This window comes from Actinoplanes rectilineatus, assembly GCF_000962825.1.
Classification (GTDB): domain Bacteria; phylum Actinomycetota; class Actinomycetes; order Mycobacteriales; family Micromonosporaceae; genus Actinoplanes; species Actinoplanes rectilineatus.
This window is the reverse complement of the sequence record NZ_JZKF01000063.1, coordinates 1-52,931: the sequence shown is the minus strand read 5'-3', so window position 1 is coordinate 52,931 and position 52,931 is coordinate 1. Positions and strand designations below refer to the sequence as shown.

At 68.7% G+C, this 52,931-nt stretch carries 44 protein-coding genes and 2 pseudogenes; 19 read left to right on the top strand and 27 right to left on the bottom strand.

The window, feature by feature from the left end:
• The first annotated feature begins 179 nt into the window (after positions 1-179).
• Positions 180-728 carry a nucleotidyltransferase domain-containing protein gene (locus WH85_RS33660; protein ID WP_245674206.1) on the top strand — a complete coding sequence of 183 codons (549 nt, stop codon included), beginning with the start codon at positions 180-182 and terminating at the stop codon, positions 726-728.
• A 299-nt stretch (positions 729-1,027) separates the two neighbouring features.
• Positions 1,028-1,258 (top strand): hypothetical protein, encoded by a 231-nt coding sequence (locus WH85_RS33655; protein ID WP_045746114.1) that lies wholly within the window; start codon positions 1,028-1,030, stop codon positions 1,256-1,258.
• On the opposite strand, the gene WH85_RS33650 is transcribed toward WH85_RS33655, so the two are convergent.
• Positions 1,248-1,790, bottom strand: coding sequence for an NUDIX hydrolase (locus WH85_RS33650; protein WP_211275527.1), 543 nt, complete (start codon positions 1,788-1,790; stop codon positions 1,248-1,250). The genes WH85_RS33655 and WH85_RS33650 overlap by 11 nt on opposite strands.
• Before the next feature lie 166 nt (positions 1,791-1,956).
• Positions 1,957-2,154, bottom strand: a pseudogene (locus WH85_RS54020) (hypothetical protein); the annotation flags it as partial.
• A 376-nt stretch (positions 2,155-2,530) separates the two neighbouring features.
• On the opposite strand from WH85_RS54020, the gene WH85_RS33645 reads away from it, so the two are divergent.
• From WH85_RS33645 to WH85_RS33630, 4 genes are all read left to right on the top strand, one after another.
• Positions 2,531-3,004, top strand: a complete 474-nt coding sequence (locus WH85_RS33645) for a hypothetical protein (RefSeq protein ID WP_157411380.1) — start codon at positions 2,531-2,533, stop codon at positions 3,002-3,004.
• Positions 2,977-3,639: a hypothetical protein gene (locus WH85_RS33640; RefSeq protein ID WP_157411379.1), complete on the top strand. Its 663-nt coding sequence runs from the start codon at positions 2,977-2,979 to the stop codon at positions 3,637-3,639. Before WH85_RS33645 ends, WH85_RS33640 begins: the two co-directional genes overlap by 28 nt.
• 234 nt (positions 3,640-3,873) lie before the next feature.
• Entirely contained in the window at positions 3,874-4,737 is an 864-nt protein-coding gene (locus WH85_RS33635) for a DUF6042 family protein (RefSeq protein WP_157411378.1), read from the top strand.
• A gap of 69 nt (positions 4,738-4,806) precedes the next feature.
• A complete protein-coding gene (locus WH85_RS33630; RefSeq protein WP_157411377.1) occupies positions 4,807-5,217 on the top strand; it encodes a hypothetical protein in 411 nt (136 codons plus the stop codon).
• Positions 5,218-5,243: 26 nt separating this feature from the next.
• On the opposite strand, the gene WH85_RS33625 is transcribed toward WH85_RS33630, so the two are convergent.
• The 10 genes from WH85_RS33625 to WH85_RS33580 all read right to left on the bottom strand — a co-directional run bounded on the left by WH85_RS33625 (position 5,244) and on the right by WH85_RS33580 (position 13,062).
• Positions 5,244-5,510 carry a helix-turn-helix transcriptional regulator gene (locus WH85_RS33625; protein WP_245674205.1) on the bottom strand — a complete coding sequence of 89 codons (267 nt, stop codon included), beginning with the start codon at positions 5,508-5,510 and terminating at the stop codon, positions 5,244-5,246.
• Positions 5,511-5,624: 114 nt separating this feature from the next.
• A complete protein-coding gene (locus WH85_RS33620) occupies positions 5,625-6,248 on the bottom strand; it encodes an AAA family ATPase (protein WP_045746108.1) in 624 nt (207 codons plus the stop codon).
• A gap of 279 nt (positions 6,249-6,527) precedes the next feature.
• Entirely contained in the window at positions 6,528-7,334 is an 807-nt protein-coding gene (locus WH85_RS33615; RefSeq protein WP_045746107.1) for a hypothetical protein, read from the bottom strand.
• 100 nt (positions 7,335-7,434) lie between these two features.
• A complete protein-coding gene (locus WH85_RS33610; protein ID WP_045746106.1) occupies positions 7,435-8,190 on the bottom strand; it encodes a 5-formyltetrahydrofolate cyclo-ligase in 756 nt (251 codons plus the stop codon).
• Positions 8,191-8,449: 259 nt separating this feature from the next.
• Positions 8,450-9,679, bottom strand: a complete 1,230-nt coding sequence (locus WH85_RS52465) for a DUF402 domain-containing protein (RefSeq protein WP_211275526.1) — start codon at positions 9,677-9,679, stop codon at positions 8,450-8,452.
• A gap of 198 nt (positions 9,680-9,877) precedes the next feature.
• Entirely contained in the window at positions 9,878-10,372 is a 495-nt protein-coding gene (locus WH85_RS33595; RefSeq protein ID WP_052720991.1) for a YdcF family protein, read from the bottom strand.
• Positions 10,373-10,698: 326 nt separating this feature from the next.
• Positions 10,699-11,091, bottom strand: coding sequence for a MazG-like family protein (locus WH85_RS33590; protein WP_245674204.1), 393 nt, complete (start codon positions 11,089-11,091; stop codon positions 10,699-10,701).
• On the bottom strand, positions 11,088-12,212 hold the full coding sequence (gene fxlM, locus WH85_RS33585; RefSeq protein WP_281179110.1) for a methyltransferase, FxLD system: 1,125 nt from the start codon (positions 12,210-12,212) through the stop codon (positions 11,088-11,090). The genes WH85_RS33590 and fxlM overlap by 4 nt, the downstream gene beginning before the upstream one ends.
• Complete coding sequence (locus WH85_RS54210) at positions 12,130-12,624, bottom strand: MarR family transcriptional regulator (protein WP_169792518.1); 495 nt, start codon at positions 12,622-12,624, stop codon at positions 12,130-12,132. The genes fxlM and WH85_RS54210 overlap by 83 nt, the downstream gene beginning before the upstream one ends.
• A gap of 81 nt (positions 12,625-12,705) precedes the next feature.
• Positions 12,706-13,062, bottom strand: coding sequence for a hypothetical protein (locus WH85_RS33580; protein WP_045746105.1), 357 nt, complete (start codon positions 13,060-13,062; stop codon positions 12,706-12,708).
• Between the two features lie 414 nt (positions 13,063-13,476).
• Here WH85_RS33580 and WH85_RS33575 point away from each other — a divergent pair, with 414 nt between their 5' ends.
• A complete protein-coding gene (locus WH85_RS33575) occupies positions 13,477-13,965 on the top strand; it encodes a hypothetical protein (RefSeq protein WP_425394680.1) in 489 nt (162 codons plus the stop codon).
• A 684-nt stretch (positions 13,966-14,649) separates the two neighbouring features.
• Entirely contained in the window at positions 14,650-14,919 is a 270-nt protein-coding gene (locus WH85_RS33570; RefSeq protein ID WP_045746104.1) for a hypothetical protein, read from the top strand.
• 341 nt (positions 14,920-15,260) lie between these two features.
• Here the strand turns inward: WH85_RS33570 and WH85_RS33565 are convergent, their stop codons facing one another.
• The gene (locus WH85_RS33565; RefSeq protein WP_045746103.1) at positions 15,261-15,842 is read right to left on the bottom strand and encodes a TetR/AcrR family transcriptional regulator; all 582 of its coding nucleotides are present in this window, start codon (positions 15,840-15,842) and stop codon (positions 15,261-15,263) included.
• A 78-nt stretch (positions 15,843-15,920) separates the two neighbouring features.
• Between WH85_RS33565 and WH85_RS33560 the strand changes: the two genes are divergently transcribed.
• A complete protein-coding gene (locus WH85_RS33560; RefSeq protein WP_045746102.1) occupies positions 15,921-17,408 on the top strand; it encodes an FAD-dependent monooxygenase in 1,488 nt (495 codons plus the stop codon).
• Here the strand turns inward: WH85_RS33560 and WH85_RS33555 are convergent.
• On the bottom strand, positions 17,405-18,670 hold the full coding sequence (locus tag WH85_RS33555) for a hypothetical protein (RefSeq protein ID WP_052720989.1): 1,266 nt from the start codon (positions 18,668-18,670) through the stop codon (positions 17,405-17,407). The genes WH85_RS33560 and WH85_RS33555 overlap by 4 nt on opposite strands.
• 594 nt (positions 18,671-19,264) lie before the next feature.
• Positions 19,265-19,612: a histone-like nucleoid-structuring protein Lsr2 gene (locus tag WH85_RS33550; protein WP_045746101.1), complete on the bottom strand. Its 348-nt coding sequence runs from the start codon at positions 19,610-19,612 to the stop codon at positions 19,265-19,267.
• Between the two features lie 746 nt (positions 19,613-20,358).
• On the opposite strand from WH85_RS33550, the gene WH85_RS53325 reads away from it, so the two are divergent.
• Positions 20,359-20,769 carry an ankyrin repeat domain-containing protein gene (locus WH85_RS53325; RefSeq protein ID WP_045746100.1) on the top strand — a complete coding sequence of 137 codons (411 nt, stop codon included), beginning with the start codon at positions 20,359-20,361 and terminating at the stop codon, positions 20,767-20,769.
• A 58-nt stretch (positions 20,770-20,827) separates the two neighbouring features.
• On the opposite strand, the gene WH85_RS47640 is transcribed toward WH85_RS53325, so the two are convergent.
• From WH85_RS47640 to WH85_RS33530, 3 genes are all read right to left on the bottom strand, one after another.
• Positions 20,828-22,783 (bottom strand): exonuclease domain-containing protein, encoded by a 1,956-nt coding sequence (locus WH85_RS47640; RefSeq protein ID WP_083449444.1) that lies wholly within the window; start codon positions 22,781-22,783, stop codon positions 20,828-20,830.
• Between the two features lie 100 nt (positions 22,784-22,883).
• Positions 22,884-24,797, bottom strand: coding sequence for an ABC transporter ATP-binding protein (locus tag WH85_RS33535; RefSeq protein ID WP_045746099.1), 1,914 nt, complete (start codon positions 24,795-24,797; stop codon positions 22,884-22,886).
• A gap of 70 nt (positions 24,798-24,867) precedes the next feature.
• Complete coding sequence (locus WH85_RS33530; protein WP_211275524.1) at positions 24,868-25,476, bottom strand: NAD(P)-dependent oxidoreductase; 609 nt, start codon at positions 25,474-25,476, stop codon at positions 24,868-24,870.
• A gap of 100 nt (positions 25,477-25,576) precedes the next feature.
• Between WH85_RS33530 and WH85_RS50920 the strand changes: the two genes are divergently transcribed.
• Together WH85_RS50920 and WH85_RS50915 are read left to right on the top strand one after the other, a co-directional pair.
• Complete coding sequence (locus WH85_RS50920; protein ID WP_045746098.1) at positions 25,577-25,933, top strand: winged helix-turn-helix transcriptional regulator; 357 nt, start codon at positions 25,577-25,579, stop codon at positions 25,931-25,933.
• Between the two features lie 43 nt (positions 25,934-25,976).
• Complete coding sequence (locus WH85_RS50915; protein ID WP_045746097.1) at positions 25,977-26,489, top strand: hypothetical protein; 513 nt, start codon at positions 25,977-25,979, stop codon at positions 26,487-26,489.
• A 99-nt stretch (positions 26,490-26,588) separates the two neighbouring features.
• Here WH85_RS50915 and WH85_RS33515 read toward each other — a convergent pair whose 3' ends face one another.
• The 4 genes from WH85_RS33515 to WH85_RS33500 form a co-directional block, all read right to left on the bottom strand.
• Positions 26,589-28,268: a DEAD/DEAH box helicase gene (locus tag WH85_RS33515; RefSeq protein ID WP_045746118.1), complete on the bottom strand. Its 1,680-nt coding sequence runs from the start codon at positions 28,266-28,268 to the stop codon at positions 26,589-26,591.
• A gap of 223 nt (positions 28,269-28,491) precedes the next feature.
• Positions 28,492-29,316, bottom strand: coding sequence for a TIGR03620 family F420-dependent LLM class oxidoreductase (locus WH85_RS33510; RefSeq protein ID WP_045746096.1), 825 nt, complete (start codon positions 29,314-29,316; stop codon positions 28,492-28,494).
• 78 nt (positions 29,317-29,394) lie between these two features.
• Positions 29,395-31,122, bottom strand: a complete 1,728-nt coding sequence (locus tag WH85_RS33505) for a glycoside hydrolase family 3 protein (RefSeq protein WP_045746095.1) — start codon at positions 31,120-31,122, stop codon at positions 29,395-29,397.
• A gap of 10 nt (positions 31,123-31,132) precedes the next feature.
• Positions 31,133-32,365: an MFS transporter gene (locus tag WH85_RS33500; protein WP_045746094.1), complete on the bottom strand. Its 1,233-nt coding sequence runs from the start codon at positions 32,363-32,365 to the stop codon at positions 31,133-31,135.
• Positions 32,366-32,476: 111 nt separating this feature from the next.
• Between WH85_RS33500 and WH85_RS33495 the strand changes: the two genes are divergently transcribed.
• Positions 32,477-33,133 carry a TetR/AcrR family transcriptional regulator gene (locus tag WH85_RS33495; RefSeq protein WP_045746093.1) on the top strand — a complete coding sequence of 219 codons (657 nt, stop codon included), beginning with the start codon at positions 32,477-32,479 and terminating at the stop codon, positions 33,131-33,133.
• A gap of 296 nt (positions 33,134-33,429) precedes the next feature.
• Here the strand turns inward: WH85_RS33495 and WH85_RS50910 are convergent, their stop codons facing one another.
• The 3 genes from WH85_RS50910 to WH85_RS33485 are packed head-to-tail and all read right to left on the bottom strand — an operon-like array spanning position 33,430 to position 46,930.
• Positions 33,430-33,816, bottom strand: coding sequence for a hypothetical protein (locus tag WH85_RS50910; protein WP_157411376.1), 387 nt, complete (start codon positions 33,814-33,816; stop codon positions 33,430-33,432).
• 2 nt (positions 33,817-33,818) lie between these two features.
• Positions 33,819-40,610: a polymorphic toxin-type HINT domain-containing protein gene (locus tag WH85_RS33490; protein WP_052720987.1), complete on the bottom strand. Its 6,792-nt coding sequence runs from the start codon at positions 40,608-40,610 to the stop codon at positions 33,819-33,821.
• 29 nt (positions 40,611-40,639) lie between these two features.
• Entirely contained in the window at positions 40,640-46,930 is a 6,291-nt protein-coding gene (locus WH85_RS33485; protein ID WP_157411375.1) for a carboxypeptidase regulatory-like domain-containing protein, read from the bottom strand.
• Between the two features lie 629 nt (positions 46,931-47,559).
• Between WH85_RS33485 and WH85_RS33480 the strand changes: the two genes are divergently transcribed.
• The 4 genes and pseudogenes from WH85_RS33480 to WH85_RS33470 all read left to right on the top strand — a co-directional run bounded on the left by WH85_RS33480 (position 47,560) and on the right by WH85_RS33470 (position 50,769).
• Complete coding sequence (locus tag WH85_RS33480) at positions 47,560-48,117, top strand: hypothetical protein (RefSeq protein ID WP_045746092.1); 558 nt, start codon at positions 47,560-47,562, stop codon at positions 48,115-48,117.
• Between the two features lie 297 nt (positions 48,118-48,414).
• Positions 48,415-48,651: pseudogene (locus WH85_RS54205) on the top strand (transposase); the annotation flags it as partial.
• Between the two features lie 390 nt (positions 48,652-49,041).
• Positions 49,042-49,548: a hypothetical protein gene (locus WH85_RS53320; RefSeq protein WP_245674203.1), complete on the top strand. Its 507-nt coding sequence runs from the start codon at positions 49,042-49,044 to the stop codon at positions 49,546-49,548.
• Between the two features lie 429 nt (positions 49,549-49,977).
• Entirely contained in the window at positions 49,978-50,769 is a 792-nt protein-coding gene (locus tag WH85_RS33470; protein ID WP_045746090.1) for an aminotransferase class IV, read from the top strand.
• A gap of 111 nt (positions 50,770-50,880) precedes the next feature.
• On the opposite strand, the gene WH85_RS33465 is transcribed toward WH85_RS33470, so the two are convergent.
• Positions 50,881-51,081 carry a hypothetical protein gene (locus WH85_RS33465; RefSeq protein ID WP_045746089.1) on the bottom strand — a complete coding sequence of 67 codons (201 nt, stop codon included), beginning with the start codon at positions 51,079-51,081 and terminating at the stop codon, positions 50,881-50,883.
• Positions 51,082-51,293: 212 nt separating this feature from the next.
• Between WH85_RS33465 and WH85_RS33460 the strand changes: the two genes are divergently transcribed.
• Positions 51,294-51,599 (top strand): hypothetical protein, encoded by a 306-nt coding sequence (locus tag WH85_RS33460; protein WP_063775569.1) that lies wholly within the window; start codon positions 51,294-51,296, stop codon positions 51,597-51,599.
• A gap of 19 nt (positions 51,600-51,618) precedes the next feature.
• Here the strand turns inward: WH85_RS33460 and WH85_RS33455 are convergent, their stop codons facing one another.
• The gene (locus tag WH85_RS33455; protein ID WP_157411374.1) at positions 51,619-52,449 is read right to left on the bottom strand and encodes a hypothetical protein; all 831 of its coding nucleotides are present in this window, start codon (positions 52,447-52,449) and stop codon (positions 51,619-51,621) included.
• 209 nt (positions 52,450-52,658) lie between these two features.
• Here WH85_RS33455 and WH85_RS33450 point away from each other — a divergent pair.
• Positions 52,659-52,931, top strand: a 273-nt coding sequence (locus tag WH85_RS33450) for a Clp protease N-terminal domain-containing protein (RefSeq protein WP_281179111.1), incomplete at its 3' end; no start/stop codon positions are given.

Sequence of the window (52,931 nt, the reverse complement as noted above, 5' to 3'; positions counted from 1 at the left end):
GCGGCATGGATCAACCCGCCCGCAGAGAACCAGGCTGACCAGCAGATTCACTCAAAGAATCCGTGATCAACCCGCCTCAAAAATCTTGACACGTTCCGCCGGCGAGCGTCCGAGGCAAAGTCGGGTGCACGTTCGGGCAGAGCCCGCTGTGGGCCCTGGTCCGTGCCTACCCTGGTGCCGTGAGCCAGTATTCGATGCCGGCCCGGGATGTGGTCGCCCTCTGGGAGCGGCTCAATGCCCACGATGTGGAGGCGTGCATCGGGGGCGGTTGGGCGGTGGACGCGCTGCTCGGGGAGCAGACCCGCGAGCATTCCGATCTTGACGTGTGGGCGCCGGCGGCGTACCTGGAGCGGTTGTTCGTCGCGTTCGCGGAGGCCGGGGTTGACCGGATCTTCCCGTGGCCCGGAGATCGGCCGTGGAACTTCGTGCTCCACGACGGCGTGCGGCTACGGGTAGATTTGCACCTGTACGAGGCTCTGGCAGACGGGTCGCTGCACTACGGGTCCGTGGTCGATGGCGGCCCATTCCCCGCGGAAGCTCTCTCGGGACGGGGGTCGGTGGCCGGGGTCGCCGTGCGATGTGAGTCGGCGAAGTGGGCGGTGCGCTGGCATACGGGCTACCAGGCACGCGCTGTCGACCATCACGATGTGTCTCTGCTCTGTCAGCGATTCGGGATCACACTGCCCGAGGGGTTCACACCCATCGAACAGGCGTCTACGCCACGGTGAGGGGCGCCGTCGGCGTCGTGGACGAGCAGGGTGTACTCGTCGGTCAGACATTCGGGATGGCAGAACGATGCCTGGCTTGGTGATAGCCGCGGAAGTAGCCGGGAAGGCTGATCAGGGCGGTTCCGTTCTGGCAGCGACGTGGGAGGGGTGGTCGCTGGCCCACGCGGCTTGGCGGATGTGTGAGGTGACGGCGGCGGCCCTGTCGACGGTGGACCGCGGCAGCATCGGTGGACGCCGGCTTCGATCAGGGGATCCGGCTGGCTGGGTGACGTGCTGCTCGGCGGGCCGAGACAACACGCGTGCGCGGGCAGCAGATCCTGACCATCACCTCCACGCTGACAACCGTCCTGCACCGGCTCGGCACTATCCTGCCCGGCTGGAAACGCGACGCCCTCACACCGGACGTGACCGCCTTCACCTCAGGCCCGGATGGTTACATCACCGTTCGGGCCTCCGGCACCGAAACCGGCCTCTACGTCGAAGCACCCGAAGAGAGCAGATGGCTGATCACCCGTGAGCTCAGTGCTTAAGGATCCCGGCCGCGACCAGACCTGCCGGCGCCATGTCCATGTCGGTCAACTGACCGCCCAGGACGTGCCGGACGAACTCCGGCACCGGCAAGGTCACGACCTCAACGAACTCATCCTGACCCGGCTGCGGATCGGCGACCCTGCGGCAGCCGCGCGCCAGCACGGCATGCCGTACATGAGTGCTGTAGGACGCCAGATACGTCGACGCTACGACCTCCGCTGTCTGCGCCGCGAAACCGGTCTCCTCGAGAAGCTCCCGCACCGCGCCGTCGAGGACCGGCTCATCACCATCGGCGTTACCGCCCGGCAGCTCCAGCAACACCTTCCCCGGGCCCGGCCGGAACTGCCGGACCAGCACCACCTGGTCATCATCGGTCAATGCCACCACTGCGGCGGTGTTGCCGCCCTGGATGATGTCCCAGTCCGCCTCAGCGCCGTTCGGGTACCGGTAGGTACGGGCCCGCACCTTGAGAAAACCCGCCGGGGCCGGACGAGCGCCGACCTGCTGCCAACTCAGTCCACCGTCAGTCATCCAACGCAAAATAGACCCACCAGGCTCGGGAGCCAGCCCAACACGGCGGACCAAGAGTCCGCTGGTGTGTGTACTCCTCAGCGCGACAGACGGGTTTGGGTCGTCTGGGTGGAACCCGCTCCCGCGAGCAACCCGGCGCGATCATCGCGATGGCCTGCCGGGCTCTCAGCAGCAGGTCCGGCGAGGCGATGGCCTCACGTGGCCAATACCAGGCGGGGGCGAGGACCACGCTGACGTCGGCCAAAGCACGGGCGAGCGCGGCGAAGCAGAGCTGGCGGGAGTCGACGAGCGTGCCGTCTCAATCGAAGATCAGCGCCTCGTAACCGGCCCCGTCGGGTGCCTCGGTCGGGTGGTCGACAGTCATTCCGCAGACCCTATCGGCCCGTTGAAGGGGTTACCTCGCTCGCCTCAACGGCCCGCTTCACCTGATCGTCGGCGCACGCTGACACGGCAGCGGTACTTACTGCATCAATCTGTTCGACCCATGGCGTGGTCCCTTCCCTTCTTGATCAGCGGAGGCGGGTTGATGTGCAGCGTGGCCGTCGTCATGGCTGCGAGATGGCTGGTAGCGTCAGCGCTACCGCGTTTACACGCACGCCCTCTCCGGCTTTGTCGCCCGCGCCTCGAAGCCGTTTGGAGCAAGGCCTTTTGTGCCACGTGTTTCCTTCTGCTGTCCGAAGGACCCTCACGTCAGCCGCGCGGGGCACAGACGAGGGCCCGACGTGGACTCGGAGGACACCATGTCCCGCAACCAGATCGCCGTTTTCCGCTCGGAAGCCACGGGTGAGACTTACCGCGTAGCCCGGCAACGCATCGCTGCCGCACAGCTGAGCGTCGTGTCGTTTCTGCGCGACGACGACTACGCCGATCCTGACACGTTGCCGTTCATCCGGCCCATCGCCACTGCGCTCGGGCGGGCTGGTCGCCGGGTCCTCATCATCACCGACGACGGCATCACTGCGCGGCTCGCGTTCGATCCCTCCGGTCGTCGGCGTTTGCCCGTATGTTCGATCATTCGGCTTGCCCTCAATGTCGACCTGCTCATGATTCCGGTCGACGTCGACTTCGACGAGTTTCAGACCCGCGAGGTCGTCTTGCGGCAGCGAGACAGTGGCGGCTACACCCACCTGCTGATCGACGCGGGCGGCGAGAACGCCCTCTCGCCGCTGTACCAGGTCGGGTGGCCGTGTCCGACCTCACGGTCGTGTGCCTGAGCTACAACCGTCTTCCTGCGCACCCGGACGACGAGAAGGTGCATGCCTGGGTCGCCGCCCAAGGGCCTCGGATCGCCCGCCCGTCAACCGGAGCCAGCCGGGAGCGGTGGGTTCGTGCTCAAGTTTCTCTTCTACGACGTCAGATGGCTCCTGTCGCGGCGCAAGGCCGGGTGTTGTTCGGTCCGGATGTATGGGACGCCGTCTACGAGCAGGCGTTGGGTTCCCTGGCCTTCGAGGCATGGATAGCCACGTACGCGCGGGACGAGTACGCCTACCCCCTGTGGGTGAACATGGGGCTTCCGATCCGCGACGACGCCGGCAGCATCGCCTACCTCGGCACGGTCGCGGAATCGGTGCGGGAAGTCCTTGCCGACCGGAGACATCTGCGGCTGCCTCATCGCGTTCATCGCATTGCCGGCCTCGGCTTCGACGTCGAGGGTGACACCCGCGGGTGGGCTCCGATCGCGCAGCGACTCACGACCCGCGGCCTCGCCACGATGATGCGCACGGCAGTCCCCTTTTTCTCCGACGAAGGTGCGCCGTTTCATAAGACCCTGGCGGGCCAGCAGACATATCGGGAGGTTGCGACCAATCTCGATCAGTTGACGGGTCACCGCAGAAGGTCCCGGCCCTAGCCGGTGCCGAAGACAATGTCGGCGCACCGCCCCTCGCCATCTGAGTCCGACCGGGGCGGTGCGGCGGCGAGCAAGGATCGCGGGTGATCGAGCTAGTGTCCAGATCGCGGTCCGGCGCACACCGGGGTCTTTGGCCGGGACCTCGGTGCGAGCCACGCCGGCGCCGGTTACACGAGGACCGTTCCGGGTGAGCCCTTCCGGTATGGACGGCGCCCGCGTAGGTAGCATCGCCCGGTGAGCGATGCGGAACTCTCCACGATTCGAGTCCCGGCTTTATTTCAGCTCGGATGGTTCCGATGGCTTCCCTCAGCGGCCCTGGACGTCGACGGTCTTCTGCACGCTTGTCCGCAGGAGCCTCGGGAGGAAGCCGCGCAGGCCCTCGCCCTGCTGCACGCGCGCAGGTCCGGCGTGGAGATCAACTCAGGTGACGATGCGCAGTCGATGGCCGATCTTCAGGCGTTCTCGGCCACGCTGCCGCCGGCCCCGGCATGGCATGACCCGACCGACGGCCTTGACCTTTCCAGCCTCGATGACCCTACTGAGGCTCACGAGGACCGCGCAGAGCACGCCGATCGCGTCGCTGAGTACGATGCGCTGCTGGCCAAGGCCGGGCTTGAACCGGCCCGGACCGTCGACGACGTCATCGGCCTGATGATCACGTTCGGGTTGGTCACCTCCGTCGGTGATGAACAGCGGTTGTCTCTTGCGGTTGACCCGCCGTTGCCGACCGAGGTCCTTCCGCTCAGCGAGGAGGAGAAGCACCGTGAGGACATGCTGCGGTGGCGGTCCCGGTTCGGTCGGTTGTCGCAGCGGGTGCTGAAGCTGTTTGTCGATCAGGAGGGCGTCTTGGCTCGGACGCACCTCACCACCACGTCCGGCAGGATCGCGGAGACGTTGCAGGTGGAGCCGGACAGTGTGCGCCAGGCGATCCTGGTGCTGGTCGACGAAGGGGACTTCTCCGTCGAGCGGCAGGGCGTCGCGGTGGACGTCGAGCGACTCGCCGACCACCAGCGGTTCGACCTGATTGTCGATTCGGAGAAGTTCGCCGGGCGGGCGTCGTACCGGTTGAACGCGCGAATCGAACGCGACGACGCCTGATCGGCGGCGCCCAGCGGGCTACCGGCGAGGTGAGTCGTCGGAGGCAGCCGGTGCCCTAGCGTCGCGACCATGGAACGAAGTCCGGATTTGGTTCTCATCGATGGCCGCATCTGGTATTTGGGCGACGGTGTGATCATGTTGCAGTGCGTGGCCCGAACCCGTCAGGGCCGGCGTTGTCGCCGAACGGTCGACATCTGCCGGGACGCAGGCTGGAGCGAGTTGCGTTCCAACGCCGGTGTCATCGCGGTCTACAACCTCAGTCATCTCGATGACGACATCCCGCCAAAGTGGTTTGACCAGCACTGCGACCTGCATGACCTTCCGGATGTCGCCGACTTCACCTCGCCGAGCTGGGAACTCTTCGACCCCAGCAGGCATCCAGAGATGGTCACGCCGCTGAAACAGCTGGTTGCCGACTACGAACGTAAGGTATTCGACGGCGTAACCGACCGGTGGGAGCCCTGGCAGCAGCCAGCGTGATACCGGTAGACCGTTCGACATGACGTCTATTGATCGCCGCTCGACCGGGGCGCTTCGTTGGGGCTGGGCAGTAAGCGGCTGAGCGGTATGCGCGCGTTCTCGAGTGCATGTTTGGCCTTCTCGACGCCGTCGGCGGTGAACCAGTGAAAGCGCCGCTGATGGCGGCCTTGTTCGCGGGGGTTGATGTCTTCCCAGCGGGAATCCAGCCACCCGGCCTGCCGCAGGCGATCGAGGATCGGGTGGATGGTGCCGGTTGCCAGACCGGTGATCTGGCCGATCTGCAACCCGTACACCTCGCGGCCGGGATCCTCCAGCAGAGTACGCAGGACGAGCTGGGTGGGAAGGGTCGTCCGCGGCGATTTCTACCTAGCCCCGCTCCCGGCGACCAGCCAGATCCGCGCGGCAGCTCACGTCCCGGCTTCAGTTACCGTGGTGGCGGCCTTGGCCTGGCAGTGGGCGCAGCGTGTGGGGCAGGCCGCGAGCGGGGCGGCGGCCGCAAGGCCGGAGTCGTGCCAGATCATGTCGACGGTCTGTTCCAGCGTCGAGGCTTCGCCGATCACTCGTTCGCCGGGGATGCCGAGCAGGTCGCGTTCGAGGTACCAGGAGCGCAGGTGCTCGTCGGTGACGTGGTCCAGGTCGGGCTTGTGCCGGTGCCGGCGCAGCGTCTCAGCGAGGCTGATGTCGAGGTAGAACACGTGCACCGGCCCGTGGTGCTGCTCGATCAGCTGGCCCAGGGCGGTCGCGTAGCGGGACGCGGCCATGATGCCTTCGATGATCACGTGGTAGTCGTGGTCGAGGGCGGCGCGGGCGGTGGCGGTGATGACCGTGGGGGCGGCCACGTCGATCCGGCTGCTGTCGTGTTCGCGCAGTAGGGTCCGGCGTAGATAGTCCTGCTCGATCAGCGCGCAGCCCCGCCCGTACCGGTCGCGGACCTCCCTGGCTGCGGACGACTTACCGGAAGCCGAGTTCCCGCGCACGATCACTAGGGCGGGTCCGAGGTGCTGGGTTCTGCTCTGTTCGTCTTCCGGCACGGTGCACCGTAACAAGCCGGCGGGCTGGAGGCGTTGGCCGCTCGCGGCGGGGTCGCTCGACCGGGTGGCGCCGACGTAGCCGCCCGGTGCCGTACGGCATGGCGCCGGAGGAGGAACGGCAACGTGTACGAGCGATTCCTTCTCCGGCAGCCGGTGGCGTATCGGCTTCGTGGGGAGCTCGAGCCGGCGGTGGGCGCCGCCGGCCGCCGTGGTCGGCGGCGATCCGGCAGTTCCTGTCCCCGGGCCCGGTTGTGGTGCTCGGTGGCTTTCTCTGGAAGATCAGCGACGGGTCAGTTGGCGGTGCAGATGGCGAACCGTCAGCTCGCCGAGTGCGGCACCGGTACCGAAGAGGAACCCCGCGGCCAGCACACCCACACCGGCCAGCACCGGCCGGACTGCCGGTTTCGCGGCGAAGCCTGCTCGCGCCGGCACCGACGGACGGTCCGCTGGCGGCCGTACGGACTCCTGGCCGGGCTCGGCCGTGCGCGCCGAAGGGATGGTTTTGCGCGTGGCGGGCGTGGACGTCCGGGTTTCGGGTGGGGTGCCGGCCTTCGTGGTGGTGGCGGCTGGAGCCGTGCTCGGTACGGCGGCGGCTGCGGCGGGGACCGGCAGCCGGTGGACCTGGACGGCCCGCTCGGTGTAGGCAGTACGGGGCTTCTGCGTCGCCCAGATCAGCACCTCCAGGTCGCCGAGCTCGGCGAGCCGGGCGAACCTGCTGTCGTTGGAGGCGGCGAGGAAGCGGCGGCAGCCGGCGTCCGCCCGGCGCTGTGCCTCGGCCAGCAGCGCATCGTCGGCTGCGTCTTTCGCCCCGTCCACGGTGAGGAGCTCGATACCGTTGTCGTTCAGGATCTGCATGCTGGCCGGGGTGATCCGGTCGCTGGCGCACGCGGCGACCGTAGTGACAGTGGGGCCAGCCCGGCCGATCAGCGCCGGGATACGTGCGGCCACGATGGTGGCCTTGGCATTGCGGCCGACCATGTTCTCCAGGTCGATGAGCAGGACGCCCTCGCACTTCGACGGCGTGGGCCGATGTGTGCTGCCGCGTTCTACGTGCTCGGCCTGCCTTTTATCGCTCGTACCGGCCATACCGAAGATTATGGGCATTCTGCGCGCTGGTGGTCCGGACCGGCGCGCGGTCTGCAACCCCGCTTCCTTCCGGCCGCGACGCGCGGACGCCGCTACCGTGTCACGGGCCCGGTGCGGGTGGCACGCCGTCTATCGGTGCCAGCGCCGCGAGCGCGGGAATCGCGGCGATCTTGGCGGCGGTGAGGTGGCTCCAGAGGATTCCGTGCGGCCGCCGGGATCGTGGGCAGGCGATGATGGTGTCGGGCGTGATGATGGCGTCGAGGCGGAAGTCGTGCTCGGTCTCGGGTAGCGGGCCGTCGATGATCTGCAGGGGGTGGACCGTAGTGACGATCGTCGTGTGCTCGGTGATCGCGCCGACGTCGGTGAGCAGACCCAGCTCGATGTCGGCGTAGCCGGCTCCCTTCCCGATCCGTGCGCCGTCGGGGTTGACCGCGACGCTTCCGCACACCACCAGGTCCAGCTGCGGAACCTGGTCGATCGCCACGGTGCGGGCATGGTCGGCTGCGGTTTCGTGCGCTGCGGCTTCGGCCGCGTGCCCGGTCAGCATGGCGGGATCAAGCAGGTAGAACGGGTGGAGAGCAGTTAGCCGGGGTACCGCCATGAACACGGTCTTTCCGCTGGTGAGCGCCGCAATGCGGACGGGGAGCTGCGCCCGGTCGGGGTTGGCCTTGAGCTGTCGAGCGGACACCCATGCCGGGAGCGCAAGTAGTTGTTGAGCGGCGGCTTCGGCCCCGGCAAACGCCGGGATCCGGCCGGTGACACCCGGCTCGACCGCGTGGTGCTCTTCCAGGCTCGCCCAGACTCGGTGCCGGATCTTGTCCTTGGCACGTCGTGTTGCAGGATCTCGATCGTCCACCCGCGCATCCCCTTCACTCGAACTCCGACTCAACCACAAAGGACATCTTGAGCGCACGCGTCCCGCGACAGCGCGGGGCCGGGGTTGGCGAGATGCTGCTCGGCGTCGGCGACGACGCTCTGCGCGATCGTCAGCAGTCGAGGTAGGTCGGGGTCGTGACGGCGGCATCCTTTCCGGCACACGAGTTGATCACGTCGCAGCGGGTCGGCGATGGCGTCTGGCCGGACCGCCAGTTCGGCCGCCGCGTGGGCTGGAAGGTTCAGGTGGGTGGCTGGTGTTCGATGTCCAGGTCGCGCACTGGGTTCTGCTCGGTGAACCGGGCGCACAGGGCTGCGAGCTGCGGGTTCTCGTCGACGCGGGTGTAGCGGCGGATGATCGGAGGCTGGCCGAAGACGTCGGCGAGGCGCTCGCCCGGCATCGGCGGGTATTCACGGACCCGCAGGATCGGCATCGCGTACCCGAGGGGTACGTCGCGCAGGTACTCCAGGACACTGGCGCCGTTTCCCGGGTGGACCTGCTCGGCGATCGCGGCGATGGCGAACGGGGTGTCGATGACGGCCGGGGCCAGATCGATCACCGCTGTCAGCGCGGCGATCGGGTCGGTGAGATAGACGAACCAGGTGGTCGCAGTGCCGGGCAGGAAGTGGCGCCGGAACTCATGGCGTTTGCGCTGGTTGAGGATCAGGCCGTAGCACTGCGGATAGAGCGACATCACCACCCGCACCGGCGGGGCCGGCTCGGGCGCCCGGCTCATCGGCCGGTCCCGGGGACGGCGGGTCGGGGCGGTTGGCGGTTGGCGGTTGGCCAGGGCGGTCGTCGGCATAATGCCGGATTCGGCGGCGGTCGGGTCGATCGTCACGTACGCGGGCAGGACGGGGGCGGGCCAGTGCTCGGGCACGGTCCAGCTGGACCAGTCGTGGGCCAGCGGGCCGGTGCGCGCTTCGACGAGCGCGATCGCTCGCTGCTGGGCCTGGTCGATGTGCTGGTGCTCGGTGATGAGCCCGAGGCGGCGTGCCTGCTGGTACTCGTCTTCGTCTTTCCAGGTCCATCGCTCGCCGGTGGCGTCGCCGGCCAGGTCGAGGAGCAAGTCGAAGGTGTCAATGCCGATTGCCGTGCGCTGGACGGGCCGCTCAAAGTTGATCTTCCACAGGGCGGGGCCGCCGGCCAGGGGGCGGAAATACATGACGCTGAAGTCGGGGTCGAGGCCGATCCAGCTGCGCAGGATGGTGTGTTGCCAGGTCCAGGCGCCGAGCTGCCACCGGCGGTTGGCCAGGTTCGGGATGCCTTGCTTGCGGGTGGCGTCGTCGCCGTCGTGCAGCCATGCGATCCAGGTGGACGGTACGTAGCTGGGGCAGCCGGGCCAGCAGACCAGCCTGAGCTGGTGGCCGTCGTCGGACAGGACGCGGTGCGCGGCCGCGGTCCAGACTCGGCCGTCGAGGACGTCGCGGCGCACGACGGTCGAGCCCGCCGCGAAGACGGCACTGGTCATCGGGGATCTCCGTTCGTCGAGGGGATCGGTGGTCAGCCGCGGGTCTCTTTGCCGGGGCGGTCCGCGGGCGCCGCTGTGTCACGGGATCCGGGCGGCCGCTCTGGTCCGGGTCCAGCCGGCCGGGGTCCGCGACAGCGCAGGCAGTTCGCCGCTGTCGAGCAGTCTCTTCAGGTAGTCGTGCTCGCCTTCGATGCGCGCTCAATCTGTGCTGGAGGCCCAGGTGGTCCGGTCGTAGGCGCGTGCGTCCGCGCGAGCGGGCGGGTTCCACGTGGCGGCGTAAATCCGCTCGACCGACGGGAAACCCACAGCCAGGAGATGGATTTGTCGCCTCTGCCACCATTTGGTGACGGCAATGATCGTCCGGATGGGGCCGAGGCGTTCTTCGAGGAGCGGGCGGGCGAACTGGACGTTCTCCCGTGAGGTCTGGGACTCCCGCTCGATGAGGAGCTTGTCCGGGGTGATGCCGTGCGCTTGCAGCAGCCGGGCATGCGCGTCGCTCTCGACGTGAGCAGGGTTGCGGCGGTTGGGGCCGCCGGTCAGGACGATCAGAGGGGCGAGCCCTGATCGGAACACCTGCACCGCCGGCTGGACGGCATCCGGCAGGGTAGAGCCGAACACGAAGATCACGTCGGCGGGCCCGAGCCCGAGAGCGGACGCGTCGACGAAGTCCGCGATGTCGTCAGTCACCGGCATGTCGAACACCGTGGCCTCGCGCCGGCTGGCGGCCGTCTGGCCGTGAGGTCTCCCGCCCGTGCACCGCTCTGCATGATCATCGCGGTGCCATATTGTCGGCACCTGCCTGATCTCGCGGCCCGGTCGGTGACCACCAGCTGGTCCACCCGCATACGATCTCCATGCTGGTGCTGGCGCCCACGCGTTTGTGGGGCCGGGTCGCGGTGAAGCCGGTCAACGTGATCTCCCAGATGGTGAGGGCCGGCGGGGTGGCGAGCTGGACGGGTGGATGGGGATGAACCCGGCCTGCCTGGTGGTTGCAGGCGGCGTGGGTGGGGTTGTGCCGCTCACGGCCCCTGGACGGTGTCGGCCTCGGCCGGGTCGAGCCGGCTGGCGACCTTGGCCGCGACGTCGGCCAGCACCTTTCGGGGATCTGCCCCGAGGCTGGCCGCGGCGACCAGGGCGGTGAAGGCGACATCACCGAGCTCGGCAACCACGTCCTGCTGCGTGTGCGTGATGCCCTTGCGGGGATTCTGGCCGGTGGAGCCGACCCAGGCCGCAGCCACTTCGCCGTACTCTTCGGCGATCTTGACGATCCGCATCGACATCTCGGCCCGGTCGGTGCCGTTGGCGTCGTCGAGCCAGCGCCTGGCGCGGTCGATCGTCTCCCAGATCTCGGCGTCAGCGCGGGTGCCGTTGGCCGGATCCCTCGGGTGCTTGCCGTTCGGTGTGCTGGTCACTGCGGGTCCTTGCTGTCGTGGATGGGGGCGGGCCACGTGATGGCGATGGTGGTGTGCCGGCGGGGAACGAGCAGCTGGGGCCGGTCGGTGGCGGGTACGGGTGTGCCGGTGGGGTGCACTGTGATCGCCGGACCGGGTCCATGCCGGTAGTCACGATCCCAGGTGAGGATGAGGTCGGTGAGTTCGGCGACGAGGCGGTCGGCAGCAGGGCCGAACCCGTGGTCGCCGAACTCGTACACGCCGCGCCGGGGTTGGCGCAGGGTCAGGTGGGCGAAGCTGTCGGGCCCGAGCAGGGTCGGGCAGGTGAACTTGTTGTCGGGGTCGAGCAGATCACCGACCTTGTGGCGGTCGACGGTGAGCACCCCGTACGGGCGGGGCTGGGAGGCGAGCCACAGGTGGATGGACTCGAAGACGCCATGCTCGTCGACGGTGGCGGTGATCTGCGTCCATGCCTCGACGCGCGGCCCGTCGAGGGCGGCCGCCAGTCGTTCGGGATCGGCGCGGGTGGTGGGGTCGTCGAGGGTCAGGACGATGTCGTCGCCGTACAGCCGGATCCGGGTGACCGGGTCGGCGCCCTCGCCCTGCATCGCCACGAAGCCGCACTGCACGGCGGCGGTTGCGGTCAGGTGGTCGCCGTCGTGCCGGAGGGTCAGGCAGCGGGTGTTGCCGCGCATCCGCAGCGGGACGATCAGCCGGCCTGCGGGTGCGAGCTGGTGGCGCCAGGCCGGGGGTACGTCACTGGATTCGACGGTGACCAGGATGACGTCGAACAACCCCGCGTCGGGGTGGCCGTGGGCGGCGTCGGCCTGCACCACCTGGACGTGCGGGTATCCGGCGCGGTCGAGGGCGGCGCGGGCGTTGGCGGTCACGTCCGGGTCGATGTCGATGCTGACCACCGTGCCGGTCGCTCCGACGAGCTCGGCGATCAGGGCCGCGTTGTAGCCGCCGGATCCCACCTCGAGGACACGGTCACCGGATCGCAGGTCAGCCGCGGCCAGCATTTGAGCCTGGAGCCACGGCGCACTGATACTGGACTGGCTATGACGGTCCGAAATGGCTCCACCAGGACGGCTTGATTTGGACCCACCTTGCTCGCCCCTGACGGCCCCAACTGGCCCCACTTGGCGATCTTCTCGACGACTTGCTGCTGGTGGGAGGCGGGGCCAGTTTCAACCGTCGCGGTGGGGATCTTGGTGAGGGTGGAGCCACTTGAAGCCGCCCTGGTGGGGCCAAATGCAACCGTCGTAGCCACCGCACCAGCCCGCGCCGGCTGAGGGCGTCGGCCACCATGGTGACGGTGGATTTGGAGACACCCGCTATCTCGGCGATCGTGCGGGTATCGATCGGCCGGTGACTCACCGCCAACTGCAGAACGTCGTAACTGCTCCACGTCAGGCCGGCGTCGCGCAGGACAGCGCGCTCCAGATGCCGGCGGATCCTATTGCCCCTCCGGCACAGGACCGCGGTCCGATGCAGCAGATCATCCTCAGTTGCCCGAGCGTCGGGTGTCGATACCGGCTGGTCGGTTTTCATGGTCGGTCTCCGATGAATGTCGGCATACATGGACAGGTCGAGGTAAGGGGGCAGTGACAGGTGAGATGACCACCGCGCCCGTCAGATGGCGGGCGCCGAGCGGTTCCGCCGCGACGGGGCCGCTCTGTCAAGCTCGGGAGTCAGCAGAGCGCCAGCAGCGACCTCGGCGGTGGCGGATTCAAACCATGACAGGGCTGTCGTGATGGCGGATCGGGCCTGCCACAACAGCCACTCTCGGGCCTGCGGATCGTCGGTCGCGTCGGCCTGGCGTTCGAGGTCGGCCGCTTCTTGCGCCGCGAGGTGCGCTTCCTGGAGAAACTCCGCTGCGATCTCGTCGAGCCGAGCCGGCGGTGTCGCGGAGGCCGGGCGCAGTTCGCTCGCCCGCTGGATCGGCCTCTCATCGCGTTCGGCAGCGGAGCTTTCGTGGTCAGGATTCATCTGACTGCTCCCCGCACTGGGGGACGCACCCGCATCGTGTTGCCACGACCGGCGACGGTGGCTTCCCAGGACGCGGTCATCTGTGGGTTCTCATCTGAGTTGGCGGCGTCCTGCGAGTTGACCTGCGCGGGTGGCTGCCGTTTCTCGGCGGAATGGCGGCGTGTCCGTCTCAGCGAGATGGCGCTTTCTCCTGGTGCTTCCCGGGTTCGGTTGGCCAGCGCGGCCCGGCTTGCATGTCGACTGTTCATGGATCGTGTGGCCGAAATGCCAGGTGGGTGTTGTTGCCGTAGCAGGTGAGCAGTGCGCGGACGTGGGGCCGGGATCGTGGTCCCTGGTGCTTGACCCTCGACCTGGTTGAGGGTCGAAGCTCTGTCCTGGGTTGGACGACGTGCGGCTCTGCGCGTCGCGGGACCGCTGACCGGAGGACGAGCCGTGACCGATGTCGTGATGGAAGAGATCCGCAAGGCCCAGGAGCTGAATGTCGCAGGTGACAAGCCCGGTGCCCGTGCTGTCCTGGAACGCCTGTGGGGGACCACTGAGGATTCCCTTCACCGGTGCACCATCGCCCATTACCTCGCTGACCTGCAGGACTCGGTGGAAGATGAGCTGCGGTGGGACGAGCTCGCGCTGGCGGCGTTCCCGGATCTCACCGACGAGCGAACCCGTGCTTTTGACGACTCGTGGCGGGCGCGGGCTTTCCTGCCTTCTTTGCACCTCAATCTGGCCGACGTTCACCGCCGGGCCGGACACGAGAAGGAGGCGCGGCACTTCTTGAGCGAGGCCACCGGTGCGCTCGACGAACTCCCGGCGGATGACTATGGCGCCATGATCCGTGACGCCCTCAACAAGGTCCGCGAGGCAATCGAGGTTGGCTCGACCGCGCCCTTGGTGCCGACGACGTAAGACGCCCGACCGACGATGATCACTTCGCTGTAGGAAGGTAGCCGAGTTCTGAATCGGCAGTCGGTGTGCTTGCTGTTGCATCGCGCCTCCTTTCGTGGAGGTGAGGTCGTTCTTGTTTCGATTGCTCGTCTGCTTCGGTGCCGGGTGGTGCCGGTTCGGCTGGTGCGTAGCGGTCGAGGAGTCTCCGGATGCTTGGCCGGCGGAGCTGATCGAGCAGTCCGGTGACGAACCCGGCAGCAGCCTGGCGAGGCGTGACCCGGCGACCGGCCGGCGAACGAGTCGATGATCAGGTCGATGGTTCGTCGCCATCGGCCAGGCTCTACGCTGTGGCTCTCGGCCACCGCAAGGTTGAATGTTGTGTCCACAACGCACAGACGATCATGCGGTGGCCGTCCTCGTTCCCGCGGGATCCGAGGTCACCTCACGAATGGCGGCTGCCGTACTTGAGACCCGTCATCGACGGTTCGGCCGTATCGTCGGCGGGTGCCCGCACATGTCACGGTTCGCGGTTGCCGCCGGTGGACAACAGGCCGCCGAGTACGGTCGCCGGCCAGTGCCGTGCGCCGCCGGGAGTCGGGCCGGCCGCGGCCGATCAGGTCGTGGGCGGCTCCCGTGCCTGGTCGTGGACGTGCGCGGCACTGCTAGGGTGCGGCTCAAGCGAGTGGATGATGTTGAGGTGAGTTCATGGAGTTCCAGTACTGGTACCTGGCAGTGGTCGCCGCCTTCCTCGGCCTGATCGTCTGGGGCCTGGTCGCGGCGCGGCGCAAGAGCATGTTCGGGCTGGCGGCCGCACTGATCGCGATCAGTGGTTTCCTGCTCTGGACGCTGGTCCTCGAGGAGACGAACATCGAGTACGACATGAACAGCATCATCGACACCGTGGCGATGGTCGGCATCCCGGCTGTCCTGGGCATCGGCCTCGGCGTGTTCGCCCTGAAGTCTCGCCGGGTCTGATCCACACCCCGGACGGCAGGCGGTTGGTCAGCGCTCGAATCCCGCGACAGCCGAGGTCGTGGGCCTCCCTCCCCACGCGCCCGTAGGAGAGTTCCTCCGGACGCGCGGGCAGCACGGCAGGCGCTCACACGATTACCGCCGCCGCTCCGGCAACGCGCCTGAACCCGCGCGGACCATCCCGCGCTCCTTCCCGGAGAGCACTTCCCGCCACGATCTCGAAACGGGCGCCCGAGACGTCGGCTGGGACACGTGGACCGACCAGTCCCGATCGCTTCGTGAGCAGCGGAAACGCGGAGACGCGGAGACGCGGAGACGCGGAGACGCGGACCGAGCGGTCCCGGTCACCTCGTGAGCAGCGGCAGCCAGGCCTCGTCGACGATCGCGACGAGCTTCTCGTCGGGGATCACCCGCATCGTCATGATCAGGTCGTGGCGGAGCAGGTCGAACGGCATGTTCACCACGACGGCGGACCGGGGCACGTCCGGGAGTTCGCCGCGTGCGACGGCCCGCGCGACCAGCACCTCGAACGGTTGGGGTTCGTCCGGGCCGATCAGGCTTGCGCGGAGGTCGTTCATGCTGGTCCCGGCGCCCCGGAAGAAGCCCATCAGCTGTACGCCCGCCACCGTCACCATCTGGATGCGGTCCGCGTTGAGGGCCCGCAGCAGGCCCAGCGCATCCTCCCGCAGGCTCCCGGTGTCCGGCACGTCGACGCGGTGCCGTCTCCGGTAGGCCGCGATGGCCGCCACCACCAGGTCGTCGCGTTGTGGCCAGCGCCGGGACAGGACCGGGCGGCTGGTGCCGGCACGGGCGGCGACCGCGTCGTACGTGAAACCGGGGTAGCCGTTGTCGATCAGCACGTCCCAGGCGGCTTCGAGGATCGCGTCCTCCAGTGCCGCCCCACGCCGCCGCGATTTAAGAGTCACTTGCGCATCTTAAAGCATCGACCTACGCTCGCCTCCATAAGATGCAGCACCGCATCTTATGAGAGGGGATCACTCGACATGATCGATGTCCTGATCGTCGGCGCCGGACCCAACGGGCTGATGCTCGCCGCCGAACTCGCGCTGGCCGGCGTACGCCCACTGGTCGTGGAACGCCTCGCCGGGATCTCGCCGGAACGCAAGGCGAGCGGCATGGTCGGCCAGGTCGTCCGGATGCTCGACCGGCGCGGACTCTACGAACGACTGAGCGGCGACACCATCCCGGAACCCGCCCCGGAGTACGACTTCGGCGCCTTCCCCGTCGACTTCAGCACGGTGTCGGACAACCCCGTCTACGTGCTGGGCGCCCACCAGCAGAAGACCGAGGAGATGCTCGGCCGGCGGGTGACCGAACTCGGTGTCGAGGTCCGTCGCGGGGTCGAGGTCACCGGTCTGGTCCAGCACGACGACGCGGCGACCGTGACGCTGTCCACCGGGGAGGAGCTGACCGCCCGCTGGGTGGTCGGCGCGGACGGCGGCCACAGCATCGTGCGCAAGCTGTCCGGCATCGGGTTCCCGGGCGTCACCAGCGACGACACCGTCGGCCGGATGGCGAGCGTCAGCGTCCCGCCGGAGTCGATCGACGCGGACGGCGGGCTGATCGTCGACGGTTTCGGCACGCTGCCCGCCAACAGGCATCTGCGGTACGAGAACGGCATGGTCGCCTGGATGAACCAGCCCGGCCGCCCCCACATGATCGGCACGAGCGAGCGGACCGGCGCCCTCGACAACCCGGTCACGCTCGACGAGGTCCTGGAGAGCGTCGCCCGGATCCTGGGGAGGCCGGTGCCGGCCGGACCGCCGCCCGCCGACGGCCCGCGACTGCTGCGCCGGATGGTCTTCGGCAACACCCGGCTGGCCGACCGTTACCGGCAGGGCCGCGTGCTGCTGGTCGGCGACGCCGCGCACGTGCATTCCAGCATGGGCGGTCCGGGGCTCAACCTGGGTCTGCAGGACGCGACGAATCTGGGCTGGAAGCTGGCCACGGTGCTGTCCGGCCGGATGCCGGCGAGCCTGCTCGACACGTACGAGAAGGAACGCCGTCCCGTCGCCCAGCGGGTGATGACGTCCACGCAGGCGCAGGCCGTGCTCGCCGGACCCGGCCCGGAGATCACCGCGCTGCGGGTGCTGGTGGGTGAGCTGCTGGCGATGCCGGCCAACGCCCGGCACGTCGCGCGGATGCTGGCCGGTGCCGATGTGCGGTACGACCTGGGCGACAGCGGCGACGACGCGGTCGGCTGGTTCGCTCCGGACACGATCGGCGGGCGGCGCGTGGCGGAACTGACCAGGACGGCCCGCCCCCTGCTGTTCGACACCACCGGAACGCTGGCCGACGTCGCGAGCCCGTGGAAGGACCGCGTCGACGTGGTCGCCACCGGCAACGGCGGCGACCACACGGCGGTGCTGCTGCGCCCGGACACCTACGTGGCGTGGGCGTCCCGGGACGAACGACCGGACGAGGAGTCCCTGCGTGCGGCCCTCGCCCGGTGGTTCGGCCCGGCGGACTAACGAACCGCGTCCCCGGCGGCGCCGACCAGCGCCACCGTCTGCTCGATCGTCGCGGCCCGGTCGGCGGCGAACGCCGGATCCAGCAACGCGGTCGGGTCCGCCAGTGCGAGCAGCGCCGAGATGTGCAGGTGGCCGCCCGGAACGTCGGTCGCGCCCAGGGCCAGGCGCAGCCGGTTCGACCGGTACATGCTCTCATTGGACAGGTAGTTGCCGCCGCCACCGGAGAGCGCCTGACCGGTGGGCTCACCGGTGTGGCAGGTGGTCGTCCCGGTCGGCCGGTCTCCCGCCGCCCACTCGCAGAGCTGCCGGTTCAGTTGCGTGGGCCACGGACCGGTCCCGGCGTCGACCATCGCCTGATACGGCAACGACGTCTCGATCCACTCCGGAGTCGGGTCGGGCTGCGGCCACCGGGGCGCCAGGGGAACCAGCTCCGGCGTACCCGCGTTGTTGTTGTCGATCGTGCCGCCGCGCCAGGCGCCGGCCCAGCGTTCGATGTTCATCACGCCGCGCAGGCCCTGACTGATCGTCATGATCAGGTCGGCGCGTTGCGGGGACCGGCCGGTGAGGTGCGGTCCGAAGGCGTCCTCGACGATCCCGGCGTTGAAGCCGCTCCAGGTCACCGGCAGGGCGACCGCCTGCACCTCGACGGTCCGGCCGCCCTCGGTGCGGCGGGTGCCGTCGAGCTGCAGGGCGGCGGCACCGGACGGGTTGGACCGGCGGATCTCCTGGTCCAGGTAGTACGGGTCGAATCCGCTGACCAGCACCCGGGTGGTTCCGGGACGGAAGGTCGTCGACGTGACGCCGCGGGCCGCGTACTCGAAAGTCCTGATCAGTTTCTGCCGTTGATCGTCGGAGAGGCCGAACCGGGGCGCCCACTGCCGGATGTCGCGGATGCCGGTCAGCCGGGTCCAGTAGAGCGGGCGGTCGTCGTAGCGTTCGATGGTGCCCATCGTGATCCGGCCCTGGGCGCGGTCGACGGCCGTCCGCCACAGCGTTGCGCCCTGCACGGCGAGGGCGCGTTGTGCGGCACCGACCGAGCGGGCCGAGCAGAGGGCTTTGCGCAACGCGACCGGGAAGTCGGTGAACCCGCCCGCCTCGATCAGGGCGCCCGGGACGGGCCGGTCGACGCGGGCCTCCTCCACCGTCACCGGCAGTCCGGTGTCGAAGCAGTCAGCCGACGGAGAGGCGGAGGCGGCGGCGGGCGAGGCGATGGCGGCGCTCAGTGTGAGGGTGGTCAGGAGTCCAGCGGCGATACGTGCCAAGGAAGCGGCCTTCCTAGAGTTGAGCATCGGCACATATACATATATCAGGCAACAAGGTCCGAAACCACCACGGACAGTAGTGCAATGGTGGCCGCGGCCGCGCACGCGGCCTCCTCGAACGAATTCCGAACCGGGCCGGCGCATCCACGCCGGCGCCGTCAGCCGGCAGACCACCGCTACCAGGACCGCCGATCTGCGGCACGGCACATTCCCGGGCGATCAGCCGAGATAAGAGCGTCAATTCCTCGGACAATGCGACGCCGCCCCGGCCGCCGTCGCCGCGATCATTGCAGGTAGCACGACGGCCCGCGCCGCGATCATTGCGGGTAGCAGGACGGCCCGCGCCGCGATCATTGCGGGTAGCACGACGGCCCGCGCCGCACGGGGCCGGGCTTTGGAAGATCGCGGTGGGCACGCCGGGCGTCCACGGGCGGCCGGTGGGCGGCTGCGGTTCGTGACGATTCTTTGCGTACGCGGAAAGGACGTCGACAACCGCAACCCGTTGCCGCGACCCGGATCGCCGGAGGATTCCCGCCGTTCCGCCGTACACCGACGGCGCCGTTGCGGAAACGGCGCCGAGCGGTCAGGGTGACGTCAGTGCGCGGCGTCGAACGCCTCGACGACACCGGACGGGATGCGACCCCGTTCGGCGAGCTGGTGGCCGTTCTTGGCCGCCCACTCGCGGATCGCCTGATTGCGGTCCCGGGTCGAGCCGCCGCCGGACGAACTCGACGCGACCGGGCTGCGCCGGTTGATCGCGGCAGTGCGACCCAGACGGGTGCCGGCACCAAGATAGGGCTCGAGCGCCTTACGCAGCTTGCCGGCATTGCTGTCGGACAGGTCGATCGTGTAATTCACACCGTCCAGAGAGAACTCGACGGTCCGATCGGCGGTGCTGCCGTCCAGGTCATCCGTGAGGAGGGTGATTGTCTTCTTCGCCATGGGGGTGGGCTCCAATTCTGCACGGAAGTGCGCTGGCGAAATTCTAACCGCCTCCGGCCGATCAGTCTAATTTCTTCCACGGTGGCTTGTTTCCAGCAGGTGAATCACCCGCCAAAATCCTGGAATGACGTCCCTGGAATTGCTCCGGACCAATCCCGGCGGCGGTTAACCGGCCGCGCCCGCAGCTTGCGATCACCCGGAATGCCGCGCGGTGCCCTGTTCTGCGACGCCCTTGTTCTGTGACGCGCTGCCCACCGGCATTCCCAGCGCCCCCGATGCTCCGTCGTTGCCGGCGGGCCGTCGTTCCCGGCGGGCCGTCGCTCCCAGCGGGCCGAAACAGCCGTGGAGCACGGCCAACACGCCCGAGCCGTCGACCACGGCCCATCGCCGAGCCGAAAACAGCCACTGGCAACGGCCGACCGCCCCCAGCCGTCGAACACGGCTCGCCCACGAACACAAAACAGCCATGGGGAACGGCCGGCACACCCGAGCCGTCAACCATGGCCCACCCCACGAACCCGGAACAACCAAGAAGAACGGCTGGCGATCCGGAGCCGTCGGCCACGGACGGGACCACGGAAGGACGGGACCACGAACGGACAGGACTGCGAACGGACAGGACTGCGAACGGACAGACGGCGCTGCAGACGAACGGCACCGCAGACGAACGAGACTGCGAACGAACGGGACTGCGAACGAACGGGACTGCGAACGGACGGACGGGGAGCGGCCACGATAATGGGTGGGTGAACAGACGTCGGCGCAAGAAGCTGCAGCGGCTCCTCGTGGAGACGGCCGGCTGGGGGTCCGCGAAACGCGTCGGGGAGTTGCTGCGGGCGGGCGCCGACCCGGACCTGCCGGATCTCGACGGGACCACGCCGCTTTATCGGGCGAGTGTGCAGGACCGGGCGGAGAACGTTCGCGTGCTTGCGGCGGGCGGGGCCGACCCGAACCGGGAGAGCGGATCCGGCGACGAGGGCCTGCCGTTGTGTGGTGCCGCCTGCTGGGGGCATGATGCCACGGTCCGGGCGCTGCTGGCCGCCGGTGCCGACCCGCTGCGGCGTGAGGACGGCGGGCGGGGGCGTACCGCGAGGGAATGGGCCGAAGTGGGCGGACACCACATCGCTCTCGCCGCGATGGACGACGCCGGCCGCTGACGTACGCCCCGATCTCACCAGAAACTACCCGCCGAAACGGGCGTCGACGATCGCTGCGCTACGGCGACTGGTCGCCGCCCGAGCGGGACGCCGCCGACCGCCGGGCGTCGACGATCACGAGTGCCAGGCCGGCCAGTACGCAGGCCGCGGCCCAGACCGGGTGCACGATCACACCGACCAGGACCGCCACGATCAGGACGGCCGCCGCCAGCATGACGGTCCGCCTGCCGACCGGGAACGGCGACCGCGACGGCACCGCCGCGGGGGCAGGCTTCGGTTCGGCCGCTTCGCGGGCCGCCCATTCGGCCTCCTTGCGGGCCTGCCGGTCCGCCTCGCGCTGGGCCTTCCGCGCGGCCTCCTCGCGTTTGGCCGCCTCGCGGGCTTCGAGCCGGGCCTGCCGTTCGGCGTCCAGCTGGGCCCGCTGCTCGGTCTCCTCCCGCTCGGCCTGCCGTTTCGCGGCCCGTTCCGCGCGGCGGCGGGCGAACTCCTCGCGTTCGCGTTCGTGCCTCTCGCGCTCCTCGGGCGGGAGGTGGGCGACGGCCGCGGCGGCGGCCCGTTTCGCCTCGTAGTCCGGGTCGATGATCCACCGCCAGTCCGGCGCCAGCTCAGGCTCGATCAGCACGAAAGGCGGCGCCAGCTCAGGCTCGATCAGCGCCGAAGGCGACGGCTGCTCAGGCTCGATCAGCGCCGAAGGCAAGGAAGCGTCTGCCAGCGGGATCCCCGCCGTCGCCGGATGCCGGTCCCGCAGCTCGTCGGCGTGTGCCAGCAGACGTTCGTGCGCCTCGACGGTGGCCAGGCGCAGCCGGTCGGCGAAGAACGCGTCCAGGTCGTGGTCCTCGTCGCCGCGGTGCAGCCGGTCGCCGTCGATCCACGCGTCCACCGCGGTCCGCCGGGTCTTCAGCACGTGTACGCCGCGCAGCTTCAATGCCGCGACCAGCTCGTCCCGGCCGGGGTGGTCCGCCGGGACCTGCCAGCGTTCGCCGAGGTGGATCCGGCCGGTCACCCGGTCCGGGCCGACGTGGTCGCGGATGCCGGCGGCGACGGTCTGCGCGAACTCCCGCGACCCCATCGCGTCGACCAGCCGGTCCAGCGTCTCCTCGAGGGTGTCGTCCCAGGGGAGAGGCTCGGCGAGCAGCGCGACGATCGTGGCGGCCAGCGTGCGGCAGAACTGGTCCGCGCCGAGGCCGCTCGCGCCCATCAGGGCGACGAGTGCCTCCCGGCGTTGCGGGTCGTCGGCCGCGGCGAGGAGCTCGCGGGCACCGACCCGGAAGGCGACCTCGTCGTACGGGAATTCCAGGCTGCTGAGCGGCAGGCTGTTCCACTGGACGGCCTGTTCGACGATCGGTCGCGCGTACATCCGCTTGGGTCCGCCGATGGCGGGAAGCTCGACCGGCGCGGGTCCGGCGTAGCGCAGACCCGGCACGCGGCGCAGCAGGGACGCGACGATCACGGACAGGTTGCGCACATCGCCCAGCGCCGTGTGCGCGTCGTGCGGGGACGTGCCGGTCAGCGTACGGAAGACGGCGTCCTGTTTGTAGGAAGGCTGATCGAAATGCGACCAGGACGCCACCATGGTGCACACCCCGGGGATGGTCCCGGCCAGGTCGACGCCGGCGCGGCGCAGTTCCTGGCGCAGGAACCCGTCCTCGAAGGCCAGGTTGTGCGCGACCACGACGGCGCCGGACATCAGCCGGGACAGGCCGGGCCAGACGTCGCCGAAGACGGGCGCGCCCCCGACGGAGGCGTCGGTGAGGCCGTGCACGGCGGCGGTCGACGCCACCGAGGCCGTCACCGGGTCGACGCGGCTGGCGTACTCGTCGAGGATCGTGCCGTCGGCGGTGAACCGGCAGGCCGCGACCTCCACGATCCGGTCCCGGCCGGAGTCCAGCCCGGTGGTCTCGAAGTCGACCGCCACGAACTCCAGTGTGTCCAGCTCACGGCCATCTTCGCGATCCTCGTCGCGGGTCAGATAGCCGGGCCGGAACCAGTGCAGTGGATGGTCCACGCTTTCCACGACTGTTGTACCGTCCTCACCCGCTCGTCCGGCCCTGCATCATGGCCTTCTCAAGATCACGAGCGCAAGGCGGGGTCGGTGGGACGGTCCCGGACCGGGATCAGACAGCCGGATCCGGCACGTCGTCGATCCGGGTCCGGTAGCCCGCGGCCTGCAGGGTGAACAACTGCGCGTAGAGGCCGCCGGCCGCCATCAGCTCGTCGTGAGTACCGGTTTCGATCAGCTGCCCCTGCTCCAGCACGAGGATCCGGTCGGCGTGGATGACGTTGGCGAGCCGGTGCGTGATCAGGATCGTGGTCCGCCGCCCCTGCCGGGCCCGCAACGCCTGGAACAGCGCATCCTCGGCCCGCGGATCGAGCGCCGACGACGGCTCGTCCATGATCAGCAGGTCGGCCTCGCGGAGGAACGCGCGCGCCGCCCCGATCCGCTGCCACTGGCCGCCGGACAGATCCTGACCCTCCTTGAAGGTACGGTCCAGCAGCGTCTCGTACCCGTGCGGCAGATCCCCGATCATCTCGTGGGCCGCCGCCTGTCGCGCCGCCGCCTCGATCCGGCCCTGATCGGCGGAGGCGTCGATGTCACCCATCGCGATGTTGGTGGCCGCGCTGAACGGCCAGCGATGATGGTCCTGGCTGGCGACCGCGATCCGGCGGGCCAGCCCGGGACGGTCCCACTCCCGATAGGGCCGGCCGTTCCAGCGCAGCTCACCGCGGTCCGGCTCGCGCAGCCCGGCGATCATCGCGGCGAGGGTGGACTTGCCCGACCCGTTCTCCCCGACCAGCGCGACCGTCTCCCCCACCCGGATAGTCAGGGACACCCCGTCGACCGCCGGCCGGTTCCGCTCCGGATAGCTCAGGCTCACCTCGTGCACGCTCACCTCGGACAGCGGTCCCGGCCCGCCACCGGCCGGGGCCGGGGCGGGCAGGTATCCGGCGGCCTTCGCCAGGAACCGGACGTACTCGTTGAAGAACTGGCCGGACGCGTAGACCCGGTCGACCTGGAACGTCACCATCGCCAGCGCCCGCTGCGCCGCCTGCACCGCGATCACACAGGTCGCCGCGGCCGCGAGCGGGATCTCCCCGTCGAGCAGCAGCACCCCCAGCAGCACGTAGACGCCGGCCAGGGCGACACCGCCGATCGCCGCACCGACGCTGGTGGTGGCGGTGACCCGCTGCGCCACCCGCAACTCCTCGCCGATCTGGGCGCCCATCACCTGGTCGTACAGGCGCAGCAGGAAGCCCCGCAGACCGTAGGAGCGCAACTCGGCCGCGGAGGTCCGCTCCGCCATCAGCCGCTGCAGCACCCACTGCCGGCGGCGCCGGGTCGAACTGGCCAGGTAGGACTGGAACTTCACGTGGCCGGCGCGCAGGGCGGCGTACCCGGTCGGCACGGTCGCCACCAGCAACGCCAGCAGCAGCAACGGGTGCACGGTGACCACCGCGACGGTGACCGCGAGCAGGCTCACCACCCCGGCGAACAGGTTCATCGTGTTCTGCACCAGTTCGATCGCCGCCTCGGTGCCGCGGGTCGCCCGTTCCATCCCCTCGGCGAACCCGTCGTCGTCGAAGGCCCGCAGCTCCACCGCCGTGGTCTGCTCGAACAGTTGCCGCTCCACCGCCAGGTGCACCCGCGGCGTCAGCCCGTTCAGCGCCCACCCGACGACCATGCCGAGCCCGCCGCGGACCGCGGTCGCCGCGGCCAGCCACACCAGGGCGGGGAGCGCCGCGCGTACCCGGTCGGCGGTCGGACCACCGGCGAACAATTCGATCAGCACCTGCTGGGTGGCGAGCAGACCGAAGGCGGCGAGCGCCCCGGAGACCAGCGTCGCCGCCCCGACCAGCCCGGTCCGCAGCCGGTCCGCCCGCCACGCGACCCGGACCGCCCGGCCCACCAACGCCGGCAGCTCGGTGAAGACGCCGACGATGCCGGCCGAGGCGCGCGCCCGCAGACCGGTCTCCCACCAGCTCTCCCGGAACTCCGGGAGCACCAACTGATCGTCCTGTGCTGAGTCCATCCCCCACCGCTACCGTGCCGCGCCGGACCGGACTGTCGGCCACCCGACGATCCGCGCCCTTCCACCCGGATCAGCGGGCGACCGCCACCAGCTCCCGGTGGTGACGGGGCGTCTCCGCCTCGTCGACGAGGGCGGCGGCCAGATCCCCGTACGAGAACGCGGTCCCCGGCAGCACCGCCGAACCGCCCGTCACGTAATCGCCGGCGGCCGGTTCGTCGGCAAGGACCACCGGCGGCGGGGCCAGCACCACCCAGTCGACGTCCGCCGGCGCGGCCCGGAACGCGTCGAGCTGGGCCACGTGCCCCAGCGAGAACGCCCGGTGCTCGGCCGGGAAACCCGGACTGTCGTGCACCGCGACGCCCGGCTCGACCTCGAGCGTCGTGCCGATGCCGACCGCGACCAGACGCCGCGGGCGCGCCGCGACCAGTGCCCGCGCGGCCGCCGGGAAGAACGTGACCGACGGGACGTCCAGGCGCACCGCTGTCATGATCACAGCGTCGTGCCCGGCCACCAGGCTCCGCACCGCCGCCGCGTCGGTGACGTCGCCCTCGACCGCACCGCTGCCGGGATACCGCGACCGGTCCCGGACCACCGGGGTCACCTCGTGCCCGCGCCCGGCCGCGAGCGCCACCACACGCCGGCCGGCACGCCCACCGGCCCCGAACACCACGATCCGCATGCCCACTCCCCCACTCGATCCTTTTCGGACGGAGCGGACCATACGGCCACAGGCCTCGGTACCCGCAACGGTACCGGCCGTGACGTGCCTATCCTTGCTCATGCGCGAGCCACTCGACCCGGCCCGATTCGACGACTGCGCCGACCCCTCGACCGTGCCGATCCGTGTCGGTGACAAGTGGACGGCACACATCCTGGTCTGCCTCGAGGACTCCCCGCGACGCTTCACCGAACTGCGGGCGCCCCTGCACCGGCTCACCCCGAAGGTCCTCAGCGAATCGCTGCGCTCCCTGGTACGCAACGGCTTCGTCACCCGGACGGCGTACGACGAACAGCCGCCCCGGGTCGAGTACGCCCTCACCGCCCTCGGCCGTTCCCTGCTGGAGCCGATGGCCGCCGGATGCGCCTGGAGCCGGGCCCACGCCGCCGAACTCGCCGAGGCCCGCGCGCGACTCTGAGGACTCGCCGACGAACCGGGCCGCGCCGGTACCATCCGTAGCCGTGGTCTTCTACCCGGTGCGACTGGTCCTGCCGCGGCGTGCGGGCGTGACGTTGTGGGGCGGCAACGTCGACGGCGAGTTCGACTACTTCCTGACCGGCGACGACAGCCGGGTGGTCCTCGCCGATTCGGTGAAGGAACTGGCCGTTCAGGCGCCGGCCGCGGGCACCGGCCTGCTGGCGGCGCTGCCCGGCTATCCCGAGGCGGTGCGGTCCCTGACCGACGGCGAACCGGACGTCGACGAGATCGACTTCGCGCACGTGGCGGACGTGCTGGCCCGCGGCCTGGGCGTGGCCCGGATGGTGAGCGGCGACATCGTGTCCTGCCTCGACGCCGCCCGCGACCTGGCCATCCAGGTGCGCGACGACACGACGCTCGACCGGCTGCAGGGCGACGGCGCACCCCTGCGTGACCTGTACCATCACCTGTTCGGCGAGCAGGACGACATCGACGAGACGGCGGCCGCCGCGGCGTTCGGCGACGTCACCCGCTGGTTCGAGGGTCACGTGGGATAGCCGGCGGTACATGAACCATCGGCGGGGGTGAGCGCGCTTCACGCGTACCCGATGAAGGAGCGCGACCGGAGGATCCCGCCGCGCCCCTCGCTGATTCTGCTACCTGCCGGAACGCTCGCGGCGCACCGTGGGGCGACGGCCGCGGATGGTGCTTTGTTGCAGGGCGCTGATCACCCGCTCGGCGTCGCTCTCCGGGATCTCGACCAGGGAGAAACGGTCGGTGATCTGGATCGCGCCGACGTCGCGGGCGGGCAGTCCGGCCTCGCCGGTGATCGCACCGACCAGGTCCTGCGGGCGCAGACCGGCCCGGCGGCCCAGGCCGACGAAGACGCGGGTCAGGTCGGCGTCGGAGTTGCGGCCGCGGGAGTGACGCGGGCCACGGTCGTCGTCGGAACGGGGGCGCTTGTTGTCACGCTCGCGCGGCGGCGAGACCGACGGGATCTCCGGCTCGTCGACGTCGCCGCCGTTCGCCTCGTGCAGCAGCTTCAGCCCGGCCAGGGCGACCGTCTCCAGGTCGCCGTCCTGGACCAGCGACTCCAGGATCGGCCGGAACCGCTCCAGGTCGTCGGCGTCCAGCGCCTCCCGGATGGTCGTGCGGGTCAGTTCCATCCGGCGGGCACGCAGGTCGGTGACCGTGGGCAGCTTCTCGGTGGCGATCCGCTGGCCGGTCAGCCGCTCGATCGCCTTGATCATGCGGCCTTCGCGGGGCTCGGCCAGGGTGATCGCGGCACCCTCCCGGCCGGCGCGGCCGACCCGGCCGATCCGGTGCACGTACGCCTCCGGGGCCGCCGGCACGTTGTAGTTGATGACGTGCGTCAACTGCTCCACGTCCAGGCCGCGGGCCGCGACGTCGGTGGCGACCAGCAACTCGGTGGCGCCCGACCGCAGCCGGCTCATCACCCGGTCACGCTGGTCCTGGCTCATGCCGCCGTGCAGGGCCTCCGCCCGGTAGCCCCGGCCGTTGAGGCTCTGGGTGACCTCGTCGGTCTCCTCCCGGGTGCGGCAGAACACGATCGCCGCGGTGGGCGCCTCGACATCCAGGATGCGGCCCAGCGCGGCCGTCTTGTGGGCGCGGGTCACCAGGTAGGCGCTCTGCCGCACGCGGGGCAGGCTGTCCGGGGAGGTCTTCTCCCGGGCCATCTGGATACGCATCGGCTCACGCAGGTGCCGGCGGGCGATCGCGTCGATCCGCGGCGGCATCGTCGCCGAGAACAGCACCGTCTGCCGGGTGTCCGGCGTCTCGGACAGGATCGCCTCGATGTCCTCGGCGAACCCCATGTCCAGCATCTCGTCGGCCTCGTCGAGAACCACCGACTTCAACTCGCCGAGCTTCAGCGTGCCGCGTTCGATGTGGTCGAGGACCCGGCCGGGCGTGCCGACGACGATGTCCACGCCGCGGCGCAGCTCCTGCAGCTGACGGCTGATCGGCTGCCCGCCGTACACCGGGAGGACGCGAACGCCCAGGTCACGGCCGTAGCGGTGGACCGCCTGCGACACCTGCTCGGCGAGCTCGCGGGTCGGCACCAGCACCAGGGCGGCCGGGCCCGCCTGGCTGCCGGGGGTGAGCTTCTGCAGCAGCGGCAGGGCGAAAGCGGCGGTCTTACCGGTGCCGGTCGCCGCCTGACCGACCAGGTCGTGGCCGGCGATCAGCGGGGGGATGGCCTCACGTTGGATCGGGGTGGGTTCCTCGTAGCCCAGGCCGCTCAGGGCGCGCAGCAACTCCGGACGCAGCCCGAGCGCAACGAAGGCCGCGTCGGTCTCCAGCAGGTCTTCGTTCATGACCACAGGATACGAAGCCGTTCCGCGACCGCCGCAAAAGGGCCGACCCCCACTCTGTCAACCGGGTGTGCATGCGGCGTTTCACGATCAAACCCGTGCGGGGGTACGCCGGAAAGCACTCCCCGCATCCCCCGCACTCCGGTGAGTCACCACCCCGGTCCCCGCGGAGAGGTGCCGGCCGCCGACGCGCCGGCCCTGCCGAGTCCGCTGAACCCGGGTGCGGCTACCCGAGTTCGTCCGCCAGTGCCGTCAGGTCACCGATCGGGTCCTCGCCCAGCGCCTGGATGACGACCTGATCCGCGCCCGCCTTGAGATGCGCGCGGAGCCGTTCGGCGACGGCCGCCGCCGAACCCTGGGCGACGAGACCGTCCACCAGGGCGTCGCTGCCGCCGCCGGCCAGGTCGGCCTCGGTGAAGCCCTGCCGCAGCCAGCTGTTCCGGTAGTTGGTCAGCTTCAGGTAGAAGGTCAGCGCCTCCCGGCCGGCGCGGCGGTTCTCCGCCGGGTCGTCGCCCAGTTTCACGTGCTGTTCGGTGACGACGAGCCGGTCCGGGCCGACGATCTCGCGCGCGGCCCGGGTGTGTTCGGGTGTCGTCAGGTAGGGGTGGGTGCCGCCGGCCTCGTCCCGGGACAGTTTCAGCGCCCGCGGGCCGAGCGCCGCGATCACGATCCGGTCGGCCGGGACGCCCGCGCTGCGCAGCGCGCCGACGTAGGCCACCAGCGCCTGGTAGGGCGTGGCCGCCTGGTCGCCCTGAGCTTCCCGGTGGCCGGTGCCGATGCCCAGAACAGCCCTTCCGGGGTACGCCGCGTGCGATCGGTGGAACCAGGCCGCCGCCACGTCCGGCCGGATCGTCCAGATGTTGACGATGCCGGTGGCCACGATCAGCCCCGTGGTCGCCGCCAGCAGTTCGTGGCTGCGGTCGAGGTCGTCGACGGTCACCGCCCCGAGCCACAGGCTGCGATAGCCGAGCTCCTCCACCGCCGCCGCGAACTGCGGGTCGGCGTCGACTCCGCGCCGCCACACCCCGTACTGCCCGCCCAGATCCGTCATCGCCCCACACCTTCGTCGATGGACTGCTCTCCCCTAGGCATATCCCACTCGGCCGAGGAACGGGGTGCGTTCTGTGTCTCAGCCGATCGCGGAATAGCGCAGCCCGTGCCCGAAACGGAACAGCGGTTCGGCGGTGTCGAACGGCAGGTCCGGGCGGCTCGCCGCGACCGCGGCCATCGACGACGGCAGGTCGAAGGGCAGGTTGCCCTCCGGCCGGGCCTCGCCGAACAGCACCTGCACCACGGCCTCCGCGGACGCGCCGAAGTCGGCGACCAGGGATGCGGTGATCTCGGCCAGCTCGGTGAGGATCGCCGGACGGTCCAGGTAGATCACCGCCACGGTGGGGGCCGCGGCGGCGATCGCGCGGATCCGGTCCAACTCCCCGGCCGGGAAGTCGAGGGAACCGGCGTGGAAGAACGACTCCACCGACATCGGTTCACCGCGTTTCTCGTACGGGGCACTCAGCCGCAGGACTGCCACGTCAGCGTCGGCCGGAGTCGCCACCAGGGTCGCGCGCTGCCCGAGATGCTCCTGGGTGAGGCCTTCCGCGTACACCCGAAGACCTCGCGCCAGCGGCAGATGCGCCGGACCGTCGGGGGTGTTGGTCAGCAGGGTGTGCGCGGCGGTCTGCGCGGCCATCCCTGCGGCGCGCGACGCGGGCGTGCCGACGATCGTCTCGGCCCGGTCGGCATCGACGAACCGGTCGTCGAACAGGCCGAGGCGGAACTTCTCGCGCAGCAGACGGCGGGCCGAGACGTCGAGCCGGGCCTCACTGACGGTGCCGGCTTTGACCAGAGCGGTCAGGGTCTCGGTGCGGTACTCGCCGCCGAGCTGGTCGACGCCCGCGTCGAGGGCCTTGACCATGCGCTGCTCGTAGCTGAGGTGCTCCACACCCCAGCAGGTGTTCGACAGGATGCCCCAGTCGGTGCAGACGATGCCGTCGTAGCCGAGCTGGTCACGCAGCAGCCCCGTGATGACGTCCTTGTTGAAACCGAAGCCCACTTCTTCGTACGCGGTGCCGACCGGTACTCCGTAATACGGCATGAGCTGGGCGACGCCCGCCGCGATGGCCCGCTTGAACGGCTCCAGGTGCAGGTCGAAGCCGCCGCCCGGGTAGACCTGCTCCTTCCCGTACGAGAAATGCGGATCCTCGCCGTCCTTCTGTGCCCCGCCTCCGGGAAAGTGTTTGGCCATCACCGCGATCGATTCCGTCCCGAGCTGCTTTCCTTGCAGACCGAGGATGTACGCGACACCCAGCGCCGACGACAGCTCCGGGTCCTCGCCGAACGTGGTGCTCTGCCGCGCCCACCGGGAGTCGGTGGCCAGGTCGATCTGCGGGTGCAGGGCGGTCCGGATGCCGACCGCCAGGTATTCGCGCCGGGTCAGGTCGGCGAAGGCGGCGACCAGGTCGGCGGATCCGATCGCGGCCAGTCCGAGCGGCTCAGGGAACTGGGCGAACGGCCCGGCGAGCAGCGCGGTCGCCGGGTTGTCGGTGAAGTGGTGGCGCGGGTCGCTGGCCACCGTGACCGGGATGCCGAGCGGGTGCCGCAGGGCGCGTTCCTGCACCGCGTTGTGCCACTCGGCGATGGCGCGGGCCGACGGCGCGGACAGGATGTTGATGTGGGTGATCCCCCGGTCCAGCATCGCGCCGAGCGTCGGCGCGTCCATGAACCCGGGCCGGTCGAAGTCGTCGACCAGGGTGAGCGGGTGGAACAGCAGAGCGGCCTTGTCCTCCACGGTCATCCGGTCGAGCAGGTCCTCGACCCGCTGGCCGACGGGGAGGGTGGGGTCCTGATAGGGGTACACGGCGAACCTTTCAGCGCACGGACTTGATGGGGGCGACGGCCAGGCCGCCGAGGATCATGAGGGCGATCGCGACCGGGAAGAGGGTGGCGTAACCGGCCAGGCCGACCACCGCACCGGCGATCGCGGGGGCGAGCATCTGCGGCAGGGTGGCGGCGACGTTGACCACGCCGAGGTCCTTGGCGAAGTCCTCCTTCGCCGGCAGAACCTGGGTGACCAGGGCCTGGTCGACCGAGCCGAACAGGCCGAACCCGAGACCGGTGACCACCGCGAAGATCATCATCCCGGTCGTGGTGGGCAGCAGCCACGGACCGGCCAGGCCTGCCGCACAGACCGCCGACGCGACGTAGATGAACGGCTTGCGGCGTCCGGCCCGGTCCGACAACGGACCGCCGATCGCGGTGGTGAGCAGGGTGGCCACCAGCATCAGACCGCCGACGACCGGAACGAAGGAGACTGCATCGTCGCCGAGGCCGATGTGGTCCTGCAGGATGTACAGCTGGTAGTTGAGGATCAGGAAGTAGCCCAGGTAGAGCAGCAGCCGGCCGAGGAACGCCCAGGCGAAGTCCGGGTGTCGTCGCGGATTGAACCAGTAGCTGCGGCCCAGTGCGGCCAGGTCGAACCGGCGGCGCGGCTCGTCGCGGTTGTCCCGGTCCGGGTTGAGCAGCAGGAGCAGGCCGAGTCCGAGGACGGCGATCCCGGCGAACGTGACGTATCCGGTACCGATGCTCTCCGCGAACCGGGTGCCGATGATCTGCCCGCCGAGCGAGCCGAACATCGACGCGAACCCGACGACGGCGGAGAACGTGCCGCGACGCTCGACGGGAACCCGGTCCGGGGTGATCGCGCTGAGCGGGCCCTGCACGAAATTGAAGGCGATCTGCACGATCACCCAGGCGATGCCGATCTGTACCAGGGTGTTCGCGGCGGCCATGTCGAGCAGGGCCAACCCGCCGATCAGGGCGCCACCGGCGATCCACGGCGCCCGGGGGCCGAAGCGGCCGCGGGTCCGGTCGGAGAGGGTCCCGGCCAGCGGCTGGGCGAGCATCGCGGCGAGCGCGCCGACCGTGGCGACCAGCGCCAGGTTGGTCGCCTTGGCGGCCGGGTCGATCGCCTCGATCTGCAGCGGCAGCAGGATGGCGGGGACCGCTCCCCAGAGCAGGAACAGGCTGACGTTGGCCGGGAACATCCAGGTGAGGAGCCTGCGGAGGCGTGTCGGCGGGTGCTGGTTCTCGGTGACGGTCACGGGCGTACTCCCTAGTTTTTCCCGGTGGGGGAAAAAGTTAGGCGTCGCCGATGTCACAGGTCAAGAGCCTGCGGTAGCTGATTTTCCCCTCCGGGAAATAAGATTGTCATCGTGCCGGAACCGAGACGCCCCCGCCGCGGCCGACCCGCCCGCGTCGACCGGGCCCGCATCGTCGCCGCCGCCCGCACCATGAACCCGGAGACCCTCACCATGCAGGCCGTCGCCGAGGAGCTCGGCGTCGACCGCAAAACCCTCAACTATCACGTCAGCGACCGGGAGGGCCTGCTCGAACTGGTCGCCCTCGACGTGCTCTCCACCCAGGTCGGCACACCACCGGCAGCACCGCCCGGCGACTGGCGGCGGTCGCTGCGCGACTTCGCCACCACCATCCACGACGGCATGGCGGGCATGGGGGCCCTTTTCGAGTACGTGCGGATGCCGCTCACCGCCGGACTGCAGCCCCTCGAGACCGGCGAGCGCATCCTGTCCACCCTGGTCGGCGCCGGTTTCAGCCCCGACGACGCGGCCCGCGCCGTCACCCTGGTCACGCAGATCGTCTACACGTCGGCCCGCGACGCGATCCTCACCGCCGGGCACGGCGGCGTCCACCCGCAGGTCCAGGCGATGCGCACGGTGCTGGCGGAGGAGCCGGGGGCATACATGCACCTGCTCACCGGCGATCAACTGTCCGGCACGCGTACCCAGCTCGCCTTCGACCTGGACATCGTCATCGCCGGCCTGGAAAAGCGCCTAGAGCAAGCCGAGTGATCGGCCGCCGGCAGCCCAAATTCTCCTCGCCGGCCGTCAGGGCGACGTAAATCCGGAACCATGGCCACGGCTCCTCGTCGAGGTAGCGTTAGGCGGTTGCTCGGGAGATCCCGAACCCGGCACCCAGCAATGTGACCTCCTCTTGCTTGCGGAACCAGACGCGGATCAGAGTTGCTTGATAAGAGCAGGTCACGGCCCGCGTTTCCCGAGGGACTCCCCGAGCACGGCGTCACGTGGACAGCAGCCGTGCGAGGTGACGCACGAGAACGCAAGTGCCCTGCCATCAGATCGGTCACTCACCGCTCCATCAGGCCGGCACCCCCTTCTGCGAAGAGCAGCGGCAGCACGATACGGAGTGCGCGCGCCTGCGCAGTCAGCGATTTCTGCATTCCCAACCGCGTTATCGCACTGCTTTGGGGTTGACCGGCTCCTTTTAACTTTGCCTTTCGTACCAGTCCCCAGACCGACGCACTCAGGACCCTCTCGCCCATGTCATAGTTGACAAACGTGTCTACAGTCTTGTTGCGCTCTTCCAGCACCGCCCAAATCGCCCAACGACCCGACGCGAATCCAACATATCCTGATTCTGGCGTTTGTGGCCCCTCAAAACCAAAGTCGTTCCCGAGGAAATCCAACGCGTCCACAGCATCCGTGGAGAAATAACCGAGTCGATTATCATTCATATTTACTTACCCCTTTTTTTGGCTACCCAGTACGCCCCGCGCGACTCCCAAGAATATCCGAGCCCCTGCAAGTACTGAAGTTCCTTCTTGTAAATCCCGCCGTCATACTGAAAGTCGGCAGGATCCTGCATGAGTCTGATCTCATCACCTCGCTCGATGGCATCGTCGATAAACCGTTTATTCTTGTTCCAGCGCCAACGCCCCGTGCCCTTCGCCGGAACCTCAAGGACATTGAAGTCCGGATCGTCCATGAAATTCTTGAGCGCGTTGGGGTCCCCAGGACGAGTACCGCGATATTTACCGAGAAGTGTAACTCCGCAGTTATGAACAAGTACGGGCGTATCGCCAGCGAGCACATAGTACGTATGAAGGTCGTCGACGGTGAGGTTGTGTACGGTGACTTGCGGTTTCACCCAGCGTTCGATCGCCGTGATCTGCACCCGCGTGCCAGCACCGGTCCGCAGCAACTGGCCGACATGCAGATCGGTGGCGGCGACCCATTCGTTCATCCCAGGAACCCAGAATGGGTGCTTGTCGGTCGATGTGACCTCGGAAGAATCAGATCCTTCGACATCATCGACGGTGATCGTAACTAGGTTTTTAGAACCGCTGCCAATGATGAGGGCGGCGACTTTTTCCGCACGGCTCTCGCCGGTTTCCGGATCGGTGGCGAGAACTAGGTCGCCGATGCGTACATCGGCGATCTCCTTGGTGCTGCCGTCCGCCATCAGGACCTCGGTATCAGCGGTGAAGCTGTTTCCGACACAGGCGATGCGCTCGCCTCTGGCCATCGACTTAAGTTGTGAAGCGCCGACAATCGTCGCTGATCGCGAGACTTTCAGGGCTCGCACAGAACCCGAACCTGAGACGTACTGATCGAGCATCGCATTGGCTGAGGCAGTCATGTACTCGTGTCGCGCCAGACACTCGCCAGTACAGCCGGAATTGTACTTGACCCTGGAGTGCAGTGTGTCCCTGATCTGCGCGGCATAGATCGACGAGCACACTGATCCCTCAGTATTGCAGGCGTGGTACATCGTCCAGAGTAGCTTGGTGTCGGCGTCCATGGCCTTCCACTCGTTTCCCCAGTCGTTGAGGTACGAGTAGTAGGCGATATTGACTTTCTTCTTGAACGCCTCGAAGTCGTAGACCTGATCGGGGCTTACCGTTACGCCTCCGACGTTGACAGAGCCATCGCCATTGTCGGTGACGTCCACCCCTCCGTCGCCACCGCCGTCGCCGTCGGAACCGCCGTCGCCGCCGTCACCGTCGTGACCTCTGCCCGTGTTGGGGCTGCCATCACCGCGGGGCTCGTTGTTCTGGTCGTCCCAGGGTGTTCTGCCGAGGCCGCTGGGGTCGCTGTAGGTGACAGGGCTGTTCTCGGTGTAGGCGTACCCGTTCCACTGCTGCGGCTGACCGATGACGTGCAGGGGGTCCACGGAGATGAACCGGCCGATGGCCGGGTCGTACTCACGGGCCCCGAGGTGGGTCAGGCCGGTGTTGTCGGTGGTACCGCCGAGGTAGCCGCGGTTGTTGGGCCAGGCACCGACGGTGGCGCCACGGGGCGTTCCGTACGGCGTCTGCCGCCGCGTGGTCGCCTGCTGGTTTGCGGCGTTGACGGCGATGCTGGCGGTGCCCTGGTGGTCGGGTGACAGCCAGGTCAGGCCGCTGCTGGTACGGGAGCCGATGGTGGCGCCGGCATGGCTGTAGTACCGGGTGCAGCTGGTTGTGGCGGTGCTGTTGTTGTAGCGGATCTCCTGCCCGGGCAGGTAGAGGGTCCGCCCGGTGGGGTCACGCTGGACGAGGCGGTTGCCGGAGGCGTCGTAGATGTAGCGGGTGGTGCCGGTGCTGTCGGTGACGCTGTCGACGTGGCCTTCCGGGTCCCAGGTCAGAGTCTGGGTGCCGGAACTGGCCGTGGGCCGTGTGAGGGTGTTGCCGGCGGCGTCGTAGGTGTAGCTGCCGGCCTTCGCGCCGGTGGTGCTGGTCAAGGCGTGCGGGCGCACGCTGTTGGCCCCGGACGGCGGGTAGGTGTATCCGGTGGTGGCGTTCCCGGAGCTGGTGTGGACGGTTTCGCTGGTGCGGTTGCCGATCGCGTCGACGGTCCAGCTGAGCCAGTACGGCGCCGGACCACCCAGTGCCGAGGCCGCCGGTGTGGCGTTGCAGTCACCGGAGGCCGGAGTCCACGCCTGAGTCAACCGGGCCAGCTGGTCGTAGGTGAAGCACTGGGTGTCGTCGACGGTTTCGGGGGCTGCATCGGCAACCTTGATGATGTTGCCCGCGTCGTCGTACTGGTACGTGGTGTCGGTCAGGATGTAGGGAGCGACCGAGTCACGGTCGGTACGGATGTTGGTGAGCCGCCCGGTCTCCAGCTCCCGTGTGTACTTGGTGTAGACGCGGCCGCCATCCCCGGTTCCGGTGTACAGCTTGACCTGGTCGAGTTGGCCGAGGGCGTTGTAGTCGGTACCGGTGACGTAAGCCTGGTTGGTGGAGCCGTACAGGCTGTCGACGGTCGTCGGCTGGCCGAACGCGTTGTAGGCGTAGGTCAGTCGTTCCGCGGACAGGCCGGTGTTGGTCTCCGGGAGGCTGCTGGAGCGGACGGAGCCGTCGAGGTTGTACGTGGTGTTGTAGTGATAGTTCCCGGTCAGACCGGTCTCGGTCGTCGGGATGACGATCTCGGTGTTGCCGGGCTGGTAGCTGTCGTTGTAGTCGTGGATCTTGACCTGATACAGGGCCGAACCGACGTACCGGGTCGACTCCGACAACTGCCCCTTGGCGATGGTGTCATAGGTCCACTGGGCCCGGATGACACCACCGATCTGGTCGTCATAGACCTCGGTCTTACGGTTGAGCGCGTCATAGGCGTACGCGATCTTCTCACCACGCGCGTCAGTCGACGTGAGAATGTTGCCCAGGTTGTCGTACGTGAAGGTGGTCTTCCCCCGGTCCGGGTCGTCGACCTGCGTCTGACGTCCGCGGAGGTCGTAGGTGTAGCTCCAGTCGTTGTCCAGGTGGTCGACGAGCTGGGTCTGGTAGCCCCGGGCGTCGTACTTGTACTCGGTGCTGACCCAGCTGTTCGCGGTGAACGGCGTGGGTGTGGCGCCGAGGTATTCGCGCAGCTCGGTCGCACGGCCGCGGGCATCCGTCACCACGGACGTCGCGGTGCCTCCGGACGGCGGGGTCGTGTCGGTACGGTCGCCGGCGTAGGCGGTGGTGGTCTGCCACCGTGCGACACCATAGGGCTCGAAGATGCTCGCGACGGCCCGGCCGGCACCGTCATAGCGAGTCCGGGTCTGCGTCGGCACGGTCGCCGAGTCGGTGGTGGCAAGCAGCGTTGTGCCGGGGTTGCCGCTGGCGTGATAGGCGCCGTACGTCAAATGCTCCCGGCCGACACTGTCGTAGAAGGACTCGCTGATGATCCGTCCACCCGACGACGACGGCGACTGGGTCTGCCGGGGACGGAGAAGACCGTCGTAGAGGGTGTACGAGGTGACGTAGTCCCCGGCCGCGTTGAGCGCCGAGGTCGAGACCACTGACGGCGCACCAGTGTTGAGGGCATAGGTGTACTTGACGTTCGGGGTGTCGGTGCCTTTGACGCGGCCGGGCATCCACACGCTGGTCAGACGCCCAAGCGGGTCGTACTCGCTGTCGGTTCGCTTGCCGTTCGCGTCGACGGTGGCCGTCGGCACGCCCCACACCGGGTCGATCGTCGCGGTCGTGGTGTGTTCGAGGTAGTTCGTGGTCGTGATCGACGTGAGCGGTCCGTCGGTCGCGGGCGTGTATGCCGTGGTGATGGCATAGCCGTTCGCGTCGGTGGCCGTCGTGAGCCGGCCGTGGGCGTCGTAGGCGGTCTTGCCGATCGTGACGAAGGTGGGGTTCCCGTTATTCCAGGCGGACATCTCCTGGGCCAGGGTCGGCAGACCCTTGGTCGGGGCGGTGCCGTAGGCCAGAGCGTCGAAGGTGGTACGGGTCTCCCCGATCACCTGGGCCTCGGCGAGGGTGCCGGTCGTGGCGCCGCAGGCGACCGCGTACTTCCTCACGCTGTGCGCGTGGTCAAGGATCCACGCGCTGGTGTTGCGCGGGGTGTAGGTGGTCACGGTGCACTGCTCGTCACCGGAGACACCGTCCTGGCCGAGGTCGTCGACCTTCGTCACCATGCCGTACTCGTCGAACGTGTTGACCGTCTTGGTCACCCGCTCACCGCGGCCGTTGTCGAGAGTGACGTGGTTCGTGATCGTGGACACGCCGGTGAAACGGGCGGTCACGGTGTCACCGTTGATCGTGCGGCTGGCGGTCGGATCCGAGGCCCACGGGGTGTTCAGCGTCTTGGAGACGACGGCGCTGCCCGGCCCGTTGAGGAAGGTCGTCGACTGCCGGACCTGACCGGCGAACCAGTCCTCGTCGGCGATCCCGTCGACATCGCCGGGTTTCACGCCGCCGTCGGCGTTGAGCCGATCGCCCTTGATGCCACGGAAGTAGCGGGTCTCGGAGTACACCGACTCACCGGCGTCGCCGACGGTCACACCGACCCTGCCGTAGCCCCGATAGTCCGACCAGGTCTTGTATTTCTTCTTGGTCAGACCGTCGTCATCGGTGTAGTGCCAGGCCGCACCGTCGTAGTACGTGTACTGGTACGTCTTCTGCGGGCTGCCCAGCGGCGGCACACCCCCGGTGTTGTCCTGCTCGTAGATGGTGGTGACGACGTACTTGTTGAACCAGTCGGTGACCGGATCCTCGTAACCCTCAGGCACCCACTTGACCGGATAGCAACGACTGGTGTTGGTTGCCGGTGCTGGGGTCGCACCCGCGGTGCAGTCCTGCTCGGAGTAGACGACGCTGACCGTCGCACCGGTCTCGGTACGGATCCGCGCGATCCGCATCCAGTTCATCGCGGTGGCGAAGTCACCGGTGATGTCCACCCGGTTCGCTTTCTGGACCGGCGTGAACTCCACATCCGGGAGGGTGGCGGTGCCACCGACCAGGCCAGCGTGCGAGATCTTCGACAACCAGAGACCCGCCCGGGTGCCGTCGCCCGGATCTGGGAACGTGTGGGTCAGTGTCCACCGGTCGACGTCCCGATAGGTGGTGCCGTCGCGGACCTGAGTGGTGACCGTGGCCAGCCGCTTGGTCGACCAGAATGACGGTGCGAACTGGTCCTTGCAGGTGTCACCGGTGCACTCGGAGTCCCACGGCACATCCGGCCATCGGGTCGCGTTGTGTTTGTCGCACTCGCTCAGGCAGCGGTCTTCGTAGGTGAAGTCGACCCTCATCGGCGCGAGCGTCCCGTGCACCGAGTCGATACCACCGCTGCGACGAGTGCCATAGTCGATCCGGTCCAGAACGGCTTCCCGGTCGTAGGAGGCGGCGTCGGACTCGTCCATGTTGCGGGCGTACTTGTTGGTGCTCTTCTGGTACCAGTACGACATCGAGTTGCCGAGCGTGTCGACGACATAGTCGAGGTTCCAGCGCCACGCCTGCATACAGTCGGAGTCGATGAAGGCGGTGGCGTTGCAGGGCTCGCCGGGGTCGTTGCCGAACACCGGCACGGTCAGGACCGAATTGGTCACGGATTTGCTGCTGGTCCAGCCGGGAAGCCGGTTGACACCGAACCAGTACTGAACGCCGTCGGTGGTCGTGACCACCCAGTACTCGCCGTTGTTGTCACCGTTGGTGGCGGCGCTGCCGGTCTTGCGTTCGATCCGGGTGCCGTCGTCGCTCCGCAGATGCCAGCGGGCCTCGGTGGCGTTGTAGATCAGCTCACCGGAGTGACCCGCGAGCGACAGGGTGGCGTTGTCGGTCTCCCAGCACAGGTCGCCGGTCTTCTCGTCGTTGTTCGCCGACCCGTTCCGGTCGTCGGAACAGCCGATGTAGCGCCGTTCGATGTAACCACCCGCGGGCTCCTCGAATCCCTCACCGACCCGAGAGGGCTGGTTGTTCGAGGCGGCGTGCCGCCCGTCAACCGACTGTGACGAGTACGCCAGTTGCAGACTGGGTGCCGGCCCACCGAGCGACGGGGGCACGGTCATCGGATAGTTCCAGGCGAAATCGCCGGAGTTGCCGCCTGCCGACCAGGTCGACGCCGAGGTCAACGTCGTCGCCGAGTAGTCGCCAGCCGGGCCTGAGGTCGCCGCAGTCGCTGCCACCAGGGTCGATGCGGCGTCAACGGTGACTTCCGCCGATAGGGTCTGCGCCGCCACATCGTTGTCGGTGGCCAGTGCGGTGCTCTCACACCCATCCTTGTCCGGCGTCGTCAGCGCGCACTCCGGCATCGACACCAGACGCAACCGGCTGGACCAGTCCGCGCCGTACGCGGTGGCAAACGACCTGTAGTCGAGGGTCATCTTGGTCGTGCCGCTGCCGGTGAGGCCGTCGGCCCGTCCCAGCCGCATCAGGACCCCGCGGACACCCGTCTGCTCGGTAATCTCGCGATCCAGCACCTCGACCTGGACCTTCGACGGCGCGGCCTGCCTCTTCGCCGACGATTCCACACGCACCGGAAGAGACGTCGCCTGCTGGCCGTCCACCGTGACTATCTCATCTGCGGCCTTCGGCCAGACCGGTGCGGGCCTGGCCGACGCCGGCGGGGGCTCGGCGAGCTTCGGCGCAGGGGCGATCTTCGCGGCCTTCACCGCCACCTCGGGCACCGGGGTGGACGATTCCGCCTTGTACGGATCCGGCTTATACGCCATGGCCGGGGCATGCCCCAGACCGAGGACCAGGGTGACCGCGAGACTCGCGGCGATTGCCATACGTGGTTTGGACAGCAGCCGCCGGCCGGCGGCCTTCGACGAGCTCATCTGATGCTCCGATGGTTCGGGGTGCCGGTTCATGCGTTGTCGGTGGGGTCTATGCGGAGGGAGACACCGGGTCTCAGGACGGCGAGCCGGTCGGCGTAGATCAGTGCCGCGCTGCCGTCCGCGGTGCGAAGGCCGATGGTGGAGACGCCTCCACTGCGGAGGTACGACGCGTCGGTGTCCGGGTAGACGTAGGTGAACCCGCCCGCCTCGTCGAGGATCGCCTGGAAGGTGACCCTGCTGTTCGTGTCGGTGTGGTGCCGCACGTCGCGCCACTCCACCACGTACTGCCGGTTCGGTGCAGTGCCGCGAACCGCGGTGCGGATACTGGACTGGCTGTCGGCCTCCCAGTCACCGCGGAACGGCAGCAGCGCGGCCCCGGCGAAGTCGAGCGTGCCCCCGGTGCCGACTGCCATGCTGTTGTAGCTCTGCCCGTAGGCCTGCACCGCGAACGGCAGTTCCACCGTGCTCGAAGTGTTGTATCCGCCGGTCAGGACGGAATCGGCGCCGAGCGCGGTATAGGCGGTGTCGGTCTCGGTCAGCGTGTAGCCGGTTCCCTGGGCGGTCGCCTGGAGGGTGATGTCGACAGCCGCCATCGGCTCACCGATCAACACCGTCCTGGTCACTGTTCCTGCACATTCGCCGGAGGGCACAGTGACGAGCAGTGTCTGGGTCTTCGCGGGAACGTCGCCGATGAAGTAGCCACCGTCGGAGGAGGTCGTCAGGCTCTGCCCGCCGACCGATACGACAGCGCCGTCGACCGGCTGGCCGGCGCAGGTGATCGTGCCGTTGACGTACCCCGCCTCAGTGATCTTCGGGGTGAATTTCACGCCGAGTCCGTTGTCAAGCAGATCGGCACTGAACAGGTACTGGAAGGCGGTCGTCCCGCCGGGGTTCTCGACACCGACGGTGCCTTCGGCGCCGCGCTCGACCGGGTTGTCGTCGATGCCGGCGTAGGCGAAGGTGGCGGTTCCGCTCTCGCTGAAGATGATTTCGAAGGAGGTACGGACCTCGTCGTTGCCGTACGACGCCACGTTGCGCCATTCGACGATCCATTGCCGGTTCGGTGCGGTGCCACTGGTCTTGGTGGCGATGGCCGCGGAGGAGTCGACAACCCAGTCGTGCCAGAACGGATAGAGCGCGGCGTTCGGGGTGCCGTCCTCGGCTTCGGCCGGGATCGCGGTCGCGTCCGAGCTGGTCGCACCTTCCGGGCCGACAGTAAGGAAGCCGTTGCTGCTGATCCAGGGAGTGGTGGTGGACTCGCCGTACACCGAGATCGGGAACGGCGCGGTCGTCTGCCAGGCCGCGTCGTCGCCGGTCCACCCGGCCTGCACGGTGTCAGCGTCGGTGAACGTCTGTGCGGTGACGGTGCAGGTGTAGTAGGGGTCGGCATCGTTGTTGATCGACAGGTCGGTCTTCGCGTCGGCCCGGGACTTGTAGACCTCGGCGGTCGCGTACTGGCCGAGGCAACCGGCGTTGACGGCGGAGGCGAACACGTAGTAGGCGCCGGGCGTGATGCCGGTGAACTGGTAGGTGCCGTCCGGCGCGGTGGTGGTGGTCTGCCCGCCGGGGTTGAGGGTGATCGTTCGGCCGGCGATCGGCTCGGTGGTGACCGCCTCGGTGAGCACGCCGGTGATGACACCGGAGGCCGCTGGGGTGTAGGTGATCGAGCTGTTGGCGGTCAGCGCCGGTTCCCACTCGGAGTAGTAGGACGTGGTGCGGAAGGAGATCGCCACCATGCCGACCGTGGAGGTGCTGCCCTTCTGCACGTCACTGGTCATCGCCCCGTAGTGGTAGGCGACCCGGCCGTCCTCGTGCAGCACTGCCTGGAACGTGGTCCGGTCGGTGGTGCCGACGAACTGGGCGTTGCGCCATTCGATCACGAACGACCGGTTCGGTGCGGTACCCCGTGACGCGGTGAGCACACTTGCCTGGTCGTCGATGTGCAGGTCACTCCAGAGCGGGGTCAGGTAGCCACCGCCGACACCCACCCATCCGTTGGTGGAGACCGTCGCGTAGGTGTGCGACCGTCCGTAGAACGGCATCGAGAACGGCAGGGAGACGCTGGTCTCGACGTCGTCACCGGTCAGCCCGGTGACGGTGTCGGCTGCCACGTACCCGGAGGCACCGACGGAGCAGGCGTAGCCCATCAGCCCGTAGTCGGCACCGTACTGGAGGTTCTGCACGACATCGGCGGCCAGGTCGACGACCGCTTCCGCCTTCGTCGCGCAGCGGCCACCCTGCGAGGTGGTGACGGTGTAGCTGTCGGCGATCAAACCGTAGAACGTGTACGACCCGTCGGCGGTGCTGGTCGTGCTCAGGCCGCCCGGGTTCACCGTCACGGTTGCCCCAGCCACCGCCGCACCGGTCGCACTGGTGACCTTGCCGGTCAGGTCGTGGACGTCGAACGCGGTGGTGTTCTCGTCGGCGATCACGACCGCGGTGCCGTTGGCCAGCACAGGGTCACCGGCGGAATAGGAGAACCCGACGTCACCGACCGGCGACTCGGTTCCAACCAGCGCATGGTCGCCTTGTTCGGCGGCGTTGTCGAGCCCCGAGTAGTTGGTGGTCATCGCGCCGTCCGCGCCGATGGCCACCGAGAAGCTGAGCCGCTGGTTGGTGTCGCCCTTGCGGTGCACGTTGTTCCACTCGATCAGCACCTGCTGGGTGGCACCGGTCCCGCTGACGGCAGTCCGCACGCTCGCCGACGCGTCGACCACCAGATCGTCCCAGAACGGCGCGATCAACCCGCCGTTCGGCGCGTCCGCCGAGCCCAGCTGCCGATTACCGGTGTTCGGGTAGGACACACAGGTGGTGGCGCTGAAGACGATCAGGCCGTTGGTATCGACGCACAGGTCCTGGAAGGCGTTGCCGTAGAAGGGGAAGCTGAACGGCAGGGTCACCTTGGTGGACGCGTCGTCGCCGGTCAACGCCAGCACCGTGGTGCCGGTGGCGAACGTCGCGGTACGCACCGTGCACAGGTAGCCGGCGGCGTCCTTGATCCGGTACAGAACGATCTTCAGGTCGGCGCCGGTCTTATCGACCAGTTTCGGCTGGCTGCCCGCCGAGCCGCACCGCCCAGCGGCAGTGGCCCGGACGATGTAGTTGCCGGTCACCACTTCAGGGAAGTCATAGGCACCGGTAGCGTCGGTCTCTGTGGTGTAGGCGGCCGCGCCGCCGGTGCTCGGTGTCATCACGACCACGGCGTTCTCGATGAACTTGCCACCCTCGTCGGTGACCCAGCCGTGCAGGCTGGCCGGCGCGACGACCACGAACGTCCGCTGGTCCAGCGGACCGCGGCGGATGGCGTCTTCGGCCGCGAAGTACAGAACCCGGTCACCGCGAAGGGTTCCCACCTCGATGGTGGCCGTCGCGGTCCCGCCGGTGGCGGCAGGAGTAGCGGTCTCGGCAAGGCCGTCGTCGCCCACGCTGTACCGGAACTTGGTGACATTGGTGTCGCCGCCCGCGTCGAAGGTGACCGTCATAGTGCTGTTGGCGGACACTTCGGCTCCGTTGAGAAGGCTGATCCCCGGCTGCAGCGGCGCCGCCTCGGCGACGATCGCCTCGGTAGCCGCGACGGTGCTGTGGATGTGCACGTCGTCGAGCAGGCCGTTGAGATATCCGTCGCCCGAGCCATTCCACATGCGCTTACCGAGTACGACCGGGCCGGTGGCGTTGAATCCACCTGTCAGTGTCGCGGTCGTGGTCTGTGCGGCCCCGTCGACGTACAACGTGAGTTTCTTAGTGGAGGCGTCGTAGGTACCGGCCAGATGAGTCCACTTGCCGGCGGTCGGTGCCACGTTGGAGTACGCCGAATAGAGCGGGGGGCCCGCCACGTCGGTGCCGGCGATGGTGAACCGCCACTTGTTGGCCGGACCGTCATAGCCGAGTGTGAAGGCCGAGGCCAGGCTGCCATTGGCCGCGACCGCGATCTGCTGCCCGGTGACACCGGTGGTCGTGGCGAGCTTGACCCGGGCGGTCACGGTGAAGCTCGCGGTGGTGAGGACGGTGACCGCGGCGCCGGTACTGATGTTCGGGAAGGTGATCGGCCCGCTGGTGGTCGCCGACCGCGCGGAGGTGCCGTTGAACGCCAGGGCGTTGCCGTCATTGCCGCGGCCCGCGACCCGGGTGCCGCCGGTCAGGGTCAGGGTGTTGCCATGGCCGGTGGTGTCGGCCGCGGTCGCGGTGTTCTCCGCGTCGTCGAAGTCCCAGGCGGCGGCCGGCCCGGAGCCGTTCAGCACGGTGAACGTATAGGTGACCTGCGCCGACACGTGGCCGGCCCGGTCCTTCGACCAGACCCGGAGTGTCTTGATGCCGTCGGTCTTGGGGGTCAGCTTGATCGATCCGGTGAAATCGGTGGCGTTGACCGGGACCGTCCCAGCATCCGTCTTCACGCCGCCGTCGAGGGTCCACGCGTAGGACGCGATGTCCTTCTTCCGGGCGAGGGCCTGGGCCGCGGTGAGACCGGGCAGCACCGGAGCGGCGATCGCGAACGTGCCGAGATAACCGACCCCGCCGCTCGGCTTCGTCGATGAATAATCCTCCGAGCTCAACCCGCCAGGTGCCGGCGGCGGGGTGGCATCCACGGTGAACTCGCAGGTCTTCTCCGACCCAGCCGTCATGACGTCGGCCGCGGTGGCGGAGGCGCGATCTCTGGTGGTCGCGTTCCAGCCGTAGGTGGCCCCGTCGACGAGCGTCGGCAGAGTAGCGGTCACTGCCACACCGTTCCCGCCCGCCTTCGTCACCGTGCTCTTACTGGCGGGGGTGGCGGTGTTCCAGTAGGAGAAGACCGTCGTGAGTTCGGCTTCCTTGTCGACGTCGGCCTGCTTGCCCGACACCGTGACTCCGGTCGTCTTCGTCACGTAGGGGCGGCTGGTACCGGTCTTGCAGTTGTCGAGTCCGTTCGTCTTCTGCTCGGTGAGCGCGGACGGCCTGCTGTTGTACGTGACGTTCAGGCGCGCCGTCGACGGCTTGTACCGCTTCCACTGATTCTTCGTCGACTCGTCGATCGCCTTCATGCCGAACGTGACGGTGCTGTCCGCGTCACTGACCATCTTCGTCACGTCGAACTCGACGGCGCCGACGCCCAGGCACCCGTGCACCGCACCGTACTTACGGTCGGCCAGCGCCGTCGCGTACTTGCCCCAGCCCGTGGGTGGGTTGTTCCAGGTCGTCGCGGACGAGATGCCGGTACCCATCCGCCACACCCGGGCGTTGCTCTTCGGATTACACGTCCACGACCAACGCTGTTCGATGGCGAACTCAGCCTTGCTGACCGCACCCTTCACCTTGGTCAGGTCCATCCGGAAGAACGACCGGATGATGTGGTCCGCACACCCCACACAGTCCGCGGTCCGGCCGACACCCGCAGCACCGGTGTAGGACGCGTCGGTCAACGCCGTCGTGTTCTTCCAGAACGACTTCGTCGGGTACTTACTCCACACCGACGTCCACGCCCCACCCGACATCGTCCCAGTCACCATCGGGTCGATGTACACCGGGAACTCGGTCCGCGGATCCGCCAGCATCGCCTGATCCGGAGCGATGGTGACCGACTCTGCGTCGACCTTGACCGGCATCACCGCCTGCCGGGCCCGGCCACCCGGGGTGTCCTCCCCCGACGGATTCAGATCCCGCGGTGGCATCTGCGGCGCCGCGACCTCCTGCCGCTCCGTCGACTTCGACGAGTCCCACATCAACGGTGCCGGCGACGCGAAAACCTCCGCACCGGCCGCGTCATGAGCGCTCAGCCCACCGGCGGCGCTCTTGCGAACCGCGATGCCCTTGGTGTCCAGACCGAACGTCAGCGACGCCAGATCCGGGTTCGCCGCCGCGTTCCGGGTCCGGACCACCAGCACCTCGGAGAACCCGGTGGCCGTAGCGGTCACCTGCAGATCAACACCCGCAAAGACGTTCGGGTAGATCGCGGTGTCACCCGTGAGCTTCGGCTTCGGCAACGCGGTCGGCCACCGCAGAGCCAACTCCCGGTCGCCGTCAACGAGCCGGCCCACCAGGGTGTCCCCACCGTTGGAGAAGACCATCGGCAGAACGGCCGCCTTCGGCACCACCCCCGCCGAGGTACGTTTCAACGTCGTGTCCACCGGCACCCATGAGGTTCCCTCACGTGCCCGCTGCGGCTCGACACTCTGCTCGAGTGTCCGCGACCCGTCGGTATTGGCGAACACCTGCGAATACTCGGTCCGCTCCGACAGGATCTCCACGGCACGACCGCACACCGCGACCATCCGCTGGGCAGCCGCCTCGTCCGCCTGCTCCCGGACACACGCCACCGGCGCCGCCACGGCAGGCGCAGGAAGGCCCACGACCTGCAGTCCTGCACCTATCAGCCCTGCAGCGCAGAGCACCGCCAAACGCTGCGAAACCCGTCCCCGGACAGCAGCCATCATCGATCCCCCGCGCGTCCCCGTAACAGCCAGTCGATCGATGAATCTAAACGAGTGAGATCTTCGATGTAAAGTGCAGTTTCACGCTGCGCGCACAAGCCACTCCCCAGCGGAGCCATCCGGAGCACGAACCGGCGACCACCAGCCCACTCGCAGCGCGGCCCTGCCGACTGCCACTCACACTCATGCGCACCGACAAGGGAAAGTTGGGACGATATGCCGTTTTCCGAATCCAATGCACCAGATCTGGCGGCAAAGATTCGGGCCGCGTCGGCGTTATCCACCCGCGGCCGATACAAGCCTTCCGATACAGTGACGGCCCTTCATAATCTCGGAAGAGGATGCGGATGCGATTCAGGCAATTGATGGCCACGGGCGCGGCTGCACTCATGGTAGCGGCGGGAGTTGGCTGCTCCACGAACGGAGGCGGCAGAGCTTTTGCAACCCGTACACTCCCTTCCCTCGCCCCGATCCCGTCCGACCCGGCTCAGGCTCTCACTGCAGCGAAAGCGCGGCTGGGTACGGAGTCCGCCCGCTTCTCCCGAAAGATGAACTACGAGCCACTGGACCTCACCGGGATAGTGAACGCGCAGACCGGAAATTGGGAGATCCACGGCAAGGACTACGTCGTCCGCCGCGTCGGATTGGACCTCTACATCCGCGTCACCGGCGACAAACTTCACACAGTCCTGATGCCACAGGCCTCGGCCGATCACCTCGCTGCAGGAGGCTGGATCCGCTCCCCACTACCGCCTTTCCGCGAGGGCGCATCGATCTTCAACGATAATTTTCCGTGGAACCTGGCCAACCAGGCAACCCACGCCACGGCCGCCACCGCCGTTGGCAACCGTTCATTCGCGGGCACATACACCGTCGATGAGGCCGACAGCGGCCTGACGAGCACCAAAGAATATTCGGTTAGCGTCGACCTTGACGAGCAAGGCCGTTTCTCGGAGATTGCTCTTGCCGACGTGGGCCGGCCCGACCTCGGCGTGGTGACCACATTTTCGGACTTCGGCGTGTCGGCCGACATCACGGCGCCACCCACCAGCGAGGTAGTCGATCAGGACGATCTATCAATCCTGGTATTCCTCGAACTGAGCTGATCGGCGCCAGAACCGGCAACCAAACACCGCTTCAGCAGGAGATCCATTAGACCCGCTGAGCCCGATTCACCGCTAAATGCTGAAACGACGGCACCCTCGAAGGCCGAAAGCGCCTCTGCCCCGAAAGGAATAGGAGTTCTGACGCTTCCATCTCGCCGACCGCGATGGCACCTCGCAGGTGGGATGACGCTACGGCACGCCGGAAACGGCTGTGATATTCGATGACCCGAATCTGGTGTCGCCTGCCGGGCTGGTTCTCGGTCGATGCGCGTGCGCAGGAAGCTGACTTGATGTGGGTTGATCCATCGTTTGACAGGATCTGGTCGCCGAAACCGGAACCTCTCGAAGGGAGACAAGTCCGTCGGAGCCTCCCCGCGACACTGCGGCGCCACCGATCAAATCGAGAATTGCCGGTTCGCGGTGATGCTCGCCTACGCCGACCCGGCCGGTCACGCGTTCATCAGGCACCGCCACTACCTGCCGAGTCGCTGGACCAGCCATGCCAGCCGTTGCCGTGGAGCCCGGATCCCGGCCACGGCAGGGTCCGCCGCAAACTCGATCAAGCGATCGGGTTGCCGACCGAGGCGGCCGACGCGGGCGCGCCGTTCGGGTGGATCGTCATGGACGGCGATTACGGCCAGTACCCGCAGGTCCGCAACTGGCTGGCCACGCAGGGCCTGCCCTGTACAGTCGTGGCTCCATGACCTGCCCCTACGGCAGGTCAGCCCGGCACTCGATACTGATCCGACCGTCCGCACCAGCCCAATAGCCGGGCTGGGCGGCACCACCATCCAGGCAACCACTACGGAAGGTGACTGCGGCGGCGCACCCCCGTACACGATAATGGTGGTGAAACGTGAGCCTGGACGCATCCGGACGGCTGGCACGCGCCGAAGCCGACCGGACAAGCGCATACTCTCCGTCATGATCGCGGGGGAAGAGCACGTGGAATGGCCGGCCGACATGGACGAGTCGCTGACAGCGGACCTGACCAGCCGGCTGGTGAAGATCCGCCGGGCGCGACTGCTGCTCGCGCTCGCCGAGCACGGCCCGGGCTACGAGCGGGTCGAGGCCGGTGGCGCACTGCGGTACGTCACCGAGTTGGCCGGCGCCGATGGCACCGACCGGCAGTGGCTGTCCGGGTGGCTGGACACGAACGGGATGCCGGCCGAGGTGGACCGGGACGCCGCCGCCTGGTCACAGGTTCGGCGGGAGAGCGGCGCGACAGCGAACGCCGCCGCATCCCGGGCGATGGCCGCCGCCGACTTCGACAAGGCTCGCGGCCACCTCGACGACGCGTTCGCGTGCGGGTCGCTGACCAGCGCCGAATGGATGGCTCTGCACCAGTTCGTCCTGCGCCGCCACGCCGAGCACACGCCGGAGACGGCAGCGGCGGTCCGCGCGGTGGCGACCGCCGTACAGCCCGCGTGATCCAGCAGGAGGTCCGTTCTGAGTCGCGCCCGGTCCCGTGGCCGGGAGCGGCACGCCACGGCACCGCCCGGCTGATCGTCATGGGAACCGGCGTCGCGGCCGCGCCCAGACGCCGTCTCGTGGCCGGGGGCGCGAAGCCCGTCCGCGTGGTGAATACGGGCGTGCTGAGCGCCCCAAATCACCACACCCGTCGTGGAGCGTGGTGAATACGGGCGCGCTCAGCGCCCCAAATCACCACACCCGTCGTGGAGCGTGGTGAATACGGGCGTGCTCAGCGCCGCAAATCACCACACCCGTCGTGGCGTGTGGTGAATACGGGCGTGCTCAGCGCCCTGTCACCACACGGAGGCTGACCGCGAAACGTGTCCAGCCGGCCCGACGCGATGCTGATGATCTCCACCGCCGCGGACACCGCCTACGCTGAACGGCGTGCTGAACATCGAGTTGAACGGGCGGGTACCGTCGGACGTCGCCGAGATCCAGCGACTGGCGACCGTGAACTACGGGCACTACACCTCGATGCAGGTACGCGGCCGCGCGGTCCGCGGTCTGGCACTGCACCTGGCCCGGCTGTCCGACGGCAACGAGGAGTTCTTCGACTACCGGATGGGCATCGACGACGAGCAGCGGCTGCTCGGGCTCATCCGGCACGCGCTCGGAACCGAGACCGACGCCTCGGTACGGGTCGGTTTCGTCGCGCCACTCGCTCGCGGGGCGGCGCCGGACGTCCTGATCTCGGTGAGCGATCCGGTGGACGACACCGCCGGCCGGCCTCTCCACGTCCGGACCGACCACTATCAGCGGGACTGGCCGGCTCAGAAGAACGCGGCGACGATGGGATCCATGTACGCCGTTCGGCGCGCGCGCCTGGCCGGCTACGACGACGCGCTCTTCGTCGGCCCGGACAACCGGATCAGCGAGGGCACCACCTGGAACGTGGCGTTCTACGACGGCGACCGGGTGATCTGGCCGGAGGCGCCGATGCTCAAGGGCGTGACCATGGTGCTGTTGCAGCTGGCGCTGACCATGAACGGGACACCGTGGAGCATTCGCCCGGTCGACGCGGTCGAGTTGCCGCTGATGACCGGTGCGGCCACCGTCAACTCGATCTGCCCGGCCCAGCCCGTCGCCGGCATCGACGGCGTCCCCTTCCCCGCCACCGACAAACTGGTGTCACTGCTGCGGGACGCCGGGGAGTCGATCCCGTTCGACGACCTCTGACTCCCTGGTCATACCGGCCCGATCCGACACCGAGGACGGTCGCCGACCCGGGGTCCACCTGTCCGGCCGCCCGCCGCCGCGGCGTACGCCGGCTCGACGGCCCGGGCCCGGTCAGCGGCGACGGGCCAGGTAGGGCTGGGCGAACAGGTACATGCCGGACACCAGTAGCAGGGCCAGGGGCGGCAGGGGAAGGTAGGAGACCCAGACGACGGGCTCCTCACGGGTCAGGGCGACGACCGTGGCGACCACGGTCACCGTGAAAGTGATCGACAGCCAGCGGTGGCTCTGCCGGATCCAGTTCTTCCCCGTCATTGTCGTTCTCCCCGTCATCGTGTTTCTCCCCGGCTCGTGGGGCGATGAGGTCACGCTAGGGCTGGGGAGCCCGGTCCGGCTTCTCCGTTCCTGATCGATCAGTTCCCCGTCGGAGCCGGGCGCGTATCAGGGGCGTCAACAATCGGCCCGGCGCCGTCGACGATCCGTCATCGGTGGCATCGGCCGGGCGGCACCGGCGGCACGGTTGACCCGTGTACTTCTCCGCCCTCGGCGTCGGCGCCCTCGTTCTGGTCCTGCAACTCGTGCTGGCCCACCGATGCCGGAGCTCCCCGCACCGGGTTCTGCGGACGGCGGCCGCCTCGATCGCCGTTCTGATCAGTGTGCTGCTTCTGGAGAGCGGCCATCAGGCGCAGCGGCTGCGCCCACCGAAACACGAGTCGTTCGAGGCGCGGTCGCTGCGGGACCGGCCGGGAGCGACGACTCCGGCCGCGGGAACGGCGCTGCGCTGGCGCCTCATCACCGCCGCGAACGTCCACGCCCCGGACGGTAGAAGATGAAAGCGCGGTCACCCGACCATCAGGGGTAGGGCAGGACCGTCGTCGCCGTCTCGCCGTCGACGCGGACCTGATAGCCGGTGGGCGGGCCGGCCTGTCCCCACCGCACCCCGACCACCGTCGCCGAACCGGACCCCGCCGGCACCCGGCTGCCCGGCGGCAACGCCTCGAACACCTCGACCAGCACCGCGTCGAGGGTCTGCCGGGCGCCGTCGAGGGAGCCGCGCAGGCTCGTCGACCGCAGTTCCCGGCCGAGAGTGATCGCCGCGTCGCGGACCTGCCGGTCCGGGCGGGACTCCCCGGCGGTCAGGGCCGCGTCGATCCTCGGCCACAGCCGCCAGCGTTCCTCGTCGAGCAGGTGCCGGGCCGCCCGGTCGACCGCGGCGCAGGTGACGTCGACGGCGGTCTCCTCCCCCAGCTCGGCGGCCCAGGCCAACTCGTCGGCGGGCGGGAGCAGACTCGGCGTCTCGTGGACGACCGTCGCGTACAGCATCGCGAGGACCGTCTCGCGGCCGTCACCGTGATAGAGCGCACCGATCCCACCGGTGGCCCGCAGCGGCGGGAACCGCCGGGTGAGGTGGGCCGCACGGCCCAGCGGGAGGCCCGTCGCCAGCTGGGTGTCACTGACCCGTGCCCGGAACGTGCGTTGTTCGCGCGCAGCGAACATCCACGCCCGGTGCTCATCCTCGCCGATGGGAAAGGCCGGGCGCCGCGGGGCGGGCAATACCGGCTTCTCGGCCGTGAGCAGGCGCGCAGCGACCGAATAGGCCACGCCCAGCTCGGCCGCGAGGGCCCTGATCGCGCGCTTGCGAGCGCGGTCCGGCACAGCCTGCCGGTCACGGACTCCGCTCATGGTGTTCCTCCCGGCCTCATCCTAGGCCGGATCCGTTGTAATCTCGGGGAGCAGCGCGCCTGCACGAGCGTTGCGGGATCCCCCACGCGGTTCCCGCGCCAACGCCAAGAGGCTCCGACTCAGCGCACGCGACACCTGTCCGTTTCCGCACGTCCGTGTGCGTTTCCTGGTCGGGGGGCGTGGGGCTCCGCAGCGAGGACGTGAGTGTCGTGTTCGAACGGTTCACTGACCGTGCCCGCCGTGTTGTCGTCCTGGCTCAGGAAGAAGCCCGGATGCTCAACCACAACTACATCGGGACAGAGCACATCCTGCTCGGTCTGATCCACGAGGGTGAGGGCGTCGCTGCGAAGGCTCTGGAGAGCCTCGGCATCTCCCTGGAGAGCGTCCGGCAGCAGGTCGAGGAGATCATCGGTCAGGGGCAGCAGGCGCCGAGCGGGCACATCCCGTTCACGCCGCGCGCCAAGAAGGTGCTGGAGCTCTCC

Excerpts from the sequence above, each read along its gene's own strand:
- WH85_RS33650 (WP_211275527.1), bottom strand. The coding sequence starts at position 1,790 with ATGACTGACGGTGGACTGAGTTGGCAGCAGGTCGGCGCTCGTCCGGCC.
- WH85_RS33645 (WP_157411380.1), top strand. The coding sequence starts at position 2,531 with ATGTCCCGCAACCAGATCGCCGTTTTCCGCTCGGAAGCCACGGGTGAG.
- WH85_RS33630 (WP_157411377.1), top strand. The coding sequence starts at position 4,807 with ATGGAACGAAGTCCGGATTTGGTTCTCATCGATGGCCGCATCTGGTAT.
- WH85_RS33615 (WP_045746107.1), bottom strand. The coding sequence starts at position 7,334 with ATGGCCGGTACGAGCGATAAAAGGCAGGCCGAGCACGTAGAACGCGGC.
- WH85_RS52465 (WP_211275526.1), bottom strand. The coding sequence starts at position 9,679 with ATGACCAGTGCCGTCTTCGCGGCGGGCTCGACCGTCGTGCGCCGCGAC.
- WH85_RS33595 (WP_052720991.1), bottom strand. The coding sequence starts at position 10,372 with ATGCCGGTGACTGACGACATCGCGGACTTCGTCGACGCGTCCGCTCTC.
- WH85_RS54210 (WP_169792518.1), bottom strand. The coding sequence starts at position 12,624 with ATGAAAACCGACCAGCCGGTATCGACACCCGACGCTCGGGCAACTGAG.
- WH85_RS33580 (WP_045746105.1), bottom strand. The coding sequence starts at position 13,062 with ATGAATCCTGACCACGAAAGCTCCGCTGCCGAACGCGATGAGAGGCCG.
- WH85_RS33570 (WP_045746104.1), top strand. The coding sequence starts at position 14,650 with ATGGAGTTCCAGTACTGGTACCTGGCAGTGGTCGCCGCCTTCCTCGGC.
- WH85_RS33560 (WP_045746102.1), top strand. The coding sequence starts at position 15,921 with ATGATCGATGTCCTGATCGTCGGCGCCGGACCCAACGGGCTGATGCTC.
- WH85_RS33550 (WP_045746101.1), bottom strand. The coding sequence starts at position 19,612 with ATGGCGAAGAAGACAATCACCCTCCTCACGGATGACCTGGACGGCAGC.
- WH85_RS33535 (WP_045746099.1), bottom strand. The coding sequence starts at position 24,797 with ATGGACTCAGCACAGGACGATCAGTTGGTGCTCCCGGAGTTCCGGGAG.
- WH85_RS33530 (WP_211275524.1), bottom strand. The coding sequence starts at position 25,476 with ATGCGGATCGTGGTGTTCGGGGCCGGTGGGCGTGCCGGCCGGCGTGTG.
- WH85_RS50920 (WP_045746098.1), top strand. The coding sequence starts at position 25,577 with ATGCGCGAGCCACTCGACCCGGCCCGATTCGACGACTGCGCCGACCCC.
- WH85_RS33515 (WP_045746118.1), bottom strand. The coding sequence starts at position 28,268 with ATGAACGAAGACCTGCTGGAGACCGACGCGGCCTTCGTTGCGCTCGGG.
- WH85_RS33510 (WP_045746096.1), bottom strand. The coding sequence starts at position 29,316 with ATGACGGATCTGGGCGGGCAGTACGGGGTGTGGCGGCGCGGAGTCGAC.
- WH85_RS50910 (WP_157411376.1), bottom strand. The coding sequence starts at position 33,816 with ATGAATGATAATCGACTCGGTTATTTCTCCACGGATGCTGTGGACGCG.
- WH85_RS33490 (WP_052720987.1), bottom strand. The coding sequence starts at position 40,610 with ATGAGCTCGTCGAAGGCCGCCGGCCGGCGGCTGCTGTCCAAACCACGT.
- WH85_RS33480 (WP_045746092.1), top strand. The coding sequence starts at position 47,560 with ATGAACTACGAGCCACTGGACCTCACCGGGATAGTGAACGCGCAGACC.
- WH85_RS53320 (WP_245674203.1), top strand. The coding sequence starts at position 49,042 with ATGATCGCGGGGGAAGAGCACGTGGAATGGCCGGCCGACATGGACGAG.
- WH85_RS33465 (WP_045746089.1), bottom strand. The coding sequence starts at position 51,081 with ATGACGGGGAAGAACTGGATCCGGCAGAGCCACCGCTGGCTGTCGATC.
- WH85_RS33455 (WP_157411374.1), bottom strand. The coding sequence starts at position 52,449 with ATGAGCGGAGTCCGTGACCGGCAGGCTGTGCCGGACCGCGCTCGCAAG.